At 44.3% G+C, this 56,208-nt stretch carries 70 protein-coding genes (2 of these 70 only partly in view); 4 read left to right on the top strand and 66 right to left on the bottom strand.

Annotated elements, in window-relative coordinates; translation table 11 throughout:
• The 24 genes from fliJ to FB479_RS03000 form a co-directional block, all read right to left on the bottom strand.
• A protein-coding gene (gene fliJ, locus FB479_RS03115; RefSeq protein ID WP_142062352.1) for a flagellar export protein FliJ crosses the window boundary here: on the bottom strand, positions 1-294 show its 5' portion. The gene continues 153 nt to the left of window position 1, outside the view; the window shows 294 of its 447 coding nt (coding positions 1-294); it begins with the start codon at positions 292-294; its stop codon lies beyond the left edge, outside the window.
• Position 295: 1 nt separating this feature from the next.
• Positions 296-1,615, bottom strand: coding sequence for a flagellar protein export ATPase FliI (gene fliI, locus FB479_RS03110; RefSeq protein ID WP_106653455.1), 1,320 nt, complete (start codon positions 1,613-1,615; stop codon positions 296-298).
• Positions 1,612-2,430 carry a flagellar assembly protein FliH gene (fliH, locus tag FB479_RS03105; protein WP_106653454.1) on the bottom strand — a complete coding sequence of 273 codons (819 nt, stop codon included), beginning with the start codon at positions 2,428-2,430 and terminating at the stop codon, positions 1,612-1,614. The genes fliI and fliH overlap by 4 nt, the downstream gene beginning before the upstream one ends.
• Positions 2,414-3,427 carry a flagellar motor switch protein FliG gene (fliG, locus tag FB479_RS03100; protein WP_007719331.1) on the bottom strand — a complete coding sequence of 338 codons (1,014 nt, stop codon included), beginning with the start codon at positions 3,425-3,427 and terminating at the stop codon, positions 2,414-2,416. Before fliG ends, fliH begins: the two co-directional genes overlap by 17 nt.
• 12 nt (positions 3,428-3,439) lie before the next feature.
• Complete coding sequence (gene fliF, locus FB479_RS03095) at positions 3,440-5,029, bottom strand: flagellar basal-body MS-ring/collar protein FliF (protein WP_142062349.1); 1,590 nt, start codon at positions 5,027-5,029, stop codon at positions 3,440-3,442.
• Between the two features lie 30 nt (positions 5,030-5,059).
• Positions 5,060-5,356: a flagellar hook-basal body complex protein FliE gene (fliE, locus tag FB479_RS03090; RefSeq protein WP_017249332.1), complete on the bottom strand. Its 297-nt coding sequence runs from the start codon at positions 5,354-5,356 to the stop codon at positions 5,060-5,062.
• A gap of 18 nt (positions 5,357-5,374) precedes the next feature.
• On the bottom strand, positions 5,375-5,833 hold the full coding sequence (gene flgC, locus FB479_RS03085; protein ID WP_106653452.1) for a flagellar basal body rod protein FlgC: 459 nt from the start codon (positions 5,831-5,833) through the stop codon (positions 5,375-5,377).
• Between the two features lie 2 nt (positions 5,834-5,835).
• Positions 5,836-6,249 (bottom strand): flagellar basal body rod protein FlgB, encoded by a 414-nt coding sequence (gene flgB, locus FB479_RS03080; protein ID WP_106653451.1) that lies wholly within the window; start codon positions 6,247-6,249, stop codon positions 5,836-5,838.
• Positions 6,250-6,623: 374 nt separating this feature from the next.
• Positions 6,624-7,403, bottom strand: coding sequence for a GTP-sensing pleiotropic transcriptional regulator CodY (gene codY, locus FB479_RS03075; RefSeq protein WP_106653450.1), 780 nt, complete (start codon positions 7,401-7,403; stop codon positions 6,624-6,626).
• A 40-nt stretch (positions 7,404-7,443) separates the two neighbouring features.
• Positions 7,444-8,841: an ATP-dependent protease ATPase subunit HslU gene (gene hslU / locus FB479_RS03070; protein ID WP_304488795.1), complete on the bottom strand. Its 1,398-nt coding sequence runs from the start codon at positions 8,839-8,841 to the stop codon at positions 7,444-7,446.
• Positions 8,842-8,861: 20 nt separating this feature from the next.
• On the bottom strand, positions 8,862-9,404 hold the full coding sequence (gene hslV, locus FB479_RS03065) for an ATP-dependent protease subunit HslV (protein WP_015891764.1): 543 nt from the start codon (positions 9,402-9,404) through the stop codon (positions 8,862-8,864).
• A gap of 15 nt (positions 9,405-9,419) precedes the next feature.
• On the bottom strand, positions 9,420-10,361 hold the full coding sequence (xerC, locus tag FB479_RS03060; RefSeq protein WP_106653448.1) for a tyrosine recombinase XerC: 942 nt from the start codon (positions 10,359-10,361) through the stop codon (positions 9,420-9,422).
• A gap of 61 nt (positions 10,362-10,422) precedes the next feature.
• Positions 10,423-11,736: an FADH(2)-oxidizing methylenetetrahydrofolate--tRNA-(uracil(54)-C(5))-methyltransferase TrmFO gene (gene trmFO / locus FB479_RS03055; RefSeq protein ID WP_142062342.1), complete on the bottom strand. Its 1,314-nt coding sequence runs from the start codon at positions 11,734-11,736 to the stop codon at positions 10,423-10,425.
• Between the two features lie 39 nt (positions 11,737-11,775).
• A complete protein-coding gene (gene topA / locus FB479_RS03050; RefSeq protein ID WP_106653446.1) occupies positions 11,776-13,854 on the bottom strand; it encodes a type I DNA topoisomerase in 2,079 nt (692 codons plus the stop codon).
• A gap of 106 nt (positions 13,855-13,960) precedes the next feature.
• Complete coding sequence (gene dprA / locus FB479_RS03045; RefSeq protein WP_142062339.1) at positions 13,961-15,079, bottom strand: DNA-processing protein DprA; 1,119 nt, start codon at positions 15,077-15,079, stop codon at positions 13,961-13,963.
• 134 nt (positions 15,080-15,213) lie between these two features.
• Positions 15,214-16,116 (bottom strand): succinate--CoA ligase subunit alpha, encoded by a 903-nt coding sequence (sucD, locus tag FB479_RS03040; RefSeq protein WP_015891769.1) that lies wholly within the window; start codon positions 16,114-16,116, stop codon positions 15,214-15,216.
• A 44-nt stretch (positions 16,117-16,160) separates the two neighbouring features.
• Positions 16,161-17,321: an ADP-forming succinate--CoA ligase subunit beta gene (sucC, locus tag FB479_RS03035; protein ID WP_016743310.1), complete on the bottom strand. Its 1,161-nt coding sequence runs from the start codon at positions 17,319-17,321 to the stop codon at positions 16,161-16,163.
• 186 nt (positions 17,322-17,507) lie between these two features.
• Positions 17,508-18,563, bottom strand: coding sequence for a hypothetical protein (locus tag FB479_RS03030; RefSeq protein ID WP_142062336.1), 1,056 nt, complete (start codon positions 18,561-18,563; stop codon positions 17,508-17,510).
• Positions 18,564-18,599: 36 nt separating this feature from the next.
• Positions 18,600-19,493: an AlbA family DNA-binding domain-containing protein gene (locus tag FB479_RS03025; RefSeq protein WP_142062333.1), complete on the bottom strand. Its 894-nt coding sequence runs from the start codon at positions 19,491-19,493 to the stop codon at positions 18,600-18,602.
• Between the two features lie 84 nt (positions 19,494-19,577).
• Positions 19,578-19,916, bottom strand: coding sequence for an SCP2 sterol-binding domain-containing protein (locus FB479_RS03020; protein ID WP_106653442.1), 339 nt, complete (start codon positions 19,914-19,916; stop codon positions 19,578-19,580).
• A 71-nt stretch (positions 19,917-19,987) separates the two neighbouring features.
• Positions 19,988-20,302: a YbjQ family protein gene (locus FB479_RS03015; RefSeq protein ID WP_048033469.1), complete on the bottom strand. Its 315-nt coding sequence runs from the start codon at positions 20,300-20,302 to the stop codon at positions 19,988-19,990.
• Positions 20,303-20,414: 112 nt separating this feature from the next.
• The gene (locus tag FB479_RS03010) at positions 20,415-21,239 is read right to left on the bottom strand and encodes a CBS domain-containing protein (protein WP_142062330.1); all 825 of its coding nucleotides are present in this window, start codon (positions 21,237-21,239) and stop codon (positions 20,415-20,417) included.
• Positions 21,236-21,592: a hypothetical protein gene (locus tag FB479_RS03005; protein ID WP_048033471.1), complete on the bottom strand. Its 357-nt coding sequence runs from the start codon at positions 21,590-21,592 to the stop codon at positions 21,236-21,238. Before FB479_RS03005 ends, FB479_RS03010 begins: the two co-directional genes overlap by 4 nt.
• Positions 21,593-21,621: 29 nt before the next feature.
• Positions 21,622-22,344 carry an EAL domain-containing protein gene (locus FB479_RS03000; RefSeq protein ID WP_142062327.1) on the bottom strand — a complete coding sequence of 241 codons (723 nt, stop codon included), beginning with the start codon at positions 22,342-22,344 and terminating at the stop codon, positions 21,622-21,624.
• Positions 22,345-22,933: 589 nt separating this feature from the next.
• Here FB479_RS03000 and FB479_RS02995 point away from each other — a divergent pair.
• The 3 genes from FB479_RS02995 to FB479_RS02980 all read left to right on the top strand — a co-directional run bounded on the left by FB479_RS02995 (position 22,934) and on the right by FB479_RS02980 (position 24,185).
• Entirely contained in the window at positions 22,934-23,146 is a 213-nt protein-coding gene (locus FB479_RS02995; protein WP_304488794.1) for a protease inhibitor I42 family protein, read from the top strand.
• Between the two features lie 387 nt (positions 23,147-23,533).
• Positions 23,534-23,800: a CPCC family cysteine-rich protein gene (locus FB479_RS02985; RefSeq protein ID WP_106653559.1), complete on the top strand. Its 267-nt coding sequence runs from the start codon at positions 23,534-23,536 to the stop codon at positions 23,798-23,800.
• A 109-nt stretch (positions 23,801-23,909) separates the two neighbouring features.
• Positions 23,910-24,185 carry a hypothetical protein gene (locus FB479_RS02980; RefSeq protein ID WP_142062324.1) on the top strand — a complete coding sequence of 92 codons (276 nt, stop codon included), beginning with the start codon at positions 23,910-23,912 and terminating at the stop codon, positions 24,183-24,185.
• A gap of 167 nt (positions 24,186-24,352) precedes the next feature.
• Here the strand turns inward: FB479_RS02980 and FB479_RS02975 are convergent, their stop codons facing one another.
• The gene (locus tag FB479_RS02975; protein WP_255438278.1) at positions 24,353-24,706 is read right to left on the bottom strand and encodes a magnesium chelatase subunit ChlI family protein; all 354 of its coding nucleotides are present in this window, start codon (positions 24,704-24,706) and stop codon (positions 24,353-24,355) included.
• A gap of 86 nt (positions 24,707-24,792) precedes the next feature.
• Between FB479_RS02975 and FB479_RS30820 the strand changes: the two genes are divergently transcribed.
• Positions 24,793-25,302 carry a helix-turn-helix domain-containing protein gene (locus FB479_RS30820; RefSeq protein WP_255438284.1) on the top strand — a complete coding sequence of 170 codons (510 nt, stop codon included), beginning with the start codon at positions 24,793-24,795 and terminating at the stop codon, positions 25,300-25,302.
• A 203-nt stretch (positions 25,303-25,505) separates the two neighbouring features.
• Here FB479_RS30820 and FB479_RS02965 read toward each other — a convergent pair whose 3' ends face one another.
• The 41 genes from FB479_RS02965 to FB479_RS02790 all read right to left on the bottom strand — a co-directional run.
• Positions 25,506-26,066, bottom strand: coding sequence for a PsbP-related protein (locus tag FB479_RS02965; protein ID WP_142062321.1), 561 nt, complete (start codon positions 26,064-26,066; stop codon positions 25,506-25,508).
• Between the two features lie 74 nt (positions 26,067-26,140).
• Positions 26,141-27,586: a hypothetical protein gene (locus tag FB479_RS02960; RefSeq protein WP_142062318.1), complete on the bottom strand. Its 1,446-nt coding sequence runs from the start codon at positions 27,584-27,586 to the stop codon at positions 26,141-26,143.
• A gap of 318 nt (positions 27,587-27,904) precedes the next feature.
• Positions 27,905-28,276: a YhjD family protein gene (locus tag FB479_RS02955; RefSeq protein WP_142062315.1), complete on the bottom strand. Its 372-nt coding sequence runs from the start codon at positions 28,274-28,276 to the stop codon at positions 27,905-27,907.
• 6 nt (positions 28,277-28,282) lie between these two features.
• Entirely contained in the window at positions 28,283-28,552 is a 270-nt protein-coding gene (locus tag FB479_RS02950) for a YolD-like family protein (protein WP_142062311.1), read from the bottom strand.
• 238 nt (positions 28,553-28,790) lie between these two features.
• Positions 28,791-29,189, bottom strand: coding sequence for a (deoxy)nucleoside triphosphate pyrophosphohydrolase (locus FB479_RS02940; RefSeq protein WP_142062305.1), 399 nt, complete (start codon positions 29,187-29,189; stop codon positions 28,791-28,793).
• A complete protein-coding gene (locus FB479_RS02935) occupies positions 29,176-30,018 on the bottom strand; it encodes an HNH endonuclease (protein WP_142062302.1) in 843 nt (280 codons plus the stop codon). Before FB479_RS02935 ends, FB479_RS02940 begins: the two co-directional genes overlap by 14 nt.
• Positions 30,019-30,240: 222 nt before the next feature.
• Entirely contained in the window at positions 30,241-30,639 is a 399-nt protein-coding gene (locus tag FB479_RS02930) for a hypothetical protein (protein WP_142062300.1), read from the bottom strand.
• Between the two features lie 86 nt (positions 30,640-30,725).
• Complete coding sequence (locus FB479_RS02925) at positions 30,726-31,352, bottom strand: hypothetical protein (RefSeq protein ID WP_142062297.1); 627 nt, start codon at positions 31,350-31,352, stop codon at positions 30,726-30,728.
• Between the two features lie 337 nt (positions 31,353-31,689).
• Complete coding sequence (locus tag FB479_RS30350; RefSeq protein ID WP_185746321.1) at positions 31,690-31,863, bottom strand: hypothetical protein; 174 nt, start codon at positions 31,861-31,863, stop codon at positions 31,690-31,692.
• Positions 31,860-32,678 carry an N-acetylmuramoyl-L-alanine amidase gene (locus tag FB479_RS02920; RefSeq protein ID WP_142062294.1) on the bottom strand — a complete coding sequence of 273 codons (819 nt, stop codon included), beginning with the start codon at positions 32,676-32,678 and terminating at the stop codon, positions 31,860-31,862. The genes FB479_RS30350 and FB479_RS02920 overlap by 4 nt, the downstream gene beginning before the upstream one ends.
• Before the next feature lie 2 nt (positions 32,679-32,680).
• Positions 32,681-33,139, bottom strand: coding sequence for a phage holin family protein (locus tag FB479_RS02915; RefSeq protein WP_142062291.1), 459 nt, complete (start codon positions 33,137-33,139; stop codon positions 32,681-32,683).
• A gap of 72 nt (positions 33,140-33,211) precedes the next feature.
• Positions 33,212-33,388 (bottom strand): hypothetical protein, encoded by a 177-nt coding sequence (locus FB479_RS30345; RefSeq protein WP_164724554.1) that lies wholly within the window; start codon positions 33,386-33,388, stop codon positions 33,212-33,214.
• 118 nt (positions 33,389-33,506) lie between these two features.
• Complete coding sequence (locus tag FB479_RS30340) at positions 33,507-33,659, bottom strand: CD1375 family protein (protein WP_185746320.1); 153 nt, start codon at positions 33,657-33,659, stop codon at positions 33,507-33,509.
• Entirely contained in the window at positions 33,656-33,820 is a 165-nt protein-coding gene (locus FB479_RS30335; RefSeq protein WP_185746319.1) for a hypothetical protein, read from the bottom strand. The genes FB479_RS30340 and FB479_RS30335 overlap by 4 nt, the downstream gene beginning before the upstream one ends.
• Positions 33,821-33,834: 14 nt before the next feature.
• Complete coding sequence (locus FB479_RS02910) at positions 33,835-37,185, bottom strand: glycoside hydrolase family 78 protein (RefSeq protein ID WP_142062288.1); 3,351 nt, start codon at positions 37,183-37,185, stop codon at positions 33,835-33,837.
• A 15-nt stretch (positions 37,186-37,200) separates the two neighbouring features.
• Positions 37,201-37,554 carry a hypothetical protein gene (locus FB479_RS02905; RefSeq protein ID WP_142062285.1) on the bottom strand — a complete coding sequence of 118 codons (354 nt, stop codon included), beginning with the start codon at positions 37,552-37,554 and terminating at the stop codon, positions 37,201-37,203.
• A 13-nt stretch (positions 37,555-37,567) separates the two neighbouring features.
• Entirely contained in the window at positions 37,568-38,692 is a 1,125-nt protein-coding gene (locus FB479_RS02900) for a hypothetical protein (RefSeq protein ID WP_255438259.1), read from the bottom strand.
• Positions 38,692-40,764 carry a DUF4815 domain-containing protein gene (locus tag FB479_RS02895; RefSeq protein WP_142062282.1) on the bottom strand — a complete coding sequence of 691 codons (2,073 nt, stop codon included), beginning with the start codon at positions 40,762-40,764 and terminating at the stop codon, positions 38,692-38,694. The genes FB479_RS02900 and FB479_RS02895 overlap by 1 nt, the downstream gene beginning before the upstream one ends.
• 12 nt (positions 40,765-40,776) lie before the next feature.
• Positions 40,777-41,298 carry a hypothetical protein gene (locus tag FB479_RS02890; protein ID WP_255438258.1) on the bottom strand — a complete coding sequence of 174 codons (522 nt, stop codon included), beginning with the start codon at positions 41,296-41,298 and terminating at the stop codon, positions 40,777-40,779.
• 12 nt (positions 41,299-41,310) lie between these two features.
• The gene (locus FB479_RS02885; RefSeq protein ID WP_255438257.1) at positions 41,311-42,009 is read right to left on the bottom strand and encodes a hypothetical protein; all 699 of its coding nucleotides are present in this window, start codon (positions 42,007-42,009) and stop codon (positions 41,311-41,313) included.
• Between the two features lie 23 nt (positions 42,010-42,032).
• The gene (locus FB479_RS02880; RefSeq protein WP_142062276.1) at positions 42,033-42,779 is read right to left on the bottom strand and encodes a baseplate J/gp47 family protein; all 747 of its coding nucleotides are present in this window, start codon (positions 42,777-42,779) and stop codon (positions 42,033-42,035) included.
• Positions 42,772-43,209, bottom strand: coding sequence for a DUF2634 domain-containing protein (locus FB479_RS02875; RefSeq protein ID WP_142062273.1), 438 nt, complete (start codon positions 43,207-43,209; stop codon positions 42,772-42,774). Before FB479_RS02875 ends, FB479_RS02880 begins: the two co-directional genes overlap by 8 nt.
• Positions 43,206-43,637: a DUF2577 domain-containing protein gene (locus FB479_RS02870; RefSeq protein WP_142062270.1), complete on the bottom strand. Its 432-nt coding sequence runs from the start codon at positions 43,635-43,637 to the stop codon at positions 43,206-43,208. Before FB479_RS02870 ends, FB479_RS02875 begins: the two co-directional genes overlap by 4 nt.
• The gene (locus FB479_RS02865) at positions 43,634-44,626 is read right to left on the bottom strand and encodes an XkdQ/YqbQ family protein (protein ID WP_142062267.1); all 993 of its coding nucleotides are present in this window, start codon (positions 44,624-44,626) and stop codon (positions 43,634-43,636) included. The genes FB479_RS02870 and FB479_RS02865 overlap by 4 nt, the downstream gene beginning before the upstream one ends.
• 23 nt (positions 44,627-44,649) lie before the next feature.
• Positions 44,650-45,213: a hypothetical protein gene (locus FB479_RS02860; RefSeq protein ID WP_142062265.1), complete on the bottom strand. Its 564-nt coding sequence runs from the start codon at positions 45,211-45,213 to the stop codon at positions 44,650-44,652.
• A 286-nt stretch (positions 45,214-45,499) separates the two neighbouring features.
• Complete coding sequence (locus FB479_RS31195; protein ID WP_370511674.1) at positions 45,500-45,577, bottom strand: putative holin-like toxin; 78 nt, start codon at positions 45,575-45,577, stop codon at positions 45,500-45,502.
• Positions 45,578-45,703: 126 nt separating this feature from the next.
• Positions 45,704-48,043, bottom strand: a complete 2,340-nt coding sequence (locus FB479_RS02855) for a phage tail tape measure protein (protein WP_142062262.1) — start codon at positions 48,041-48,043, stop codon at positions 45,704-45,706.
• Positions 48,044-48,243: 200 nt separating this feature from the next.
• The gene (locus tag FB479_RS02850; RefSeq protein WP_142062259.1) at positions 48,244-48,675 is read right to left on the bottom strand and encodes a phage tail assembly chaperone; all 432 of its coding nucleotides are present in this window, start codon (positions 48,673-48,675) and stop codon (positions 48,244-48,246) included.
• Between the two features lie 33 nt (positions 48,676-48,708).
• The gene (locus FB479_RS02845) at positions 48,709-49,110 is read right to left on the bottom strand and encodes a phage tail tube protein (protein ID WP_142062256.1); all 402 of its coding nucleotides are present in this window, start codon (positions 49,108-49,110) and stop codon (positions 48,709-48,711) included.
• 11 nt (positions 49,111-49,121) lie between these two features.
• Entirely contained in the window at positions 49,122-50,537 is a 1,416-nt protein-coding gene (locus FB479_RS02840; protein ID WP_142062253.1) for a phage tail sheath N-terminal beta-sandwich domain-containing protein, read from the bottom strand.
• Positions 50,538-50,723: a YqzN/YkzM domain-containing protein gene (locus tag FB479_RS02835; RefSeq protein WP_142062251.1), complete on the bottom strand. Its 186-nt coding sequence runs from the start codon at positions 50,721-50,723 to the stop codon at positions 50,538-50,540.
• On the bottom strand, positions 50,686-51,180 hold the full coding sequence (locus tag FB479_RS02830; RefSeq protein ID WP_142062248.1) for a hypothetical protein: 495 nt from the start codon (positions 51,178-51,180) through the stop codon (positions 50,686-50,688). Before FB479_RS02830 ends, FB479_RS02835 begins: the two co-directional genes overlap by 38 nt.
• Positions 51,173-51,667: an HK97 gp10 family phage protein gene (locus FB479_RS02825; RefSeq protein ID WP_142062245.1), complete on the bottom strand. Its 495-nt coding sequence runs from the start codon at positions 51,665-51,667 to the stop codon at positions 51,173-51,175. The genes FB479_RS02830 and FB479_RS02825 overlap by 8 nt, the downstream gene beginning before the upstream one ends.
• On the bottom strand, positions 51,667-52,053 hold the full coding sequence (locus FB479_RS02820; protein ID WP_142062242.1) for a hypothetical protein: 387 nt from the start codon (positions 52,051-52,053) through the stop codon (positions 51,667-51,669). The genes FB479_RS02825 and FB479_RS02820 overlap by 1 nt, the downstream gene beginning before the upstream one ends.
• Entirely contained in the window at positions 52,041-52,358 is a 318-nt protein-coding gene (locus FB479_RS02815; protein WP_142062239.1) for a DNA-packaging protein, read from the bottom strand. The genes FB479_RS02820 and FB479_RS02815 overlap by 13 nt, the downstream gene beginning before the upstream one ends.
• On the bottom strand, positions 52,339-52,512 hold the full coding sequence (locus FB479_RS30330) for a hypothetical protein (RefSeq protein WP_185746318.1): 174 nt from the start codon (positions 52,510-52,512) through the stop codon (positions 52,339-52,341). The genes FB479_RS02815 and FB479_RS30330 overlap by 20 nt, the downstream gene beginning before the upstream one ends.
• Positions 52,513-52,539: 27 nt before the next feature.
• Positions 52,540-53,514, bottom strand: a complete 975-nt coding sequence (locus tag FB479_RS02810) for a phage major capsid protein (protein WP_142062236.1) — start codon at positions 53,512-53,514, stop codon at positions 52,540-52,542.
• 16 nt (positions 53,515-53,530) lie between these two features.
• Entirely contained in the window at positions 53,531-54,187 is a 657-nt protein-coding gene (locus tag FB479_RS02805; protein ID WP_142062233.1) for a hypothetical protein, read from the bottom strand.
• Positions 54,184-54,396, bottom strand: a complete 213-nt coding sequence (locus FB479_RS02800) for a ribosomal-processing cysteine protease Prp (RefSeq protein ID WP_142062230.1) — start codon at positions 54,394-54,396, stop codon at positions 54,184-54,186. Before FB479_RS02800 ends, FB479_RS02805 begins: the two co-directional genes overlap by 4 nt.
• A 54-nt stretch (positions 54,397-54,450) precedes the next feature.
• A complete protein-coding gene (locus tag FB479_RS02795) occupies positions 54,451-55,359 on the bottom strand; it encodes a minor capsid protein (RefSeq protein ID WP_142062227.1) in 909 nt (302 codons plus the stop codon).
• Positions 55,356-56,208 carry the 3' portion of a phage portal protein gene (locus FB479_RS02790; RefSeq protein ID WP_142062224.1) on the bottom strand. It continues 695 nt past the right edge of the window, so only the last 853 of its 1,548 coding nucleotides appear in the window; the start codon falls outside the window, past its right edge — the gene reads right to left on this strand; it ends in the stop codon at positions 55,356-55,358. The genes FB479_RS02795 and FB479_RS02790 overlap by 4 nt, the downstream gene beginning before the upstream one ends.

Genomic DNA, 56,208 nt, shown 5'->3' with positions numbered 1-56,208 from the left:
ACAGCGTTCCACATCCTGTTCACAACCGTGCAAGGTACGTTGCTGATTCTGGATGGATCTTGCAACAGATTGCTGATATTGCGTAATGGAAATGAGCTGCGCAGCACTGCATGTCTGCATCTGTACTTCCTGGAGCTTCATCGTCATCTCGTCATGATGCTCGGTTAGTTGAGAAAGCTTCCACTCTTCTTCGTTTTTACGCTGGATCGACTTTCCGAAAGCCCACTCTGCTTGTTCTTTTTCTTTTTCCTTTAAATCAAGAACCTTTTGGAGATGAAACTGAAAAACACGCACGTTAGTTCACTCCTCCGAAATGAGCTGTCAACGCTTGGATAGCGCTCTGTAAAGTAGATGGCTCATGCGTTCCTTGTGCCGTAAAACCAGAAATGATATCACGATAGCGAATAGCCGCATCGATTTCCCGATTGCTTCCCGGCTTGTACGCCCCAATATTTATGAGGTCCTCCGCTTCACGAAACGTAGCCAAATGCTTTTTCAGTTGACGAGCAGCATCCAAATGGTTACTATCGACGATTTCATTCATGACACGACTTACACTCGCCATCACATCAATAGCTGGAAAGTGACCTTTGTGAGCGATTTTTCGGTCAAGAACGATGTGACCGTCCAAAATCCCCCGCGCCGCATCCGCAATCGGATCGTTCATATCGTCAGAATCAACCAATACGGTATAAAAGGCTGTAATACTTCCCTTGTCCGCTGTTCCTGCGCGCTCCATCAGCTTTGGCAGCATCGCAAACACCGATGGCGTATAACCACGCGTAGCCGGCGGTTCTCCAATTGCCAAGCCCACTTCACGTTGTGCCATGGCAAAGCGCGTGACGGAATCCATCATGAGCATGACATTCATTCCACGATCTCGGAAATATTCCGCTATGGAAGTCGCAATCATTGCTCCCTTGATTCGAATCATGGCAGGTTGATCGGAAGTAGCTACGACAACAACAGACCGCTTTAGTCCTTCTTCCCCAAGATCGCGCTCAATAAACTCCATGACTTCACGGCCACGCTCTCCAATGAGACCGATGACATTGATATCTGCCGTAGTATTTCTGGCGATCATTCCCATCAATGTACTTTTTCCTACCCCTGATCCGGCGAAGATGCCGACCCGCTGACCTTTCCCGATGGTAAGGAGACCGTCTATTGCTCTAACACCTACACTCAATGGTTCTTGAATGCGTGGTCGAAGGATTGGATTTGGCGGCATATTGTTCGTAGGATAGGACGTCAACCCAAATGGGAGTGAACCTTGATAGGGGCGGCCCAGTCCATCGAGGATCGAACCCAATATTTCTGGTCCAACTTTTACATCTAACGAACGTCCTGTCGCAACCACATCACAACCTGGACCAATTTCGGTCAATTCACCTAATGGCATTAACAGCACTTTGTTTTCCCGAAAGCCAACGACTTCTGCGATGATCGGTTCCTTTGTGTTAGTCGGATATAGATGGCATATCTCGCCTAATTTCACTTCAGGTCCTTGCGACTCAATGGTAAGTCCAACAACCTGTGTCACTTTGCCATTCACGCGCATCGGATCTAATCCATGCAGCATGTGCTTGTACTTCGAGAGATCTAGGATGCTCATGGAGCCTCACTTCCTCTGGCAATCGTAAGCAGCGCCTGCTTAATCTCCTCCATTTGTGTATCGATGCGGGCATCGACACTTCCCAAAGCAGTACGGATGACACATCCGCCATCTTGTACTGTATAGTCAGGGTAAATGGAGAGTTCTGCTTGTCCGTCCAACAATTCCAGAAAACCAGCACGATGCTCGAGCACATAATCGAAATACTTATGGTTGACGCACACAGTAATCTCACCATGAACACGGGAACGGCGGAGTGCTTTTTTGGTCATTTCCAGGACCTGCTCGGGATGCTGTTGCAATTCCTGTCCAATGATTTTTTTAGCGATTTCCATACTGAGTTCCACTACAAAAGGCTCTGCCTCAGCTATAATCTGTTTTTTCTCAGCAAACGCCTGTTCCATAATGGTTTTTGCTTGGCTGAGTGTAGCTGTTTGCTCCTCGTACGCCTCACGTTTACCCGCTTCGAAACCTGCCTCGTGCCCTTCCGTTATAGCCTGCTCTTGTACTTGTTGAAACAGTTGCGCAGCTTCCTGACGCTTTTGTTCCCACCATTCTTCCATCTGAGCAAGCGTCTCTTGTCTTACTTGCTCTGCTTGCTCAGCAGCTTGCTGCAAGATGTTTTGCGCGGTTTCTTCTGCATCTGAGATGATCGTTTTTGCTTCGATCTCAGCTTGATTTAAAATTTCTTGATTTTCTTGCAACCTTTCGGCAACTTCTTCCGTCTTAAGTGGTACAGGCGTTACCGAGAGGAGAAAAGATTCCTCAGAAGGCCGATAATTGGCGCTTTTGATGATCCTAGACAATGATATCATCTCCTCCACCGCGGGCGATGATGATCTCACCAGCCTCCTCTAAGCGACGGATAATTGCAACGATACGAGATTGTGCCTCTTCGACGTCGCGAAGGCGAACTGGGCCCATAAACTCCATTTCTTCTTTGAAGGTATCCGCCATCCGTTTGGACATGTTCCGGAAAATAACTTCCCGAACTTCTTCGCTGGATACTTTGAGAGAAAGTTGCAAATCGGCATTTTCCACATCGCGGATAACGCGCTGAATCGAACGGTTGTCGAGTGTAGCAATATCCTCGAAGACGAACATACGCTTCTTGATTTCTTCTGCCAACTCTGGATCTTGAATTTCGAGGGAATCCAGAATCGTGCGTTCGGTTCCACGATCGACACCGTTGAGTACAGCCACGATCGCTTCGATCCCGCCTGCCTGCGTGTAATCTTGGGTAACAGTGGCAGAAAGCTTTTGCTCCAATACCTGCTCTACTTGAGCGATTACTTCCGGTGAAGTACTGTCCATAGTCGCAATACGTTTCGCAACCTCTGCTTGACGTTCTTGTGGAAGAGCGGAAAGGATCATGGCTGCTTGTTGAGCCTCCAGATAAGAAAGCACCAAAGCTATCGTCTGCGGATGCTCATTTTGGATAAAGTTAAGGATTTGACCTGGGTCAGCCTTTCTAGCAAAGTCAAACGGTCGAACTTGAAGGTTTGCCGTCAAGCGATTGATAATATCCATCGCTTTGGTCTCACCCAAAGCTTTTTGCAATATTTCTTTGGCGTACGTAATCCCGCCTTGTGCAATTACCTCTTTGGCAACTGCTATCTGGTGAAATTCAGATAAAATTTTATCTTTTTCATCTGTATCCACTTTTCGCACATTGGCGATTTCTAATGTCAGTTGCTCGATCTCATCCTCACGCAAATGCTTGAACACCTGGGCAGAAACTTCTGGCCCGAGTGAGATGAGGAGGATAGCTGCCTTTTGTCGTCCTGACAACTCTTTAGCGCCGCGAGCCATACCATTCACTCCTTAATCTTCTGCTAACCAAGTACGAAGCAGAACAACAAACTCATCTGGTTTGCTTCGCGCCAATTTTTCAAGTTGCTTTCTGACCACTACCTGGTCTCCATCTTCTTGGTAAATCAAGTCTGGTATTTCGGCCGCGTTTAACGGTGTCAGCAAGTCTGGCAATTCCTCTTCTTCTTCTTGTTGCTTCGCTTGACTGCGTCTGCGATAAACGAGGAAGGCAACAGCAGCAAGTGCCAAGACTGCAATACCACCAACTGTCCAAAGAACAGCAGGACTTAATGCACTGGAATCCTCAATCTCAGCTTTTCCTGAGAACTGACGAGGGAGTACAGAAATATGCTTGTCCAACTCTGCATCCGTTAAATCAGAAGCCTGATCACTTAAAGTGACTCGAACAACATTGCGCAACACTTGCTTGATGCTCTCGAGCGTAGCAGCATCCAACGTTGCACCATCTGGCGGTTCTACCCCAACGTTGATTGTGATGTCTTCGATCTTGTACGGGCTTGATGTAACATTTCGTGTGATGCGATTTACTTCACGGTTAATCGTATCATTCAACTCTTCGTATTGACTGTTACTTCCTTGCGGGGTAGCTCCCGGGTAGTTAGGAACTGCATTGTTATTGGTTCCTGCAATTCCCCCTGGAGGTTGACCTTGCCCAGAGAAGGCTTTTGATAATTTTTGAGAAGAAATGATAAGTCCTTCGTTATTCTCTTTGTCAGGTGCCTCGACTATGTTCTCTACGCGATTTTCTTTGTCAAAGTTCATTTTGATGAACGTATGGACGATGACTTTATCGCGTCCCATGATTGTACCCAACAAATTGTACAGGTTTTGTTGAATTTTCTTTTCAACATCTGCCTTGATTGTTTCCTGTTGCTTAAAGCTACTCAATGTGCCTTCGTTTTCATTGCCTTCGGAACGTTCCAGCGGATTGGAATACTGGTCTGTAATCGCGATCGCTTCCATCGGCAATTTCGGAACGCTTCGGGAAACAAGCAGATAAAGCGAGTTAATTTGCTTTTGATCAAGCGTTGTTCCAGGTTCAACATCGACGATAACGGAAGCAGTCGCTGTATCTGGAGTCTCTGTCACCCAAACGCTTTCCTGCGGCAATGTAATCATCACTTGTGCGGAGCGTACACCTTTTACACGTTCCAGCATCTTGCGCAGCTCTTGTTGTAAAGCCTCTTTCTTCATGACATCAAATTGGCGATCTGTAACTCCAAGGGTACTGGAGAAAATTTCTGCATTAATTCCTGCCTGACTCGGAATACCTTGTGCAGCCAAATCGACAATGACATCTTGTGCCATCTTTTCTGGAACCTCGATACTTGTACCATTCCCCGTGATACGATAAGGGATTTGTGAAGCTTCCAACTCTTGCTTGATCGTCCCGATTTCTTGTTCACTCAATTTTTGGTTGTAGAGTGGTTTGTACACCGGCTGAGAAGCGATGTATATGTATAGACCAAGAGATATCAAGAGGAAGAGCGAAATACCGAGAATCATCCATTTTTGTTTCTTGGAAAATTGGTTCCATTTTGACGTAAACTGGTCTTTGTATACTGCTAAACGTTCGTTCATGTTTCACCTCTCAAAGGATACCAACAACGATCAAATCGACATGCGCATGATTTCTTGATAAGACTCAATCATCTTGTTCCTGACCTGCATAGTCATTTGTAGCATCACGGAAGCTTTTTGACCTGCAACAGTCAATTGGTGCAAGTCGGTAATTTCTCCCGCTGCAAACTTGTCGGCAAGATTCGACGATTCTACTTGCGCCTGATTCACTTTATTCATGGCATCCGATAGAAACGATGAGAATTCTTGGGAAACTTCAGCTGGGGTTGGCTTGTTCACACTCGGTGTACGAATTGGCGTTAGTTGGGAGATTGCACTCATTTCCATACCTTACTCTCACCCGCTTTACTTGATTTCCAATGCTTTTAGCATCATCGATTTGGAAGCATTCAATGCTGTCACGTTGGCTTCGTATGATCTTGATGCGGAGATCATGTCCACCATCTCTTTCATCGGGTCGACGTTCGGCATCAAGAGATATCCGTCTTGATCTGCATCTGGGTGAGATGGATCAAACACTCGCTTAAAAGGAGTATTGTCTTCTTGAATCGCTGTGACCTTCACACCTTGTCCACCTCGACTTCCTGAGACCGTCCCTACGGCTGCTTGCAGGAAGTTATCAAATGTTCCATTTGTTTGAGGTGACAACTCCACCATTTTTCTCCGATATGGCTGCCAGGCGCCATCTACGAAGTTTGCTCGAGTGGTTTCCGCATTCGCAATATTGGAAGCAATCGTATCCAATCGCAAGCGGTTAGCTGTTAAGGCAGAAGCACTTGTGTTAATTCCCTGAAACAAGCTCATCCTTATTTACCTCCACCCTCAATTACACTGCGTAGCTTTTGAAAATGTCCTGCTGTCAATTGCGTCAAACCGCTGTACCAAATTTGGTTTTTGGCCAATTCTGTTGTTTCTGTTTCCAAGTCAACATCATTGCCACTGTTCTGAATGAAGTTATTCGGATTGGACACAACCTGTGGTACTGCAACGCCTCCTGCATTTCCAAACGGGAGGTGTCGTTGATTGGTCCGATACGCTTCTAACTTGCCATGTCCCGCTCTTGCGTTCAACTCATCTTGCAAAAAGCTCTCAAAGATGACTTGTTGACTTTTGAATTGAGGGGTGTCTATGTTGGCAAGGTTGTTTGCGATCGTTCTATGTCGCAATGTTGCAGCGTCGAGTGATCTCTCCAGGACCTGCAGATGGTAACTATCCAGCATTTTTCCTTCTCCCCCAATATGAGTCAATTGTTTTCCCTAAAACCACCTATATTTCCTGTATTTTCGACACCCTAATACGATTCAATCATAGCAAAATCAATTTGGACAAAAAAGCCCCTTTTCATGACGTTTTTCAAAATGATTCAATGGGACTAAATCCCTTATCTTTCCTGTTTTTTTACTGCATTTTACAAGGAATCCATATTCAAACCATTGCCTATTTCGTAGCAAGCATAAAAAATCAATATATAATTTATGGTAATAATGTGTCGTTTTTTGCAATAATTAGGACTAAAGTCCCATGAGAAAAGGTGCAGCAACATGGGTTGCTACACCTTTTGTTTACTTTCTTGTAACTTTTGGCAAGGTATATATTACGAGGTTTTGAGCTTCTCGAGCTCAGGCAACAGCTTTTCATTCAGCACTTTAATGAAGGTACCTTTCATCCCCAAAGAACGGGATTCGATAACACCCGCACTCTCCAGCTTACGCAGTGCGTTTACGATTACGGAGCGAGTAATTCCTACGCGATCCGCGATTTTGGAGGCAACGAGCAAGCCTTCTTTGCCTTCGAGCTCTTCAAAAATATGTTCAACTGCTTCCAACTCACTGTAAGAGAGGGAACCAATCGCCATTTGTACAACCGCTTTGCTGCGTGCTTCCTCTTCGATTGCTTCAGAACGCTCGCGCAAGATTTCCATACCTACTACAGTTGCCCCTACTTCTGCAAGAATCAGGTCGTCATCGACAAATTGATCGTTAATACGACCCAAGATCAGCGTACCGAGACGATCTCCTCCACCCATAATTGGAACGAGCGTCGTCCAACCTGTACGGAATACTTCTTTCATTTCAACTGGGAAAATGGTGTATGGACTATCTACATCCAGGTTAGCAGATGTTTCATCTACTTTCAGTAACCCCATGCTGTACTCTTCTGGAAAGCGGCGCTCTTCCAGCATTTTCTGCATACGGCTGTTATCCATCTCTTGATGAATCGCATAGCCAAGAAGTTTTCCTTTGCGGCTTACAACATAAGTATTTGCTTCAATAACGTCACTCAAAACTTGGGACATTTCATTGAAGTTCACGGCATGACCCGCGGATTTTTGCAACATGCGGTTAATTCTTCTTGTTTTTGACAGTAGATCCATCTGTATTTCCTCCTAATTATATGTGCTGCCTATCCAATGTTTATAAAATATATTGACTCAAGTCTTTGTTCCCCGCGATTGTACCTAATTTCTGTTTGACATAATCGGGGGTAATCTGTACAACTTCTAGGTGGATTTCTGGGGCTTCAAAAGAGAGATCCTCCAGCAGCTTCTCCAATATGGTGTGCAATCGTCTAGCACCAATGTTATCTGTGCTCTGATTGACCTCAGCAGCGAGACGAGCGAGTTCCTGAATGGCTTCTGGTGTAAATTCAACACGCACACCTTCTGTTTCCAAGAGGGCCACGTACTGCTTAAGCAACGCGTTTTTAGGCTCAGTCAAAATTCGGACAAAATCTTCAACGCGCAAGCTAGTCAGCTCCACCCGAATCGGAAAACGACCTTGCAATTCAGGAATTAAATCTGATGGTTTTGCCATGTGAAAAGCACCAGCTGCAATAAACAGAACATAATCTGTTTTGACAGGACCATACTTGGTCATGACAGTTGAGCCTTCCACAATCGGTAAAATGTCACGCTGGACCCCTTCACGGGATACATCCGGGCCACGCCCATCCTTACCCGCAATCTTGTCAATTTCGTCAATGAAGATAATACCGTGTTGTTCGGCTCGACGAATTGACTCCTGCGTAACTTCGTCCATATCCACCAGTTTTTGCGCTTCCTGCTGAATTAATACCTTTCGCGCATCTTTTATTCGCAATTTTCGTTTCTTCATCCGCTTAGGCATCAGGCTACCGAGCATATCCTGCATTTGCATCCCCATTTGTTCTGTACCCGGAACCTGGAACATGTCAAACATCGAAGGTGATTGATCTTCGACTTCAATCTCAATCATTTGCTCTTCTAACTGGCCATTCGTCAATTGCCACATGACTTGTCTGCGTTGCTGCTGGATTGACACTTCTTCTTGATCAGAGGTATCCTGCTGCTGTTGCTGCTGTCCACCGAAGAACATCTCCAACGGATTTTTGAACGAGTTCGACTGCTTGCGAGATGGGACAAGTACGTTCACAATCGCTTCATTCGCAAGCTTCTCGGCTTTCTCTTTCACCGACTCTACTTTTTCCTGTTTGACCGTACGGATAGAAGCTTCGACCAGATCACGGACCATCGATTCCACATCTCGTCCTACATAACCGACTTCCGTAAACTTCGTTGCTTCTACTTTAATAAAAGGAGCACCTGTCAGTTTTGCAATCCGACGTGCAATTTCCGTTTTTCCAACACCAGTAGGTCCGATCATCAAGATGTTTTTTGGAACAACCTCTTCAATCATTTGCTCTGGCAAACGACTGCGACGATAGCGGTTGCGAAGCGCTACAGCGATGGCTTTCTTGGCTTGTGCCTGCCCGACAATGTATTTATCCAAATGCTCTACGATCTTACGCGGGGTTAATTGCTCAAGATTCAGCACAGTAGGTTCCTCCCTTTCGCTCAATTCAACTCATCCACAACAAGATTGTTGTTTGTGAACACGCAAATTTCAGCAGCGGTACGAAGCGATGCTTCCGCAATTTCACGTGCGCCGAGATGAGGCGCATATGTTTTCAATGCACGACCTGCTGCAAGGGCAAAGCTACCGCCAGAACCAATTGCAAGAATCCCATCATCAGGCTCAATGATTTCGCCATTTCCGGAAATAAGCAGCAAATGCTCCTTATTGGCAACAATCATCATTGCTTCCAAACGACGCAAAATTTTATCCATGCGCCACTCTTTCGCCAGCTCTACAGCAGCTCGCTGCAGATTCCCGTGATACTCCTCCAGCTTTCCTTCAAACTTCTCAAAAAGCGTAATCGCATCAGCAACAGAGCCAGCGAATCCTGCTAAAACTTCGCCGCGATATAGACGTCTTACTTTTTTGGCACCGTGCTTCATTACCATGCTGTTGCCAAAAGTAACCTGACCATCTCCGGCCATCGCTACAGACCCATTGTGCTGTACAGCAAATATGGTTGTTGCGTGAAACTGTTCCATCACTGATTCCTCCCGTTATGTCCGATTGGCGGAACCTGTATTGCCCGGGTTTGCTCGTGGGTGAGCGGTGTCATATACATGCCGAAGTCGCTCTTTGGTTACATGCGTGTACACCTGTGTCGTCGAAACATTGACGTGTCCCAGTAATTCTTGCACGGTACGCAGATCAGCGCCGCCGTTTAACATATGGGTCGCAAACGTATGACGAAAGGTATGTGGTGAAACCCGCAATTGAAGAGCGTACGTTTCTACGTATTTGTCTACAATCCGCCGAACACTGCGGTCGGATAACGGTTCTCCCCGATAATTAACCAGCAAATTGCCGTGTTCTACTTTTCCAGCCAACAGTTTTTCTCTTCCATATTCTAGGTATTGCCGAAGAACGTCGCAGGCATAACTTCCAACCGGCACATACCGTTCTTTCGCTCCTTTTCCATAAACCAAGGCGACTCCCATGCTCGGATTCACATCATTCACAGATAAAGTGGTGAGCTCCGTAACACGCATGCCGCTTGCATACAACAGTTCAAAAATCAGCCGATCACGAATTCCCAGTGGAGTGGTTGTATCAGGCAGATCGAAAAAAGCTTGAACTTCTTGCGGATATAAAAAGGAAGGAAGTTTCTTCTCCATTTTGGGAGTGGAGACTAGTTGAAATGGATTCTGTTCCAGTTGACCTTCACGCAACAGAAATCGGTACAAGCTACGCAAACTGGATAGCTTGCGGGCAATACTTCGCCGGGAAAGCCCCCTGCCAGCCAATTGCGCGAGAAAGGAGCGACCATGCAAATAAGAAACAGCAGCAAATACGGGGATTTGGTGCTGTTCCATAAAGGAGACAAATTCGCTGATATCTGCCACATACTGCTTCACCGTATGAGGAGAGGCGTTTTTTTCAACTCGCAAATAGCGGGTAAACATCTCAATATCCGCAGAATTTTGATGCGAAATGTCCATACGGGATGCACCCTCCTCGAAGCACCTATATAGTAACACAGACGAAAATCGGATATCAATGTTAATTGTGTCGTTCTTGTGTAAAATTCTGAATTGTATCTAGCGCCCGTTCAGCGAGCTTTTCATTTTTCAAACGCTTGTCTCGGATTCTTTCTGGCCATTCCGGTACCAACCCGAAGTTTGCGTTCATTGGCTGGAAATGCTTTGGATCTGCCGTTGTAATGTAACGAGCCATGCTGCCCATAATGGTTTCTGGCGGAAGCTCGATCAATTCTTCCCCTTTTGCGAGTCGTGCTGCATTGATCCCCGCAAGCAAACCAGATGCCGCTGACTCCACATATCCCTCTACACCAGTCATTTGACCTGCGAAGAAAAGAGTTTCCCGATCTTTATACTGATACGTAGGCTTCAACAGTTTTGGCGAGTTAATAAAGGTGTTACGGTGCATAACACCATAACGAACGATTTCGCAGTTTTCCAACCCAGGAATGAGTGAAAAGACTCTTTTTTGATCTGGCCATTTCAGGTGGGTCTGGAAACCTACGATGTTATACAGTGTCGCAGCACTATTGTCCTGACGAAGCTGTACAACCGCATAAGACTTTTTGCCTGTCCGCGGATCAACCAGGCCTACTGGCTTCATGGGACCAAATGTCATGGTTTTGTGCCCACGCTTTGCCAATACTTCAATCGGCATGCAGCCTTCGAAGAAGATTTCCTTTTCAAATTCCTTCAATGGAACTGTTTCTGCAGAGATCAGCGCATCATAGAAACGATTGAACTCCTCTTCTGTCATCGGGCAGTTTAGGTAGGCTGCTTCCCCTTTATCATATCTGGAAGCAACGAATACCTTGTTCATATCAATCGAGTCTTTCTCGATAATGGGCGCAGCCGCATCATAGAAGTACAGATATTCTTCACCCGTCAGTTCTTTTAACTTTGTAGACAAAGCTGGAGAAGTAAGTGGCCCCGTCGCAATTACTACGATCCCATCAGGAATTTCGGTAATCTCTTCCGAAATGACCTCAACCAAAGGATGATTACGAACAGCATCTGTAACATGAGCCGCGAATTCGTGTCTGTCTACGGCAAGCGCGCCTCCAGCTGGAACCGCGCAACGATCTGCCGCATCAATAATGACAGAGTTCAATCGACGCATTTCTTCTTTTAATACACCCACTGCATTCGTCAACGTGTTAGCACGCAATGAATTACTGCATACCAACTCTGCAAATTTATCGGTATGGTGAGCAGGTGTTTGTGTCTTCGGTCTCATTTCATATAGCTTTACTTTTACACCTGCCTGCGCGATTTGCCATGCTGCCTCACTACCAGCGAGGCCAGCGCCCACTACTGTAATTGTTAGTTGTGACATGCTGTTAATCCTCCAAACTACAAAATCGAATCAGGCTGCTTAGGAGTCTGCCTCTTCTTGATAATCACACTTGGTGCAAACAATGCTAACTCCTTGCTTCTTGCGCTTTTTCTCCACGAGCATGCTGGAGCATTTTGGACAAGGTCTGGCAATCGGTTTGTCCCACGATACAAAATCGCATTCCGGATATTGATTGCAGCCGTAAAAAATACGACTCTTCTTAGATTTACGTTCGATAATCTCTCCGGTTTCACACTGCGGACACTTTACGCCGATTTCTTTTACTATCGGCTTCGTATTACGACAATCTGGGAATCCGGAACAAGCTAAAAACTTGCCAAATCGACCAAGCTTATAAACCATCACACGGCCGCAAAGCTCACATGATTCATCCGATTCTTCGACTTTCAGCTCTACTTCTTTCATTTCTTCTTCTGCAACAACTACGCGCTTTGCAAAGTCTTGATAAAAATCGTCCAGCACCTGCACCCAATTGGTGGTGCCTGCTTCGATATTATCTAGACCCGACTCCATATGCGCAGTGAATTCTACGTTGAGAATCTCCGGGAAAAACTCCTCGACAAGCGTGATCACAATCTCGCCCAATTCAGTCGGGACAAATCGCTTCTCTTCCAATGCCACATAGCCCCGCTTTTGAATGGTCTCTAATGTAGGCGCATAGGTAGACGGACGTCCAATTCCCATCTCTTCCATCGTTTTAAGCATGCGCGCTTCAGAGAATCGAGGTGGTGGCTGTGTAAAGTGCTGACTCGGCTCGATTTCTTTTTGTTCGAGGATTTGTCCTTCTTCAATGGGCGGAAGGAAGCTTTCTTCTTCTGCGCCATCATCGTTTCCTTCAATATATACCTTCATAAATCCAGGGAACTTCACTTTTGATCCTGTTGCTCTGAAGGTAACTCCACCTGCGTCAATATCTACGCTCATCGTATCAAGAACAGCGGATGACATTTGACTGGCAAGGAAACGCTCCCAGATTAATCGATACAAGCGCAATTGATCTCTCGACAAGTATTCCTTGATCTCATCTGGTGTACGCATCACACCTGTTGGACGAATCGCTTCGTGAGCGTCTTGAGCATTTTCGTTTTTCGCCTGATTGCGTGGCTCAGATAATACATAGTCTTGCCCATATTTCTCAAGTATGTATTCTCTTGCTTCGTTCTGTGCTGTTGCAGATAGGCGAGTAGAGTCTGTACGCATATAGGTAATCAAACCAACTGCGCCTTCTTTATTGCCAACGTCAATCCCCTCATAGAGCTCTTGAGCAATTCGCATGGTCTTAGAAGTGCGGAAGTTCAGCTTACGCGCTGCCTCTTGCTGTAAAGAACTCGTGATAAAAGGAGGTGCAGGATTGCGCTTACGCTCACGCTTCGTTACCTTTTGTACCACGTAGGGTTTGTTCTTCATTCGTTTCAATACCGCTGCTACATCATCTTCCGAATGAAGCTCAACCTTTTCATCGCCATAACCATAGAACTTAGCGTTAATTTCTTTTCCGTCGCTAATTAATGTACTCGCAATCGTCCAATACTCTTCCGGGATAAACTCTTGGATCTCACGCTCACGATCCATGATAAGCTTAACCGCAACCGATTGAACACGTCCGGCACTCAAGCCTTTTCGAACCTTTTTCCATAGAATTGGACTGATATTGTAGCCCACGAGTCTGTCGAGAATGCGACGTGCCTGTTGAGCATTTACCAAGTCCATGTTTATGTGTCGTGGATGCTTGAATGCTTCTTTGATGGCATCTTTGGTAATCTCATTAAATACCACACGAAGCGGTTGATTCAAATCAAGTCCCAAGTATTGTGCCAAATGCCAAGCAATTGCCTCCCCTTCGCGATCCGGGTCGGCTGCGAGATATACTTTTTTTACTTTTTTAGCAGCATCTTTTAAGCCTTTCAATACATCGCCTTTGCCGCGAATGGTTATGTATTTGGGTTCAAAATTACGCGTAACGTCTACACCCATTTGACTTTTCGGCAAATCGCGTACATGCCCGATAGACGCTTTCACGATATATTTACTACCCAGGTATTTTCCAATGGTTTTGGCCTTCGTAGGGGATTCTACGATTACTAGCGTATCAGCCATTTTTTTCCTCCCCTTTTAGTAAGGAATCTTCCCTATTATTAAATACCCTCATCCGGTTTGTCAAACACTTGTGCCTCTAGGCGTTGCCAAAAAGCTAGCGGATATGCTATCGCCGTGCAAAATAACCGCCAGGAAGTGCCACAATAGCCCCTTTTGCTTCCAAACGAATGACCAGCTGATGCAGCATCCTGCGTTGGTCTTTTTCTAAACTGCTCATTAACTCATCCAGATGAATACCATCATATGTTAGGGCTTCCACAATCGCTTTTTCTTCATTAGATAAGGGAACAACATCGTTTGCCTTTCTTTTTTCGACCTGCTGCATCTGCTCAGTTTCTGGAAGATGATGCTTGATTTCCTCCCAGATATCGTTACTGCACGTTACTAGCTTTGCACCTTGTTTGATCAAGTTATGCGGTCCCGCACTCATCAATGAAAAAATTGGACCAGGAATTGCAAAAACTTCTTTGCCCTGCTCAAGTGCACAGTCTGCCGTAATCAAAGATCCGCTTTTTTCTGCTGCTTCTACCACTAATACACCGATAGATAGTCCACTTATGATACGATTTCGCTCTGGAAACAATCCAGAAACAGGTGGAATATGAGGTGGATATTCGCTGAGGAGTAGGCCAAAAGATTCAATTTCACGATAAAGTTCTCGATGCCGAGAAGGATAAACGTGATTCATACCGCAACCGAGCACACCAATGGTCTTGCCCCCTGCTTTCAACGTAGCTTGGTGGGCTTCCGCATCAATTCCATACGCGACCCCTGAGACAATAACAAGACCTGCTTGTACCAGCTCTCGGACAAAAAAGCTACAGCTCGCTCTTCCATATGGTGTCGGTTTGCGCGAACCAACGACGCCAATCGACAATTTTTCCAATAATGTGTGATCGCCACGGTAAAACAACGTCAACGGAGAATCGGGGATATTGCGGAGCGAAACAGGATATGTATTGTCAAAAGGACATAAGAAGCGCGTTCGCTCTTCTTCACGCTTTTCCAATAGTGCTATAGCTGAAGCTTCATTGCTTTGTTTGTCAACCTGCCTAGTAATCAAGGAAGTCAATCTGAGCTGGCGTGCCAGTTCATGCCAATTTTCGATGGCAACCTGAAAAGAACCTGTGGTTTCAAAAATTTCTCGGATTTTCTTTCTTCCCAACCCCGATATCATCGTTAATACATACAGCCAGTCTCTCTCGTCGAGCTTCGCCTTTTCCAATCCAAAATCCTCCTTCATCCCGATCACAATTGTCACAGCGGACGGTTTTGAAAGCTATTCTATCGAAAGAAAGAGGCTGCTTCAAAAATAAAAAAGTGGACAAGCCTAAGGCTGTCCACTTCTTTCTTATCTGCTTACTTGCCCATTACTTTCTCGAGCATACCGCGCTCTTTCAGCAATTCAACAAGTGTTTCACCGATAACTGCAGGTGTTTTCGCTACGCGAATACCGCATTCTTCGAGCTTCGCGATTTTCTCAGCAGCTGTACCTTTACCGCCAGAGATGATCGCACCAGCGTGGCCCATACGTTTTCCTTCAGGAGCAGTTTGTCCCCCGATGAAGCCTACAACTGGTTTTTTCATGTTAGCAGCGATCCACTCTGCTGCTTCTTCTTCCGCAGTACCACCGATTTCACCCAGCATGATAACTGCTTCTGTGTCTGGATCTTCGTTGAACATTTTCAGTACGTCGATGAACTCCATACCTTTTACTGGGTCTCCACCGATACCTACAGCTGTGGATTGACCAAGGCCGCGAGTAGAAGTTTGGTGAACTGCTTCATAAGTCAAGGTACCGGAGCGAGATACGATACCCACTTTACCTGGAACGTGGATGTAACCAGGCATGATACCGATTTTGCACTCACCTGGAGTAATTACGCCAGGGCAGTTAGGACCTACGAGAAGGGTTTTCTTGCCTTCCATGTAGCGCTTAACTTTCACCATGTCCAGAACTGGGATACCTTCAGTGATGCAGATTACCAGATCCAGTTCAGCATCAACTGCTTCCATGATCGCGTCAGCAGCGAAAGGAGGAGCAACGTAGATAACGGATGCAGTTGCACCAGTTGCTTCAACCGCTTCTTTTACTGTGTTGAAAATTGGAATACCGTCAACTTCGGTTCCACCTTTACCAGGTGTTACACCGCCCACCATTTGTGTACCGTATTCAACGGCTCCGCGAGTGTGGAACAGACCAGTTGCACCCGTAATCCCTTGCGTAATTACTTTTGTATTTTTATTAACGAGAATACTCATCGCGTAATTTTCCCACCTTTTTTTACGTATCTACTCGAAATAGCTTACTTCACCAAGGATACGATTTTCTCAGCGCCATCCGCCATAGATTCTGCAGCTACAATGTTCAAACCGGACTCATTGAGGATTTTCTTACCCAAATCTACGTTTGTACCTTCGAGACGTACAACGAGAGGTTTGTCCAATTTGATTTGTTTTGCTGCATTCACTACGCCGTTTGCGATAACGTCGCATTTCATGATGCCGCCGAAGATGTTGACGAAAATACCTTTTACTTTTTCGTCACGGAGAATAATTTTAAACGCTTCCGTTACTTTCTCTTCAGTAGCTCCGCCACCAACGTCAAGGAAGTTAGCTGGGTCTCCACCGTAGAATTTCACGATATCCATTGTTGCCATCGCCAGACCTGCACCATTTACCATGCAACCGATGTTACCATCAAGTGCGATGTAGGACAGATCGAACTTGGAAGCTTCGATTTCTTTCTCATCTTCTTCATCCAGGTCGCGCAGAGCTACGATGTCAGGGTGACGATAGAGAGCGTTGCTGTCGAAGTTCAGTTTCGCATCCAGTGCCATTACTTCACCGTCGCCAGTTACAACCAGTGGGTTGATTTCAGCGATAGAAGCATCTTTATCAACAAAAGCTTGGTACAAGCTCATCATGAACTTGGCAGCTTTGTTAATCAATTCTTTTGGAATGTTGATTGCGTAAGCCAGGCGACGAGCTTGGAAGCCATTCAGACCTGTTACTGGATCAACTACTTCTTTGAAGATTTTTTCTGGAGTGTTTGCTGCTACTTCCTCGATGTCCATACCGCCCTCTTCGGAAGCCATCATTACAACGCTTCCAGTAGCACGGTCAACAACTACACCCACGTAGTATTCTTTCTTGATGTCGCAGCCTTGCTCAATCAGAAGGCGCTTAACTTCTTTACCTTCTGGACCTGTTTGATGAGTAACCAGTACTTTGCCAAGAATTTCGCTGGCATATGTACGAACTTCATCAAGATTTTTTGCAACCTTTACCCCGCCAGCCTTACCACGGCCACCAGCGTGAATTTGCGCTTTTACTACGTTTACTTGGGTGCCCAGTTCTTTCGCTGCTTCAACAGCTTCTTCCACTGTGAAAGCTACGCGTCCTTCAGGAACTTTTACACCGTACTGCTTAAGTATCTCTTTACCTTGATACTCATGAATGTTCATTCTCCATCCTCCTATGGCAGATAAAGATCGGCAGGCTTTTAGACCGGTTCAAAGACGTCTGTCTTTTTCCGGTCATAACCTCCACTATCAGTGCAACGTAACTATTCTACGACAAAAACTGCAAAAGTGGTAGTAATATGTTCTTTTTATCGTGACCAGAAGTGCGAAACTTCATGAGGAAATCCCTCATTTTCGTAGAGATTGAAACAATTTCCACTCGTTTTCAGCGAGTTCATCGTGAATATACCAAGTTTGGTCATACTTAAAGTATCGTGGATAAAGTTCAATTTTCTGCTCTGTATCATTCACAAAAAAATGCAGTTCGTATTGTTTTGAGCCCGGATTTTTCGGTGGAACATTTAGTGGATCTGCATTTTTTAGCAATCGGACAGCTTGATGGGCAATTCCTTGTTCGATCGTCGTTTGGGTGACATCCAACTCTGAGTCTTGGACGTTCATTTCGCCATTAGCTGCGATGCGAATCCTTGTAGATTTAAATAACTGGTCGATCCTGTCTTCCTTATGATTGCTTGGCGGCATCCATTCCGTTAACCGCGAAAAGAGGCTACCCTCTACGTGAAAGAAAAACGTTTCTCTCCCAAAGGGAACCGCAATCAGCGTCGGCGTCAAAATGGCCACTTCTACCGGCTTGTCAGCAGAATTCATTCTCATCCGATAGTTCGGATAGAGTGGATATTGCTTGCTACGACTGTCCGCCTCCGGGACTGCCGATCCCATTACTTTCCTGATGTATTCTGCTTCTGCTTCGTTCAGCACGCGCGCCTGACCAAGGTCCTCTGCCGCCAACCGCACGCTTTGAATTTTTTGTGAGAGCACTCCTTTGCCAGTTAACTTGTTTACCCACTGATAAAAAAAGCTGGCACCCGCTCCACGATACGTGTGTCCGCCAAATTCACTTGCCGACTCTCCCACCGTCACGACAAGTGGAGCCTGCTGTGTCCGGTACAAGACAAGCGTAAAACGTACATCCTCTTGCTTTAACGGCTCGGATGATATTTGTAAATCTTGTCCCTGTCCGGACAATTCTTGCAAAAACAAGCGCATGTCCAATAATACTTCTTGTCCATCCGTTGACATCACCGTTACTTTTTCAACCGCACCTAGCTCTGTCTCGATATGATCTTTCATGTCTTCAGAAACCTTGCCTGGCTGTGCACAACCAGAGACGAACAAGCTACTCACCATCATAACCAGTAGACAAGTACGTAAAGACGATATCACGCAGTAACCCTCCTCGTATGTTCCTGTAAGATAACGCTACAGAAGTCCCAATCGACGGCTGATCTCACTGCCAAGCTTTCGTTTCACGTAAATTTCACCAATTTGGTGCGGATCTTTCACGACAACGGAGCGATTGTTCGTACGAATAACCACATATTTTTCATTGTTTTTGTCCAAACCACAAATCAAATCAGACGAGGCTTCTACAAAAATAGCTACAACCGTTTTCCCATCTATTTTTTTCAACGAAATTTTTGGAAATGGGGTCACAAACGGTGACGTCTTATCTTGGATGTATTGCGTAATGGCAAGAATGTATTTGTCCGGGTCTCCATACTGCTCGATCTCATGGTCAATCCCGCACACTGTCCCCTCATCTGTGATACCTAAAAATAAATTCCCGTTGTTTGAATTCGCAAACGCCACAATAGACTTAATAATTCCCGTCTTCGAATAAAGAAAGTCGCGTTTGAATTCAATCATGTCGTTTTCACCAAGTTTTGTTGCGGTTACGGGATCATCAATTCGGCCTAAATAGCGAAAGCGACTGATGGCGCCTAAGCGATAGACATATTCTTCAAATATATCAGCAGGCAGAGAAAGGTCTTCTATGCTTGCATCTGTGTTTTGCCACAATTTATATGTTTGTGGAGCAAAGCACATGTCAAACAATACGTTTCCACCGAGCGAGCGTATGTTCATACCGATGGAAGCAGGCATGACCTTCCCCGGCTGATAAGGGGCATCTGTTTCTACTTCCAATACTCCTGAATGAATTAAATAATCGAAATAATGACGCGGTAATTGTACATGATGCTTTAATAACTGACGTTCTGGCTTGGGTCGTCTGATTTCTTGATAAAAATCAAAATGCACAGATTGTTCTTCCAGTTGGCTTACCATCGCAATCAGTGAACAAATATGGCGCATGTTTCCCCTCGTTTTGTGTTAGAGTAGGTGTCATTGTTTGGTCATATTTTAACGTAACCTTTTCCGAATTGACTAGTTTTTTCGTTATTTTTGTGATTGATAGTGATGCAAGATTGTTTGCAATTTAAACGAAAGTCCCATTTCTCCGCTAATTTTCAGCTTACCTGTTACAAAAGCAACGGTAGGATTCAAGCGTCCCTCTACGAGCTTAATAAAATCTTTGTCAGATAACTCCAGCTTGCAGCCTGCTTCCCTTGTCACACCCATCTTGTAGTCCGCTTGATTATCAGCAAACACAACCTCGTAGGTGCCCCCCTCTTCTCCACTTAGGACAAAATGGTAAACCGCATGTAATCCAGCGATTCCTTGTGGCTGAGCGTTTATTCTATTCGATAAATCCTGAAGAGTGTTTTGTACCTGCATGCTCACTTCTCCTTGCTTGCTATGTATGAGGGCCGCTTTCGGTAAAAAAAGAAAGCCGGGTGTTTACCGGCTTACTTCACACGGACTGCTGTGCCTGTGGCAATAACCATCATCATACCTTCTCGCAATGTTTCGAAGTCGAGATCAACCCCAATTACTGCGTTTGCACCTAATACTCGTGCTTTTTCTTTCATTTCACGCAAGGCCAGTTCACGACCTTCTGAGAGCTTGCTCTCATACGAGCCACTTCTGCCTCCGATGATGTCCGTAATCCCTGCGAGAAAGTCACGGACTACGTTTGCGCCCATGATTACCTCTCCGCTGACGATATCCAGATACTCTTCCACTTCTTTTCCTTGGATCATGCTGGTTGTAGTTACGATCATGTCATTGCCTCCTCATTTCGATCTATTCACAATATGTATTACGTACCATAAAATAATCGGTTGCAAAGAAAGATCTAAACCTGTCCAAAAGTGTATGCGCATTGCCAGCAAACTATACTTTTCCTATCCCACTAGTGGAAGAAAGTGTTTTGGATAACTTGGCAGCTGAGGAGCCTAAACTTGCTTCAGCGATTAATTCCCGCCATGATCTAGCGAAGAAGTCTGGTGTTTGGTACCCGTTCACATGACCAACCGCTGCAGATACAAAGATATCCAGAACGTTTGTTGGACGTGTAATGAGCGTAATGTACTCCTGAATTTGTTCATCGGAAATCGTAGAGATCAAAACAAACTCGTCCCCTGCATAACGACATAAATAATCCCCCTGATCTTCAGCCAAAGAAGAGAGGACCGAAGAATAGGTGCGAATGACATCATCCCCGAATGGATGACCATGCAGCTTATTAATTCGGCCAAAGTCGTTCAAATCGATAAAAAGCAAATGGAAAGGTTTTCGCTCCTTTAAAAAATTTTCCCCAATAAACTGGATGTATGGAGCGCGATACAAACCCGATAATGGGTCTCGATATTCTGCTATTTTCATCTCTACGATTTCTTTCGTGATGAATCCGATCACTTGATCTTCTTGTTTGACCAAAGCAAGCCCATTTTGTTCTTGATGAAGCGCGTGATAGGCCTCCCAAACGTTGTGATTGGCTGACAGATAGAACGGCTGACTACTCATGGCATCGGCAACGATTCGATTAGGATGAGCTGACAGAACGTCTCTCGTCGTAACCATTCCTAGTACCTCTCCGTGATCCATGACAACTAACGAATCAACATGAGATTCGTTCATTCGCTCCGCCGCATAAGAGACACTTTTGTCAGAGGTGATGGTACAAATCGTCGTCGTCATGATGTCGGAGATGTTCATAAAAGATCCACCTCTCGTTGAACAGACAATGCTATTTTTAACTCAGATCGCAGAACCATAGAGTCGCTAATCATACGCTCTGCCTCTTCCAGAATGATTTTCATCAATAATTTTTCATCAATCATTTGCAAAAGGGTATTCCTTAACAAAACCGCCTCAATCTTTGGATGATCCATTTTCAGTAATGTAAACTGCTCTGGTGAAAGTGCATCCGCCATTCTCCTTACAGCCTCAGGACCAATTGGTGCTTTCCGTCCGATGATCAACAGATCCTGCATCGGAGGGACTTCAAACTCGGATATTTTTAAGGAAAGCGTTGCCTTCCGAGAATATACGTTGTTATCACTAGCCATAAAAATTCCTCCAATTCTGCATTGTCCTCTTATTCGTCCGGCAAGCTGCCTGGTTTACCAAACAAGTATCCCTGGCCGATTGCAACGCCCAAAAAAGAAGCGCAAGCAAAATCTTCTTCTTCTTCAACTCCTTCGAGAATGAGTTGAGGTGCATCTTTGCAAAAATCGACAAACAATTTTACAGTCTTTTGCTTTTCTAATGAACTCGAGAGCTCTTGCGAAAAAAAGCGATCAATCTTGATGTAATCTGGCGAAATATCTTCAATTTTACTGAATATGTTCGCGCCATCTCCGACATCATCCAGTGCAATTAGAAACCCCATCTTTTTCAATTCAGCTATGCGTCGTGTAAAAATGGGTTCGCTCCAGCATTCTCCTTCCATAATCGATTCGTTGATCTCCAAAACGATTTGGGTTAAAAAGGGACGGAAGGAACGAGCGATCTTTTGAATGAAGCCAGGAAATGTGTCTTCTATTATGGTAGAAGGAAAAATATTCACAAATAAAAGCTCGTTTTTGTGTTCAAGCGACGAATGAAAAAAAGTCGAGAGTGCATGATGCAGGGAATGGATGTCGAGTTCTGGCAGCATTTTGTTTTCCTTCGCCAAAGAAAACAATGCCTCTGGATGGATCCCCGCTTTACTGCGAAGTAATACTTCATACCCTATCCTACTTTTCTCAGGAAGTTGACATATAGGCTGAAATGCGTGGTAGTACTCTTTTTTCTTAAATAATTCTGCAATGCTCTCCATCAATTTTCCTTTCCCTTTCCTAGCAAGTATGAACACAAAGAAAAAGCTTCTTCCATGCGCGAGATATTCTGCGCCATGGAAGTGCTGGGAAATGTACCTACATGCACGAGCAAAAGAAATTCTACTCACTCTGGATATTTCTAGCCATAACAATAACTAGGTAATAAAGATTACAAATAACAGCAGACATTTCGACAATATATGTCTTTGTCCCTACTTATTCGCCAACATCTTGCATATTCCTTTCCAGATCATACTAATTGTTTCAAATTAATTAGGAACATTGTCCGTATAATGGCTATTTTCTATCATAATCATTTCGCTAAATGATAGATGTATCAAGCAATTCCACAACTTGTAAACGAATTGGATCACATGAAATGAATGAAAATAAAATTTTAACTGCTTGTTTTGTCGTTAGCAGCTATCAAACTTTTTTCATATGGTATGGAAAATGGATATCCACTTCATCCAAAAGGAGGAAGGAAGGCCAGTGGTCAAGACCTCAACGTATACACTACAAGTGCAGGAAGGCCACTTGTTCACAATTACGCTAGTGGCAAATCCCTCAAGCGGCTACTAATGGGACTTGTCTAATCCAGTGGATACTCGCTTTTTATCGTTGCTTGCGAATCATTTTGTTCCTCCATCATCACCGGCTCGTATTGGGCAAGAAGGGCATCAGGTGATGTCTTTCCAGGCTTTGCGGCGAGGAATGACGTCGATTTCTTTGAAGTATTGGCGGCCTTGGGATAGTGGGGATTGCGGGGAGTTTGTGTTTTATGTGGTTACGGTTGTATAGGGTTATGTGTAGAAAATCCCCATTGCTCGGTAGTGAAGTGCTTAGTCTGTATGTGGTGCGTTCATTTACGAGGCACATGCAGACTAACTGAGCGCATATTGATAATCACCCAGGCATATATGGTATAATTTGGATGAGGTGATTAATATGGGTTTCATTATTTTTACTGCGATATACCTTAATCCTATTCTGGCTATTTTGTTCTTTGTTAACTTTACATTTATTATGAAGAAAATTGTCAACAATAAGGATTATAGGCGAAATGCAGTCTTTGGATCGTTGCTGATTGTATGGATCTTTTTTTCTTATGGATTGCTCATTATGGCAAGATAGTTTATTCACTGTTGGGAAAATTATCTCTTGGATTTAGGAAGTGAGCAAAATCAAATGAATGCAAAATTTACTTGTCCATGTTGCGGTTATAAAACGCTCTGTCATGACGGAGAATTCGATATCTGTCCAATTTGTTTCTGGGAGGATGATCCCTTTCAATTTATGGAACCAGATTCAGATAGGGGCGCAAACAAAGTATCCCTACGAAAGGCACAGGGAAACTTTATTCGTTTTGGAGCCTGCGACGATCACGGCAGACCATTTGTTAGAAAGCCTACATACGATGATGAAAAAGATAAAAAGTGGATGCCACTGACTTGAGACTAAATGTAATGATGTGAGTGATAACTACGCGCTATTCTGTTTTCTTAACCAAAAATGTTGAGGATTTCTACTTTTCACAAAATCGGATACTTTGGAGCTGAGAGTATTGTTCAAACGCTATACAAATAAATACGCTCGTTGGATTCGGATTCTCGCGTTTATTATTAGTATAGTTGGTTTTATCGTTGGGTTATTTATTTGGTTCGACGATCTTAATGATAATTTTCTCCATTTTCTAACCAGTGTGTTTTATTCCGTCATTCCTTCTATATTCTTGCTTGGATTTGCTGAAGGAATTGAAATCTTGTACCGTATTCATTTACGATTAGAATTTACTGCTAAGGATAAGCCATTGTTTGATGAAACTAGTGAGTCTGAATGAGGTTAACATTTACATCTATAGCGCATAAAAAATGAAAATAATTGGTTCTTCCTCATCGCATCTATGTTCTTTCTTTCTACACTAGCAAGGATGTTAAATGTTCATACCTTTGAGGTATTGGCACTGAGACGTTTAAACTTATCGGTTTTTTTGTATAACTAGCACTCTTAAAAAAGTAGCCCTCGATCCAAAGCTCTGTAGCGAATCGCTTCTGCTACATGTGCAGCATCTACACGGGAAGCGCCATCTAAATCTGCAATCGTTCTCGCCACTTTCACAATTCTATCGTAGGCTCTTGCACTCAAACCTAATGTCTCGAAGGCAAGCTGCAGCATCTCTTGTCCTTCCTTATCCAGCTGAGCAAATTGTCGCAGTTCTTCGCCATTCATCACGCTGTTAAAAGGACATCCCGGACGGTAGTGGTATCTTGCGCATTGAACAGCCCTCGCTTGTTCTACTCGTTGTTGAATGTCTTTCGAGGACTCCTCTGCTTTTCTGTTGTGAAGAAGTTGAACTGGCACTCGCGGCACCTCGATGTGCAGGTCGATGCGGTCTAGCAGGGGACCCGAGAGCTTTGACCGGTATTTGTAGATTTGTTGGGGAGAGCATGAGCAGGTTTGCTTCTCTCGAGTACCGTAGAATCCGCAAGGACAAGGTTGAAGATAATACCCTTGGAATAACATACAAAAAGGAAACACCCTTTTCTCCATTTATAGACATGATAGATGATAGTCCTGGTGGCCGTCTTAGAGCAGCACGTACAGCAAAACAGATGTACTTGGTTGATCTTGCCGCTGCCACAGGATTGTGTACAAGAACAATTGGATTAGCAGAAGCTAATAAATTGAAAGTATCGCCTCCTAGTCTAAGACGACTTTCCAAAGTGCTTGGTGTCTCAGTTGCTTTTCTCGGTTGTTTTGAGAAACTGCCGGAATCAACTTTAGGGGAACGCATAGTAAAAGCACGTTTATTTCATGGGTATACAAAGAGGGAATTCGCTAAGCTTTTAGAGGTACATGAACGTACACTGTTCGACTGGGAACATGATCGCAAGACTCCACCCGATAATTACTTAAATAAAATCGCTCCTATTTTAGATCTATTAATGAAGGAATAAAAAATCAAAGTGCCCTTCTCTTATCCGAAGGGCTCTTTTGTTTGATGAAAGAAAGCAGCACGCTACCCTTTTTATGACAGGGTGAGGTTCCCAATGATATCATTACCGACGACTTTACTTAACATATCTCGAAGGGTCTAAAGAAAATACCTATTCAAATTTGGGAGAAACATATTTTTACTACCTGATGGATTAAAAATATTTCAATTGATGATGTTAAAAGAATTTATTATTTTATCCGTTGTTGCGGAATATTTGTCAAGCTCTCCATCTAAGCAGGTAAATCCTAGTACATATCCCATATTGCCTTTAAATACAACAGTCATTTGATGCGATAAATCTACATTATCTCGCTTTTCTCTTAAAAGGATCTGAAGAGCTGGAAGCTCATTTATTGTTAAGTCGGAAGTATTAAGAACTTCAATACCAGGTGTCTGCTTCTTAATAGTCTCAATCATTCCATCTCTATAGTTTTCCATAGGAGATGTAGCTTCCTCTGGCAATGTAAACGCCTTTACGGTTATATTTTCTGTATAAACGTCTTGTTCACTCTCTTTTGGCGAGTTAAACAGAACATTTACATTTTTCCGCGTTGTGTCAACAGTCCAGTCTTTTGGATATGAAATAGTAAATTTATTATTTTTATCTTCATATTTCAATAATTCATTCGTCTCTTCTGCTATTTTCGTTTGAGAGCAGCCTAGCAGTAAACTCACCACTAATAAACTTTGAATTATGATTCTGAGATGACGTGGTATACCCATAATATTCCTCCAACTAGTCAACTTTCGTTATTATAACCTACTGTAAAAACAGAAGGTGCTACTATTTTTTAATATTATCTTAATGTTCCACCTTGAGTTCTTAAATTGTTAGCCTTTTCACGTGCTTCGTCCTGAATCCTTTTTCTATCTTTTTCATCCCTTATATTTCCAGCTGCATTGTATCTTGCTTTCTCTTTTCTGATTTGATCATTCAACTCTTTAACTCGATCTATGCTCGTTTCTTTACTTATGTTCCCACCATTCTTCCGAGCATCTCTGGCATCTTTTTCTGCTTTCTTTCTTTCAGCTTCATCACCTCTACGATTAGCGTCTTCCCATTTTTCCTTTGCTTTTAGTATTTTGTCATTTTGATCGGCTACATTCTTCATAGCCTTATCAATTGCTTGCTTTTCTTTGTCTGAAAAATCACTGTAACGTTTTTTATTACCGCGCTCAATATACTCATTAATTTTATTACCTGATTGTTTTACCCGTTCAATCTCTTTTTCGGCCTTCTCGCCTAATGTTTGTTTTACCCGTTCAATCTCTTTTTCGGCCTTCTCGCCTAATGTTGATGATAATCCAATCTTCGAATCTGTAGTTGCAACTAGATAACTTGTAGTAAGTCCTAATACAAATACTTGAGATTTAGAGTGTTGCGGTGCATATTGCGAAAATGCCGATGATGCTGTAGCAGCTGCCAATAATCGAGTTGAGACTAATTCAGTTAATATTGCCCCTGAACTAGCCTCTATAAACGACTGTCTGAGAGTTTTGGTACTTCCAAAGTTCGTGCTCCCATTGGATAGTTTTGCGGACCCATCGTAATAAACATCGGCAGTTGATACACCTACTCCAATAATTTTCGATATTGGTCCTGGAAGGGACGAATTACCTAATAAGGCTTGTCCACCAGTTTCAACTGAGGTAGTTACCACTGTTCCAGCAGTAGTGCTAATTGCAGCTTCACTGCCTGCCTCACCCCACGTCTTTCCATTTTTATTCGGAATTGGTGGACCATGCATTACTCCTGTGTTATTTGATGTTTGAGCTTGTTTAGGCAACATACCTGCTAAATTTCTTGCCGCTTCACTAATGTCAACTCTATCTACACTAGTTTTTTGTACGGATGTCTTTGCTGCGTTGGTATTACTTTGTTGGGTACTATTAGTCTTCGGTGGAATTGGTGGACCATGCATAGCTCCCGTGTTATTTGATGTTTTGGTACTACTAGTCTTCGGTGGAATCGGTGGGCCATGCATTACTCCTGTGTTATTTGATATTTGAGCTTGTTTAGGCACCGTAGCTGCTAAATTTCTTGCGGCTTGACTAATGTCAACTTTATCTACACTAGCTTTTTGTACGGATGTCTTTGCTGCGTTGGTATTACTTTGTTGGGTACTACTAGCAGTTTTGGATACTTTTTTTGCTGCTGCTGCAGCTTTGACCTCTAAAGCTTCGCGACGTGCTAATCTTGCATCTCTTCTGTCTTCATTACGTTCGCTACGAGATAACCCCATAAATGTCCCTCCAAATACTTACAATTTAGCTTCATCATATTACTACCAATCTTATATCTTGATAAAGTTTAATGTTTCGACATTATTTCACTTAATTCGACAAAACATTTTCGGTTCTAATGGATTTCATATGATATTTACTCACCTTCATCTTTCGACAAAACATTTCCAACTAAGTTATAAATTACGAAAACTATGTGACAAATAAAGTTTGTGAGCAATCATTTGAAGTAATAGAGCATAGTAAATAAAGTAACAAAAATAACCCACTCGTTATCACTTGGCGGGTTTTTTGCTACTTTAATCCATTGGTACATATTATACATGCCCGTTCGCTTGCTGCTTGGCGTCGTATAGGTAATTATTAAGCCGCACCTGACATTCAGCTTTTAAGTGATGTACATTATAAATGCATTCTTCCTGTCGGCCACGTACAGTCACAAGAACAAAGTATAATAAACCATCAGTCGTTTTCTGAACGTGAATTTTTCCGCCCAGTTCCCCAAACTGGCTGCGATATTCGTAATGCTTCCTTTCTGCCCACATTGAAATGGTATCCAACACCGGACGGTATGACATTTTTAGTTGATCTTGATTTAGCTTTTGTGCATCCATCGCTAGTGCCTTAAACAGCAAGCCATACAGGATCGATTCATGTAGGATTTCTCGCCATTGGTCAGGTTGAATCATTGTTAATTACACCCGCTCAACTTGAAGTAAATTATCGATAGGAATCCACCAGCAGCCATCGTCCCGTATAAGTTTGATTTTCCGTTCATCACGGTCGATGTTCTTGACTACTCCCCATTCCCTACGAATACATTTCTCATACCAACTGACGGCGATCGCAAAATCTTTGCTTACTGAGTCATAGATAATGACATACATTTCAGCCATCAAATCTGCATCAATCGGTAGCAACGGAGTCACCACATGCTCATAGTGATGTTCATACAATAAGGTCATTTGAAGTCTCCTCCACCAATCCAGCATCGATTAGATCCTGAAGAATGTCGGGGGCGTATCCTGGACATGATCCAGAACGGATTTTACTCATTACGACAAGATGACTGTTGGATAACACAGGCACAGCTTGGAGTTTGCCATCTATAACGGTGTTGATCATCTCCATGTTAATCACCCTTTCGCGAACGTTTGTTCTTATTTTATGACGGGTGATGAAAAAAGAAAAGCCCCACTTTTTTTAGTGGAGCAGTAGCTGTTTCAATTTATCTACTGTTGGAATATCCGCTGGTGCCCAGGTTAATTGATCTAGATCTAATACAGAAACCCAAGCAATCTTCTCATGTTCAAGAGCTTTAGGGTCCCCATTCAATACTGTCGATAAAAAGGTTCTTAAGTGGACAGTAGCGGTATCATATTCAAAAACCGTCTCTTCGATCATTTCGCCTACTTTTATTTCACATGATAACTCTTCTTTAATTTCTCTATACAACGCTTTTTTGGGATCTTCACCTTGCTCAATCTTTCCCCCGGGAAACTCCCAGAAGCCGGCTAGATTCATATTTTGAGATCGTAGCGCGCATAAAATTTGTTTGCTTTCATTCACTATAACAGCCCCTACGACTTCAATTTGTTTCATAACTGATTTCCTCCAAAGCCTTTCTCTTAAGCTTTTCTACATCATTGGCTAGATCTAGGATATGCATCTTCTTATGACAATTGGGACAAAGAGCAACTGTATTACCTGTGCTATCTTCCCCGCCTCTTGCTAGCCATTCAACATGATGTGTTTCAAGATAAGGTTCTCCGTGTTTATTATGAAAGGGTGCAGGGTTTTCACATAGTTGACAGATACCCTCGGCTCGTCTCTTTGCAAACTCAGCAACATAAGGATCACGATCGTATGTAGTTACAGTACCACTTCTCTTCGAGGATGTCTTTCTCGCATTTTTCGCTCTTTTCTCGAGATCATTAAAAGACATACGCCGAGCTTTTTTTTCATGAACTTCATGGGCATGTCTAATAGTTTCCTCAGATGGCTTAAAATTTTTGCCCGTACCAATCAATGTCACGGGAAAAACCCATACCTTGCGAATCTTTCCGTCATCATCTGGTTGTTTCTCTTGATAAGGGTCACCTGCTAACTGAACCCGTCCTCGAAAGGTGTACTCTTTCTCTTTAAACACTTCGAATAGGTAAACTTCAACCCCATTATTATTCGACTCATTTAGGGTTTTATTTTGGGTATGTGTTATGCTTTGATCTCCTCGCCTGCCCGTTCCCGTATAGTGCAGTACGTCATTTATCCATCGATCATCATAGAGGGATTCAACGTGATTAGAGACTATAATTAATGAGTTCGTCTTTAGTGCTCTTCTCATTCCACCTTGTGTAGAGCATTTAAATATTTCACTTAATACGTCATTATTTATTACGTCTCCAGGATTTAGTCGGTGCCAATTTGTCATATTTGTTCCACCTCAAGGCTACAATGGTTTTCACTGAAATCAGAGCATTTCCAATTCAACATGTATGTTTCGAATTATACCAACCAAAATTACACATTTTTGAAAATTATAGCACCTCAAATAAAAATTAAAAACCCTCCCTGGATTTCTCCAAAGGAGGGCCTATACATGAGTAATATCCAAAGCAAACAATAAGCTGAGTCGTTTAAGTATATAAAGCCATTATAGTTTGATTTTCCCGGTTTCCTTCAGTAATTTAACTAAAAGAACAAGGGAATAAGTAATTATTAGCATCGAACTGCCCAATCCCGTTAGGCTGCTATAAATTAGCTCGTCTACTCTTGTTTCCATTTCTAATGAAGATTCTAAACTAGTTGACCACCAACCAGCTATAATGATTTGAACAAAAGTATTGATGATCAGTATTGAGATTTTTCGTTGTAAAGATAAGAAAACTATAAATAGTGAAAACAATACGCCAGAATACTGTATAAACCTAATAAACTCCCCATCATCAAGTACTACCGGAATATCTGCGCCCATAAGCAAATCAAGAAAAAGTTGAATACTACTTCCAATTAATAGCACAATGAATAGTAACCATTTAAGAAAAGCCGGCATAGTTTCCCTCCTTTATAGCTATAACTCTTTCGTTCTACAAATAAAAATAGAAAAGAGATTCCGCTTTAAACATGTTTCTTCTATCATTAATTTACTAGATCTATCGCCTCTTTTACTGTATCTTGAACCCAATTAGGTAGGTCAGCCATTTCATCCCATAATTCTCTATTTTCATCTTTGCCCTTTTCCCCCATGTCTATTGTTTTTGTACGTTTAATGATTGAATCTAATCCTTCAGAGATTGAATCTGGAATTAAAAAATCAACTTTCTTAAGTGCTTTTGCTATTTCTCCTGGATAGATATGACCGATTATTTCCCAAGTTAGAGAGTCAGATGATATATCCAATCGCTTACCGTATTCCGCCCTATAATCGCTTCTAATTTGATCTGCGATTTTCTCAGCATTATTTATATCTTCACTAATAGCATTTCTAAGGTCCTTATCATTATCTAAATGTATCACGCGTTTTTCCATTGTCCATGTAATTAAATTATCTCCTATTTTAAGTGTTCCAGGCTCACGTTTACTTGAACGAGCTGCAAAAAGTTGTTGTGCCTCAGAAGATATTTGGACTTTGTCAGCGTCAGTTTCATTGTTTTTTAAACCTTGGGTTACTGTTTCTTTTGGTTGAGCCACAGCAGCATTTTTAGCTGTATACATTCCTTGAATGTTTTTTGATGAAAAGCCACTTTGAGACACACTAATAGACATTTAATTTACTACCCCTTCACAATTTATGTTTTTAATCCCACAAATTACACTTTGAAGATTATATGGGATTTATTGCTAATTTTACAACGATTTCATTTATATGTAAATTATTTTTTCTGATTAAAAATACTTACTTAGACAACTTCAATGTTGCTTGAAATGGATTATACATATGTATGCAAAGTAGACCCTCTAGTAAATTACGCTTAGAGAGGGTCTGTGCAATATTTAGCTTGATATAACTTCAGCATCATTCAAAGAGACGTATGGTAAGCTTCTTTTAGCACCTGCACTTGCTAGCAATAAGACGCTTAGAATGCTTCGCCTTTTACGTCTTTTATTCAGTATTGTCTTGTATTTTCCATGTACGTTCGCGCACATAGCGATACATCAGCGATACCAACCATGACCATGTCTGTTTTCCGCCAACCAATGCAAATCCGTTTCTTATCCGCGCTGGCAATAGTTTATAACGATCAACCAGCTCCTTCTCCTTGGTGAAAAGCGTCATTTAGAAACACTTCCTTTCAATCCAACGGTTCTAGTTGCTTGATCCCATTCAACTTGTAAGCCAAGCGCTGTAGCCAGCTCACGAGCAGGAGCATAAGCAGATCCTGCTATGATCTTCTCGTTAAGGTCTTTTCCGTTCACACGAACGTCCTTCTTCTGTTCAATCCACTCCACTTTTCCACCTGCAGCATTGGCTACCGCTCTGACAGGTAGCATGGACACGCCATCCTTTAGGAAACCAGTCACTGATAACAGCGAGCCATTCAGGCTGATTGCAACCGGGACTTGCTGTGGCTTGTCCACTTTACCCACAGCCTTTTGAAAGAACTGTGCGTAATTTGTTCGGAATGTGGTCATTGGGAATGCGGGGCAGTTTTTCCACGCGTAGCCGGGGTACTCCTGGTGACCAAACACCTGCTTCATTGTAGGAATCTGTACCTGCAGGTGCTGGATCAGGCGATTCGCCGCATCGAGCTGTGCTGCGGTTGGTTGCTGTGTCCGGAAATCACCTACAAGGCAAATCCCTAGCGCATGACGGTTGCTGTTGCCAACATGGTAGGAAATTGCCTCTGGATCGTTGCACCAATAGATTACGCCGTCTTTTTGAATCACAAAATGATAGGCAATGCCCGGCCATCCGTTAGTGCCTACATGATAGCCTGCGAACGCTTCTGGAGATCCACTTTTTGTAGCTGAATGGTGGAGGGCTGCCGATCTTATGTCAGTCTGCTTGCGACGCCCATACTTTAGCGTTTTGTGGCGTGGCAAAGAGGATCGAACGTCTACAACGCGCGCGCCTGGAATAGTCATATTCATCGTTATTTTGTCTCCTTTCGTGCAGCACGCTCTGCTTTTTCTTTGATCTCTGATCCGACCAATTTTTCAACCGACCTTGGCATAGGCCAGCCTGCGCGATGTGCATTGGCTGTCAGGCTTGTCCACGTGTGGTAAATGAGACCGAACGTTACTCCGTAAAACAAAAAGCCTGGCGTGCCCATGACGCGATCTAAGAGATTCGCTAAGGCTGGTAGAGCAAAGAGGAACATTGTGCGTGGGATTCTGGACAACCCATAATCAGATGAGTAGGATTGATCTTTTTTTGCTGCGGAAATGCCTGTGATCCAATCCAAGACAATCATGAAAAAGAGCACAATCAGGATGTCTTGGCGGTTCGTTCCATATAGATAATGAAAAATGGGCGACACGATTGCACCCGCTGTTGTCGCCCAAGCGTTTGCTGGGGTTGCTACGTTTTCTAGGCTTTGAAGAAATTTCATCAGCTCATCTTCTCCTCACCCCCACGGGGCAAAAATTAAAGGAGCCGCGTTAGCAGCTCCCCTATGAAATCCTTATTTTGTTGAACCTTCTTGTTCAAGTTTCTCGATTCGTTTCTCTAGTTCGCTCATTTTTTTCTTGAACCATGTTCGTATGAGAAGATAAGTGACTACACTCACTGGCAGCCATACGAAAATGATTAACCAAAGAAAACTTCCCCAGTCCCATGTGAATCCAATATCACCATTCATGTAATGTCCTCCCCTGATTCATTCTTAAAAGATAAGACGCTCTGGGTTCCGGGAAAGTCTCAAGGGAGAAGGAGCAGCTCCCCATAAAAAAACACCTTCGCTCTTTTGAGAGAAGGCGTTAAGTTGTTTGTACAGTAGCCAAGTGTTCAGCTACAGGTAAGCGGTAGGGTTCCGGAATTACTTTTTCTGCTTCCGTCCCAGTCGGTTCTAGTGACCAGCCGCATTTTACTAAGTAGGCATAAACCGGAATCATATATTTTACCACCATCATTTATCACCCCCTTTTAATGTTTGAACTTCTTTTTGCAATACCTCGACAGTCTTATGTAATGCAGCTATCGCTTCATAAGCCGACTGGAGCTCTATATTTACCTTTGCTTGCTCATTTGTACGTAGTTGAGCCAAATCGGTTTGTTTTAAGTGTCTGCCCATGGCTTAGCACCTTCCTATTCGTAACTGATCCCGAAACCGTCAATTTCTATCGCACCTAGCCGTTCTTTTGCATCTACCATAATCTTTAGCGCCAAGCCCCAGTCAGGTGCGGTTTTAATCAGGTTCTTGTATCTGAAATAGTCTCCAGATAAAAAGACGTCCGTTACATCCTCCCAGGTCGGGTTTGCGTCGTTTGCATTATTTGAAGATTGGACAGTTAAGACGGCTGGAGCCTTTGTGTCCAAGATTTCGAAGAAGTCCAGGGCGCAGCTCATCCCTAGTGCTGCGGGGTCTGCTTTTTCATTTCGATTGACGATTTTAATTTTGTGCGGCCCATAGGGTAGTTTAGTGTTTTCATAAACGACTTGCTGCTTGGTATTGCCTACGTACCCTTCAGGTACATACTGACTGACGCTTTTAACCAACACATTGTCTATATAAACATCTACCAGCCCGTACCAAGGGCTTAACCAACTGCCAAAGCGAATGCCTGTACCGATAAAAGACAGCTCGGCCCAGGCCCCGGCTACCCCTGCTACGTATGCAATTGTTCCCTGGCTGCTTCCAGCGTCTACATAGTTAATGTTGTTCCAGGCAAGCCCGCCGCTACTGTACGTAATTCTTGAATCGGTGTTTTCTATCCGTTTCACTGCTGGTACGTGAATAGGTAGCGTCGCAAATTTTGAAAATACGCTTCGATCTACAGGGGCCGTCGTCTTGATCGGTTTTGTTTGTAATGCCAGAGTTGTTCCGCAGCGTATACTCGTTTTTCGTAGGATGGTCTGTGTATCATCGACATACGGGTAACGCAGGGCCAGCAGTTCGCCACTCCATGACGGATCAACACTAATCAGCTCATATTCAGCCTTCGAGATTTCATACACCCTTACCTGGTCAAAGTAGGCGTACTGACCTGCTTCGGTCGGTGTAAAACCTAAATCCAGATTGCCAGGATAGTCGGTCGTAGGTGCGGTTTTACACCAGTAGAAATTAAATTTCGTTTTGTCATAGATTTGCCAGCTAGCACTATATGTAGGCCCGCTCGGTATAATACGCGCCCCATTTTCCGCGTTTCCATTTTTAATAAAACCTAGAATTACGTAATACTTGCCCGCTTCCCATCCTCCTACGTCCTTATAAGCTGCGGCTACATTTTTATTGGTAGCCGTTACCTTAATACTGGCATTACCATCTACTTTGTTTGTCGTATCCGTTGTAACGGTGCAATTGTACGCGCCCCAATCGGCTGCATTCTCACATTTCCCACTTGTCCCCAATCGGTTTGTAAGCGTCTGCTGATCTGTCCATTCTGACAGTGTACCCGTTAGGCCATCCTTCGCAGCCATTCGCCAGTAGTAAGCCTTTCCTTCGGTAAGCGGTTCTCCGTAGTAAGCGTCTACCCCTATGGTATAGCGAACTTTGTTATACTTCTTCACCCCATCTATTGATACCGTTACATCGTCAATGTATGCCGTCATATTCGGTGTACCATCTACAAAAACCCGTACCAGTAAAGTCTTAGTGTTTGCTGGTATCGTTATGCTGGCGTCTGAAATTTTCGTAAAGCCGGTCGTAATACCTTCAGCGACGATACCGGATGTATCTATCAAATTCTTACCATTCGCGTCATACGCCACTAAATCGACGTTCAGCCTTCCAGCTGTGTAGTTCGTGATATTAACGTAAGCGTCTAGAGTTACCTTATCCCCTGGTTTCCAGCCCTTTAATTCCTGCTGTACGCCGATATTGTTTCCGCTGGCTGCAACAATTCGTAGTGAGTAGTTTCCGTTACGCTTTTGTTCGTGCGCATTGTTGATTTTGTCGCCCGTACCCAGCGGCCCTACGTCCCATTTCCAAATTCCTCCGAGAACTCCTTCGAAACCGTAGTCCCTTACTAGCTGCGCAGGCCGGATTTTGCCGCCAGGTTGAAAAGCGTCCCATACGGTGCCGTCGAAGGCTTCCCAGCCCTCTATCCTAAAGTCGCTTCTGAAATCCAAAAGGTTCTCGGTAAACGCATTGTTAGTCGCCAACTGCAAAATGAATGCCTGGGCGTCGTTTTCTACGTCGTCATTTATTGTTGCTTCGAAAACGGGTCGCTTCCCCACCCGCAGCGTGTCTGGGATATGGTCGGGTATGGGTTTGGCTGGAGGTACGTTGATAACGAAATACTGCCCTTTCGAAAATCCACTAACCATACTAGTCGAATCTCTAACTTGTACCTCCCAGTAGTACGTTACTCCTGCTGCAAGTACACCAACTGGTACGTCATAATACGTATTCGTAGAAATGATAAGTCCGCTTTCGTGAGCAATACCGTCATCAGACGCTCTTTTTATCCTTACCTGAAAGGAGTTTTGCACATGATTTTCAGTGTCTGCATATGACCATTGTACGCGTGGCGTTTGGCTTATCATTAAGGGTAAGGCACCTGTCCCTAACGGGCTCTTAGGAGTTACCGTTGGTGCTTTTGTTGTTTTAAAGTATTGACGAGTAGAATAAGGGCTTGCGGCGTCGTGGTTGTCCCATACGATGACTTCCCAACCGTATACTTTGTCAGGCTGCAAAGCGGTTACCCCGCTGGATGGATACGTAAAGATCATGCTACCTGTGGCTACTTTACCACTGTCATAAATAAGTGTTGCCCCGTCGTATATTTTCAGTTGTCGCGCCTTCTGACTGTTCCCAACGTCTGGGTCAGAAAATGACCAGTTCAGTGTAGGTGTCAACGTGGCTAGTACTGCTGGAGCAGCAAGAGTCCCCGTTGGGTTCATTGAGGGCACGTGTGGGGCTGCATTCACTGGTGCAAGCATAAGAGCCATAATCGCAGAATAGGTCCCCCCGCCATGTGATAACGCTGGAGGCTGGGCCAACTGAGTCGAAATATTGTCCAAGTAACCAACAGAAGCTGACCCATTCGTCATCCAAGTATAATTGGGCGGATTTGAAGGTGGAGTATAGCGGTTTACCAGCAGAACGCCCATACCAGGTGTTGAATACCCTGTTGGAATAGACTGGGCGGGTGAACCAGTCGCGTAACCTGTACTATCCCAGTCCACAATTTGGGCATTTCTGAATACTACTGTAATCTGGCCAGACTGACTGTTTCCGCCCACCGAAATGTTTGCTGTTACGTCATTATCTACGGTATATATTCTGGCACAAACTGAATCGGGTGTACCGCCAGCAGTGTTGTACGCGTGGGTATGTTTCTGGGTCATACTTCCTGCGCTTAGTGTAGCGGTTACGTCTACTCCGCTGCTCCCAGAAGTAGCAAAGGTAACTACTACGTCACCCTTTTTCAAAACAGCGTTTGATATCACCGTCCCAACTCCCAGGGCTTCGTAGGCTTTTGTAATAATTGACAAGATTATTCCTCCCTTCTATGCCAGATACACTTTCTTATTCGTGCTGTCATGCTTTGTAGCCCCGTTCAATAGGGTGACATCTTCTATATCAATAAATGATTCAATATAAATATTGTTTGTCAAACCGTTTAAAATTGCCCCTTTTAAGGTCTCCAACTCAAGAGTTATTTCCAAAATGTTTTTTTCATTAATACCTGCCCTCCAATGGAGATAAGCTATTTCTGACCTTGCTACAGTATCAAATTGCTCTATTTTAGAATCTATTTGATCAAGTTTTGAATCTATTTGATCAAAGTTTTCGTTAATTATTTTAGCCCCTGTCAAAAGACTGTCAGGGGCGCTTGGATCGATAGATATACGATTCTTCATCTACGTCACATCCTTATGAGGTATGCACCATCAATGACCGCGCTTTCGGAGTTATTGTCATCACAGTTGTGTTCTGCTTTATCCGAATCCTCAGCTTTGTGGAGGATGAAACAGTGCGTTCAAACTTCAATCGCGTAAACTCGTCATCAATAGGCGTTTGTTCGGTTGCCGATCCCATAGCAGTCCACGTCTTTCCACCATCAATGGAATATTCAACATTCTGTGACGTACCACTTGGTGTACTCAACTCCACGTATACAGTAACTTTCGTAAACGGGGCCGTTGCTGTAATTTCTCGACTCAAATATACGCCGTTCTTTTTATAAGCCATCGGGATTAGACTTACACTTGACTGGACGACTGGTGACGAACCAGATGTCTTAAATAAAGCCCGTACATGCACCTTGTTCGTTGGCTGCGTTAACCATGTCACATCCAGATCATCAAGCGCATACCAATTTCGCTCATCTATGGAGTATTGCCACAATAGCGCCGAATTTCGAGGTACAAGTTGACTTGCAGAAAGGACAAGTTGAGTCACTTGGTTGGCAGTTACAGGATTGAATTGGAGCTTTGCATCGTTCATAAATTTGGCTCCATAAAGCTTAAACTTCAAATCCGAGTCTTGGTGTGCTGTCCATGCCGAACCGTTGGAACTTGAAAACAGTACACCTACGTCATATGGCTGGCGTGAAACAGTTTTCCTAGACATGAGGTCTTGTGCACTCATTCGCGCTACAAACGCTCTATATTGACTAGAAGGTGTCAGAAGCACGATCGCATACTCCGTATTGGCCTGTAGTAAAATCGGCTCTGGAAACCTTACCTTTGTTGCCCTACTACTATCATTGGATAGGTTCACTTGAGAAGAATTGATTGCGACTGAAGATAAGATCGTCATTGAAGGATAACCATTCACTACTGTACGAAGTTGTACGGTTAAATCTGCAACCGGGTCCTTCGTACCCAAGTACAAATCAACTGATGTCACAAACCGCTCATCTGTGAGCATAAAGGTTTGTGCAAGTGGATCAGTCAGTCGCCAAGATGGAATCTGCCAAAACGTTTGCTCGACCACCTGCTTCCTACCAGTCCCTACATAAGACGCTTTCGCTTCATTTTGTTTGGTAACCATCATTACACCTCGTTCCAGAAATAGACTTCGCGGGTTCCTGTGCGTACATTAGCTGGGATCATAAATGTGCAGCTGAATCGTCCTTGAGCATTCGCTCTCACTGTGTTGGGCAGTGTGCCGGCTGCCGATCCGTTTATCGGAGTAAGGTTTACCGGGATGCCATCAAATGTAGCCTTGATATTGTCACTGTTCGGTTCAAAACCTTCCCCGACCACTGTTACCTCACGCTGCCGTATGAATGGAACTTGTTCATCTAAAATGACCTTTGTTTCAGTCCGAGTCGTTCCCGTCGATCTCCAATCCGCCCACCATCCCCAAACTGATTGTGTAACAGTTGACGTCTCCACCCATGTATCATGAGAAGGCGTTAATCGAATTGTGGCCAAATTCCCGAAGACTTGATATGGATTCACATTCATGGTTTCTGTTGCAAAAGGTTGATCAATGAGGACCTCTTCGGTATATGGCAATGTAATTAACCGCTCATGGAATCGCACTGTAGATGCAGCCTGATTTACTTGCATTTCTATAAAACTATTCTCAACTGCTAACTGTACCGTTTTTTCACGCGGGTTAATCATTGCATCAAAGTCAGGATGAGTAACATCGGAGCGTTCAAAATTGGTAAAGTTGTCTGTAAAAACACCCTTTTTCGCTAGTGACGGATCAGAGTTTTGCGCCGCCCGATCAAGGTCTGCCAAAGCTTGGTTGTACTCTGCACGTTCTAAACGATCAAGGAGAGAACGCAGCTCGAGCATCGTCAATCGTTTGGGTTTCCGATTCGAAACCACAACAGCATTTGAATTTGGGGGTAGATAAAGCTCTCCCAGTTCTAAGACATCGGGTGGTGAAGAAGGAGGGTAAGGATTCATGTCTGACTGACCATGTATGACATGAACTTCGCCTTGGTAAGTAAGGTAGTAAACATCTTTCCGCCCGAGAAAAAACTCATAGGTCGTCTGGAAAGTCGAGTTCGGTACTGGCCGATCACTACCAAGCCACTTTACCCCGTTGTTATCCAACGTTACATCTGTCCCAATAACCATAAGTTTTGTATAGCGATACGTGACTGTATATGACGTCCCACCTGAAGGTTCAGCACCTGCCAATGACCAGTCTACGGCATCGCCTGAGAGTTGAAAGTCTGTCCCTTTGACATAATTTGTGCTGCCAGCTTTTACCGAAACAATATCTACAACAGGCGTCATTGGTAAAAGATCTGAGGTTCCTGCCACATTTCCACGGGTAATTGTCTGTGTCTTCTCAACTGTTGCTGTAACTGTCTGTAAAGCTTTCACAGGCTTTGAATTTAGCGGGTAAAAGGATGTATTAGACAGATACGTCTTCGTTTCGTTAACAACCACACGGGTGTCGAGTGCTTTGGGAATTGCAAGTCGCAGGGGAACCAACTTATCAATTTGATATCCAAGAACATAGGCTCTGCCCGCGTCGATTACGAGCGTTACGTTCGCTGCATCCCTCGGCTCAATATATCCATCCATTCCTGAGACCAAGAATGAACCATTTGTGTCGTAGCTTCTACGAGCTAGAATCGGGGTAAATCCTTCGAGCTCAGGCGGTAATTTGGATGTGATGAGATCCCCGTTCACCAGCCGATACATATGAGTTGCTTCTGGATCATCTACTACCCAAGTCGGTTTCAAAATGGTTCGCTGAGCACCAGGCATGCCATAATTAAAAAACCCAACCGCAGGATCATACAGGGTTGGGTCGTCTTCGTATGTGATTGTTTGTGGATTGACCCGCAACCCAATGCTTTCCTCTCCAGTTCCCTTTATCGTCAGTGTTGTTTCCGGTACATCGTGGATGATTCCCCCTAGATATACCCGTGCTGCTGATACGATGACGAGCGTTTTCTCCTTATTAATCAATAACTGCCCGCCCTCTAAGATGTGACCTGATCCGAAAATTACGTCCCCTATTTGCTTATCCCGATAGAGTGACATAGCCTGCATTTCGTTTAGCTCAGCAGTTTGAACCCGGCGACCGCCGACAAAATCAACAGACTTCCATCTATTCGTTGGATCAAATCGGTTGTATACTTCCTTTGCCATCGTTACCCTCCTTTACAGCTCCAAGATATACTCAATGCTTTCCCGATGGGTGACTTCCCGTTGCAGTGGCGACTGATTCGTCACAGCTAACAAGAAACCCATATCCTTCACTTCATCCGGTTTGACTACTTGTTTATTTACTGGTAACCCATCTACCAAGATCGTGCCTGCATATACTCCTGTTTGACGATAATTACATATCGGAAACTCGTCATACCTCAACCACGCCTGTACATATAGCCAACGGCAATCAATTGCCCGCGCTTCAACTTCCTCAATGATGCGCCACTTCTGACCAAGTTGTATGATCGTTCCATTTGTATCATCTGGCGTTACAAACTTCACTTGGTCAGCTCGCTTCAACGCAACAATCTCTGTCATCGTCTGACCATAGGAGACATCTGGAACCTTCTCAGGGTTTTCAGGATTCCACGGAGACGTTTTTCCCACAGCGATAAACACATTCTTGTCCTTGAACAGATTAAAGGTCTGATACGTTTTCATGCCTTTTACATCACTTGTTTTTGAAGGCAACTCCTACACCCCCTATATTGTTTTCGTAACTTTTGATTGTTGAATATAGAACACTTCGTCAGCAAACGTTACGTCATCCGTAAAAAATACATTCGGTGACCACCAACTCGTGCGGTCATGTTTGATGTTTTGAATTGAATAATGGGTTCGCGAGTGGGTTGTCATTTTTTCCTTACCGCTCAGCTCATCATCCCCATGGTCAGTGGTAAGGATTGCCCCATATCTATCCATGCTTTGACTTGCCGATCCTCGTTCATACTCGATCTTGTGAGATAACACAATCGAAAATAAATATCGAAAGCCTGCTGGTCCCATTAATTTGACAATTCCTTGTGCTACACCAAGTGTCTCAGGCGTTGTAAAGATGACTGCTGTTAACGGGGCAAATTCCCAACCATCTGCCATTACTCCAAACTCAGAGAGTTCAACACCATCCTCAGGCATGAGGCGATAAGATTCTTGTAAACCATACCCTTGTGAGAGAATGGATTCTACTGTCATCCTGCCATTGGTTGCTCTCAGCTTTGCAAGCAGGTCCTCATCATCGGCGGCATCTAATTCACGCCTCCAGAGCTCTAAGGAGTCCTTATGCATGAGATGAAGAAAGAACGCTTTCCAGATGTCGCTATCCACTGGCAAATAGTCAGCAGCCGCACTCATAATGGCACGCATATGCCGACTTTTTTTATAGTCACTATGCAACTCATACATTAGGGCATTAACCCCCTCTTCACTCATTCGACTGTCACCACCGGCTCAATTTGTGCATCTGCCCTTAGTGTAATACTGGTTGTTGGCAAAAGAATTTGGGCATCTGTTGCACCAGCACCAACTAACACAGCAAATATCTGTGCTAAGAACAACGTCCCCCCAACACCAATTGAACTGGTATATGTCAGTATTGCTTGTCGGGCTTTTTCCTTGTCTATTCCTGTTACCACAACTTTAATAGGGATGGTTTGTTTACTGACAAGACGCACGACAAGATCAAGCCCAGGCGTTTTTCGACGATCAATTAGTGCCCGAACTGTCTCCAATAAATTAGGGATCGTACCGCCAACAACTAAGTCAACAGTGCCGATCCCTCGAATCAAGTTAAGTGCTCTCGCATAATTCACACCAGGTATTGACAGCGCCCAACGCTCATAGTCAGATATCGCTCCACCACGTTCAGGATTACGTTTATGGCGCAATATACGATTGCGTAAATCCTCTGTTGGTTCATTTTTATCTTGAGCTAACCCATAATCTATTGCCATCAGTTCAAGATATTTTCTCGTTGCAGTTACAGCAAAAGCTTGTTCAATGATCTTGCCACGTTCTTTGTGATGTCTGAATAAGGCTAGTGCAATTGGTGCAAGTGCATCATAAATAATTGAACCTTCACTTCTGTCCAGGTCTTCTGGGACGGTGAGAAGCATTTCGTATAAAACTTGCTGGAAGGTTGAGCTTTCCAGAAAGCTAAGATCAGTTTCAGACATTGATACTCATCTCCAAAACCCCTTCCTCAGTAATCATCAAAAAGGATATTTTCATGGTGTTACTTACCCACTCAAAAGAGAAATTCTCGCAACGTTCTATCCCATGCAGATATTCTAAAGCTTCCCGAATCAACCGCTTAGCCTCTGCCTGCTTCCACGCTCTCGATCCATCACTCCTAATCACTTCTTTCAGTTCATTCCCATAATCTGAGGAATAAATAGAAAACATATAGCGATCAGTACGTAATGCTTTTGTGGCTTTTTGGAGTAATGCCTCCTCTCCGTCAATCATTACCGACTTGCCGTCAGGTCGCACGGCAAACTGCCCTGTTTCAAAATCAAACTTATACGTTCTAAGCACATTTTTAATGGGCCGTAGTTCTTGTGTGGAACTATCTTCTTTCACTGGGAAAACCGGAAAAATACTCATGGGCGTTTCACCCTATCTAGGATGTAATATGCGGAGTCCACAGATAACACGTGTACTTTATCGTTCAATTTCAAAACGTCCTCAAATTGCAGTAACAAATAGTTATGTTTGAACGAGGTAAACGGCGCAGCCAAGTCATCCGTGTCTAAAAAATCTTCCTTTTTCATGTCACCCAGATCACGCTCTGCTTTTTCTTGATGCGTAATCGTGACAATTCGTGTATGTCTCGTCAAATGTTCTAAGACAGTAATAAACTCCTTCCCAATTGGTTCTTTCATACCATCTATCAAGATTTTCAAATCGGGTGGAGGCTTAATGACAGTTGCCAACTCTATTCGTACATCCTTTGGGGGTGGATTTGCCCCGCCAGCTCCTTGTGTTTGATTGGCACCTGAAAGAACTTGAGCAAGCTTTTGAAAGCCATTCACTTTCCATTCACCTCCATCTGCAAATCGAGTTTCATTTCATGGTAACCAGGTCGTATCGTATGGCTGTCGCCGAAAACAGTAAACACCCCTTGCAGCTTCGTGATCTCCTCATAGACTTCAATTTTCGTCCCAGCTATGACGTCATCGATTCCTAATGAAGTAACGGAAGCCTGCTCCTTGACCCGGCTTAGATTCTGCAATTCTTGCTTAGCCACTTCAATTTTGTTTCCCCGGTCTTCATCTTGTATTTCTATAACCTTAACAAGATGTCCGTACCGTTTAGCGTTGGTAGAATCAACTTCATCATGTAAAACAGAAATGTATTCACTGTCGCTCCCGACCACTCTTACAACTGTTCTCATGTCTGCAATTGATCGTTTACGTTCAGCGTTTAATAGATTGCTTCCCTGTTGGACTTTCCACTGAATCGTTTGCCCTCGCTGTGTTCCGACATAAATCTTCCCTTGGTCAATCCAGCACCAATACCGAACACCAGTAGAGCGAAATACTTGATTGAGGACGTCTCCAACTGCATCCCATATACTCTTTCCGCGAATGACTTGTTTTTCCACGGCAGGCATCGCTCCTATGCCTCCAACGGGAATGCCATGCTGCGCGAAAATGCGCTTTAGAAGCTGATCGGCAGCTTCACCTGTTGAAACCATAGCTACATCGTTATTGAGTAAATAAAAGCCGAAATCATATGCTACTGCGTTGATATCTCCTTTTGCTGTCCTTCCTAAGTCAACAATCATTCCTGTGAAAAGCGAGCGAGGAGTGCCAGACATAAAAGAAATCAACTCTATTAGGTCACCTTCTTCTACATTCACATCAGGCCAAAAGCGATCCCGTCCATTGTTGGTTTTAACAGCCAGAGTACGCTTTGCCTCCTGCCGACTTCCGGACCATGTTGCCTCCGAAAAAGGAAGGTGAAATGCCTTACTACCCGGCTTTTGAAATCGAACTTCGTAATGATATTTTGGTAGCATTCGTCTCCCCTTCCAGCACCGAGTTATCTGCGTGAATGGTACTTGTCAACCAATGATTTTTTTTCTTCTTTTTTCTTGGTGGCTGACACCTTCGCTTTTCGTGTATCCGGTCGCTTCCCTTTACCTGTTGTTTGGAAAGGAATACTCACCTCGGTACTCTCCATGGTCACGAACCGATACTCTTTCAATGCTAACTTGAAATCTATGTCAAACCCGTCCCATTCGAAGCTAAAATCCCGTATGGTCACTGGAACATTGATAATATCTTGTTCACTTCCTGTTACTGTAAAGCGAATCGGGTAACCCGAATTTTTCCAACGTTTCAAAGTCTCCACAAATTCTTCGGGAGACGGAAAACCATCGTATTCACACACCCCCGGATCATATGTCTCAGGCCAAAACGTAGAAAAAGAATATTCTTCCAAGGTCGACTCTCCAATGATAGTTGCCTCCCCAATGGCAACCAGTTCAATATCGATGTAGCTATGCCCGATCTTTACTGTTATTTTTGGTGGAATGACAGGAAGACGAAGCTTTTCAACGTTATTGTTCCAGGCTAACCAGAACTCAAGGTGCTTATATTTCACTTGTTTCTATATCTCCCCTCTCAACATAAAAAGATAAAAAGCACACCCGTTTGAGTGTGCTTCTACTTTATAAATCTCGTAGCCTACTTAAGTACAAACGCCTAATTTTGATTGACAATTGCTGTAATGGAAAAAATCCAGTAATATAAGTTATATAACTGGATTACACTAAAAATGACCGCAGGTGTTCCAGCACCTACGGCCTATACAACAGACGTTCCCTACATGGGGGCGGCTCAAGGATTAACTAGAGATAGACCTCTCCGGATTTGGACCCAAGGGAGGTCTATTTCTTTTTGGGGAAAGACAGGATCGCTACCACGAGCATTGCGAATGAAATCATCAACGTCAATGCTTGGAACACTGTCACAGGCGTCACCTCCCCCCGTTTCCGACATGGGAGATGAGCCGACCACCCTTGAGGAGCCGATTCTGTTGTATATGGAAGATTATAACACGTGAAAGCTTCCGTATGAGAATATATTTCCTTTTATTCAAGCACGATAGAACCTGTACCGGCTAATACGTGTCCGATTTTTTCTGCAAGCAAATCGGCTATCTTCTCACATAAGCTCTCTAATTCTTCCTCAGAATTCTCTATTGTTGATTGCACAGTCAATTGAATAGTGGGACGGAAATCAATATAAAAAGAAGTTAGCTGCTCACTTGAACTTGTATACTGTGCCTGAGTTCCACTTGCTATAGAAGGTGTATAACTTGGAACCTGACTAAAAGTGCTATCCAGCGCTGCAGCTAATGAATCACCTGAGGCTTCAACACCGTTTGCCATAGTTTCAGGAATAGCCATCCCACTATCTGTTAAGCGAGAAAAAGGGCCTAGCTCAGCATCCGAATGCGGTAGGAATTGATCAGCCCATTCTAATGCACTGGCAATAGCATTTGCTACTTCGTCCTTAACTGATAAGATCCCGTCAACGATTGTCAGTATGATTTTTTTGCCGCTATCAAACAAGCCACTTATCCACCCATCAAACCAGCCGTCGATCGTAGTAAAGGCGTTGAAAAAAGTTTCCTTAATTGTCTCCCATGCCCCTGACCAGTCACCTGTGAGGAACTGGATAAAGGCAGTGAACAACCCTTTCCAAAAATCAATGACCATCCCGAAGTACGCAGAGAGTCCTTCCCAGGTTGCAATACCCGCTGATTTTACCCATTCCCACCCTGCTACCAAATAGGCACTGACCATATCCCAGTTTTCATAGAGCCACCAGCCAACGGCAATTAATGCTATCACTGCTGCTATTACTAGAAGAATAGGCCACAACGCACTTATTGATGCGATTCCAAACCCAGCCATTGCCCCAGTCATTGTTGCAAAACCAGCTGATACTGGCATCCATATGCCAGCTAGGAAGATCAATGGACCTACTAATAAAGCGAGTGCAGCTACCACCATCAAAAACGAAACAGCTACCTTCGTGATAAATGGATGCTCTTCTGTAAAGGTCCCAATCCCTTTAGCAATTTTCGCAAGAAGACCAACAATTGGTTTTGCCACTTCTAATACGGAGTCACCTATCGGATCAATTGCCAACTTCATTTCGTTTGCCATCGCTTGCCATTCATTCGAAACTTGACCAACTATTTCTGTTGTTTTTCCTGCAAAATCTTCAAGTGGACCAGCATTAAGCATGGACATTAAAGCATCCCGTCCAACATCTTCATACTGAGTTCCAAAGACGTTTGCCAGGACGTCATCTTGTAGCTTCTGATCCTTGATAGAAGCAATCCCTGCTGTGATCGTCATGATCGCATTTTCTGCTTCTTTTCCCCCAGCTTTGATTTGATCGAGCATTTTGAACAGTTTATCCTCACCGAAAATACCTTCAAGAGCACCCAGGGCTTTCTCATCCAGCGCTTTGTTCAATCGAATACCGAACGACTCTTTGAATGCATCTCCCAGCTTGTCAAAATTAAATGCCTTTTCAGCTCCTGCAACGAACATCCCCATCATTTTTTCAGCACTGATACCTGCCTCCGCGAATTGTGGTGAGTATTCCCAGATTGTATCGAGCAAATCATCTGCCTTGTCACCCACTCGTTGGTAAGCTGCCGTTATCATGTCCAATCCTTTAATTGGGTCAGTAGCCCATTGCCCCTGCATCATATCCAACGCTTTTGCAATGCTTGCTTGATCGAGATTACCGAAAGAAGCCTTTTCAAGTGCGAGAGCACCTTCAGCCACTTTCCCGATCTGTTCGTCTGTACCTTCTAAAAGTTGGCGAAGCCTTCCATACGATTCAGCAGCTTCCAAGGGCGTTTCTACCAGACCTGATGCGAAAACCCCTTTGGCGCTTTCTGCCAAGCTCGACATTTCAGCGTCAGTAGCACCTACATTCGCCTGTAAAATGCCAAGAGCTTGATCCATGTCATGTGCAGCGATAGCAGCCGTAGACAATCCGGCTGTAACGACCGCGCCTCCTGCTGTTGCCAGCCCGCCAATTTCCTCAAGGTGTCCTGCTACGGCATCTACATGCTCAAGTGATGCTGCTGCTTCATCACCAGCTTTTGCAGCTTCACGGAGGGCTCTTTCCAGCCTTGAAGCCCCTTTACCATCAACTGCACTGGCTTCTTGATCTACATCAGAAAGCTCCCGGGATAGTCTTGTTGCTTGCTCGTAAGCGTCATCCAAGGCACGTTCCATTTCCCTGATTGCGCCGTCATCCATGTTTTCAATCGCATCTTCCACATCACTTGCAGCATCTTCCACATCATCGAAAGCATCTAGGGTTTTGCCGAGCAAACGCAGGAGAGAAGTGAGTTGCCGACTTATCTTGTCTTCAAAGGTAAGAGTTGTTGTCGCTGCCATTGGTTATCTCCTCCACCCCTTTACCCGCCGACCCTTTTGCCGTTCTATTTTCTTTGCCTGCTCTGCTTTACGCTCCATTTCCATGGCTGTAGAAACTAAGACGAACTGTTTTTCGCGTTCTGGTAGGCATAGAATTTCTGACGGTAGCCTTTCTTTCTCTTGCCAGATATAAGAAAAGAGAGCCAACTCAGGACTCTCTTTTATGAGTTTTTTACCTCTTCCTCAGCCTCCTCATCATCCGTGAAATCGCTGATCTTAGAGATTGCCTCATGAAGTGCATCAATTTCATTCGGGCTGAAAATGCAAGGGACTACATCGACAGCAGCAATCTTACCGAACTTCGCAAGCACTTGTTGAGAATCAATGCGAAAATCTGTACGATCCGTATCGATACCTGCAATGATGATCTCTGATTTCAAACGCAAGTCATCAAACTCCACTTTCCGTTCTGCTTTACTCTTCCTACCGGATACGGAGACTTTCAACGCCGCCTTTCTTGCTTTGAAATACACTTCACCGGAAACCGATCGGATCGGCAGCTTGACGCCTTTCTTTTTCCAATCCCATACGTCCTTCACGATTTCTTCTGTATTCATGCTCAAAAAGTCTTCCATCGTCAAAAACTGACTCATTCAAGATTCCTCCTTGGGATAGCCTTGGTATTTTTAAATAAACTCGTAGTCGTCAACTGTACCTTCCAGGGATGTATCTTCATCTAGTTCACCGTGGCTCCACTTTGCTAATGACAGTGAGTCAGGGCAAAAACCAGTCACTGCAACTCGATATTTACCAGCAACTTTGTCGTCGAGTTCCCCAATGAAATTCACTTTCTTTTCGGGGTTTGCCGCGATTTCCATGATGAGTTGCTGGATATCCGATGTACGTTCAAACGTAGCTGTCATGCTAACCGATGATGCCAGTACACGATGTCTTTTTCGAAGCTTCCCAGCCCTCTTACTTTCACCCTTATCAAATTCCTCGGAGAGCTCGAAGCCAATGCACTCGGGAAGTTCCCTTCCATTCTGGTCGTAAAAATGCCCATGGGTACCGGAATACGTTTCTTTCATGCTGTATCACCTCACTTCGCTTTGTTGTAGATATAAATTTTTTCGAGAGCATCTTGATGGCGGAAGCCAGCAATGAAATGGCCCGCATTACGAGCTGGCGTGTAAATCGGGTCCTCCCCGTGATATTCCGGGTCTTCAATGAATTCGTAATCATTCGTGATGACTTCCAACATGGCGAGTGGTCTAAAAACCTCTTGCTTCATCATCTGGCAAAAGGCAGCGCGGCGAGCAGGGCTGTTGCTGTTTGGCTGCTGACGAATCCACTCCTTTCCTGCTTCCTCTTCTGCATGGAGAATGGTGTGGAAGGTGTCAGCTACCCGAATCTTGCCGTAATCTTTTGACTGATCAGGCCCCGGAATAGTCAGGGTATTTACAGGCTCCTGGATGATAACCTGCCGATTGTCCATGTTCAGCATGAGTACACCAGCTTGCACCATTTCAATTAAATCCGTATCCGGGTCCCACTCATGTGTTAGGGATTCGAATGGAGTAATGTACAATGCCATCGTGTAATTAAGCGGCAGTGAAGCCATCAGGGATGCAACGTAAATTGCCACTTTTGAACTCGCATAGGTGTTGCCTTTCCAACGTGCTCCACTTCCTACATTGACAATAGCCATGTGGTTCACATCGGTAGATGCTTTCATGATGGATTGCTTGTTTTTATCCCTTGTTTCATCGCCGCCGAAAACAAACTTGATGTAATTACCTAGCGCATTTTGCTGTTTAGTCCAGTCTTCTGCCGCAGCGTTTAATGCAGGATCAGCAATTCCAAGAGTAAATACACCGTACTTGCCTTTCTGAGTAGCCAGCGCGCTTTGGTAAGTGGTGTATTTTGTCGCCTCTACGCTTGTTCCGCTGTTACCTCCAGTCAGGCTTACACCCGCCGTTGCATCAGGAAGTGTATCGGCTATCTTTATCAAGACAACAAACTCGCTATCACTGAAAGCCTGAACCAGATCATCCACCGTTTTCGCTGCCCGACTGTCCACCAGCTCCGCTCCCCGATAGATCAGCACCTCTGTTTTGGTAGCATCCAACAAGCTTGGCTGCACTACGACTTTCAACTGATTGCCCGCCTCGCCTTTGTACTTGGCTTCCACAAGTAGAACATCGGTTGCAGCACTCTTCAAAGTCACACTTGCGACGGCCGCATTATCCCCTGCCACGCGGTACAGCAACACCTCTGTTGGATGAGGGTTAGCTGCCCAAATCAAATGAAACGCTTCTGTGACTCCGAAGATTTTCTCAGCGGAAACCTTGGATCGGACTGTTACAAATTCCCCGATCGGTCCCCAATCCGCGACGATTGGTAATGCAAGCTTTCCACGATTGCCGATTGTCGTTTGCTCTTTGATGAATGACTTCAAAAAGGAGTAGACACCGGATAAGACCTTGTTTTCTCCCAACTGATATTGTCCGGACATTTACTTCACCGTCCTTTCCTTGAATTTCTTCACGAATTCCTCTGCCTGATCGACAGTCATTTCGTCTGGGGCATCAAAAAAGGTAGCGATTGCTTCGGTTCGGTTTAACCCGAACTTCTGCTCTGCTACCTGCAATATTTGCTCTTTTTTATAAGTTGGTTTTTCTTGCTCCTGTTTGCGAGACATGAGGCTTGGCTCCTTTCCTCAATGATTCATCGTAACGTCTATGAATCACTTCTAACGGGTCGTAAACCACCGGAGTATATGGGATATAAACGGTGTATTTCAGTTCAAATGATCGATCTAGGTTATCTGGCTTGCTCATGGTAAATCGACACTCTCGCAGGTATCCCACTTGCTTCTTATCCGGGCTGTAGAGTGGAAGAATCCAGCTCCGATCCGCAAGGTCTTGCCTGACAGCCAAAGATAACCTCGTAAGTTGGTCTATATCCTTTGCCATCAGAACAAAGTTCATCGTCCCTTTCTCTCGGTAGGCATCAGCACGCCGTGGTTCCGGAATACGAAATGGCTCTTCTACAAACCACATAGGCCGTTTAAAGTCCTTGGGTACAGAAAGGTTCTCTGTTTGGATACCTGTCAGAGAAAATAGCCAGTGTCGTACAGACAGCACATCATCACCCATCTGGAAACAGCCTCCTTGCTAAATCATCTAGCTCTTCTTTTACCAACTCGTCCATGATTGACTCAACCTCTGCTGTCGATCTCGCAAGATAGTGAACACCAGGAACACGCTTCCCTTTCAAGATCATGCCGTCTGGATGATCAGGGACATAGATGAATTTTTCTCGATCCCAGTACCCCGGTACAAATTGCCCTTTCCTCTGAGTGAACCCTTCTTCCACGTAACGCGCATATGACAGGTTGGTGCCTACCGTGATTTCAGCTCGAAGCCCACTTAGGACCAAATCAAATACATTTTCCTTGTGGCCAATAACAAGAGAGGCACGAAGAATCCCATCCCGTACTGGAACCCTATCTTGAGCTCCCCGCAACACCTGCATACCAGCCATTCGGGCAACCCGATCCATAGAAACATGTACTTCACGTTTGTGATGCTTTTTCAAACGTTTGTACATACGTTCCAGGTCTCTCTTATCTACCTTTGCCATCAGAATTCCGGTTCCTCTCCCGTGACAGGATCGATCATTGTAATCACTACTTCGTAATGATGTAAGCTTTCAGCTCCATACACAGGATAAGGGAGACTTACTTTATACAAGCTGCCTGCGAATTCAGGTTGCTCTATTTGGATTCGCATACCCGCTTTTAAATTTGTGTACAAGGTGTGCATGAGAAAGTCCTGAGGCGTAGCCTGTCGCCCTGTAAGTTGCTGAATGCGACCGGGGGAACCTGACACCCTGCAAGGCACTTTTTGAACAACAGGAAGCCATTCTGAGCGGTCTTTTCCCCCAGCGAAAGGGTCAGGTTCCCCCCCGACATCCAGAAGGGTAAAAGAGTGGCACAGAAGCCGCTTATATTCGGTTAAATCATCCACAGCTTTTGCCCCCTGTTCTTGCTATATTTTTTGAGGATACCTTCGACTTTGGGGTCATTGCTCACATAGGAAAACGTCTCCTGATAATCCCCTTGCTTGGTACTGCTCAATCGTCGATCTTGGGCCATGTCTTTGACTACCATTGCAACGGCTAATTTCAATTCTAGAGGGACTGGATCAGGTACCGTCACCTGTCCCTCCACATAAACATTCGCCCGTAGAATGACTGGACCAAGACAACTCAGTTCCCACGAAGCAAATTCAGCATAAAAACCGATCAGCTCACTACTTGTCAGAATTGCCATCGGTATTCACCGGTGTCTCTTCATCTGCCGCAGGGTCATCTTCCAGCTTATATCCCAATGGTTCGTACACGACTTCAAATGATTTCCGTGTCACTTTTATTTTTTTCTTGTCCTTGCCATTGGTGATTGTCAGCATATCATTTGGTTTTTTCATGAACGCTTGCTCCTTTCAATTCAATAATTAAGGTGTAGGTACAAATCCGGTAGGACGCAGGACAGCAAATGCCCCCTCTTTGATTACAAGGAACGCAACTTGGAACGTAGCTTTCAATGCAACCATGTCTTGCTCAGCAAGAGAAAGAGGCTTCCCATCTGCTCCAGTAATGGAGTGAAGAGTCGCCTCGCGTAAGATTTCATACTCGATATTTTTGAGAATGCCTGTCTTGGCCTTTTTGAAGTCACCAGCAATCAGGTCAGCTTTTGTTTTGTCCCAAGCACCATTTCTGCAGTACTCAATCGGCAGCGAATAAAGCGAATCTTCAGCTACTCCTTCACGTACAGAAGTAAGGTAAAGAGGATCACCTTGGCTATTTTTCAATCCGCGTAAGGATGTCTTTAATCCGGTATGCCCAGCAAACGCTCGTGGCTCTTGGTCATCAGCTTCAATCAGTGCCATGACATTGTTTACATCATCGGCCAGATTCTGACCCGCGACAGAACCGCGAGTAAAGCTGTTCCCTACATTGATAGCTGCCCCCAAGATGTTAGAGGTAAACGGTGACTCCGTCCCCATGATCGTAGCTGCATCCAATTTAGTATGGAATGCTTCAACAATATACGGCTTCAGTTCTTCAAACACATCGATTCGTGAGCGATCCAGTGCTTCCTTTGTCATTGGAATGATGACAGCCAGCTTCTTGGCGGTCAATGTAACCTGTGTCCAGGAAGCTGTCGAGGTTTTGATACGTTCTCCCTCCCCTACCCAGTAAGCTCCAGGCTTATCCAGAAATACTGGAATCTTTTTTGTTGCTGTTGTCATTGGTTCCAGTTCGGAAAGTTTCAAAATAGCCGAACCGCGGACTACATCCTTGATGATCTCTTGAGATGTCTCTTCCGGAATCAATCCGCTAAGACTGCTGCTGAACGTTACTCCCTCATTGAATCTTTGCAAATCGAAATGAAGTGGTGCTTGTTTTACCAGTGCCATGCTATTCATGAATGATTGCCCCCTTTTAGATGCGCTGCAATTTACGCAGGTCTGAGATATTTGGAATGGTAGACTTTTGATTGGCTGGTGGCTTTGCTCCAGGAGTAGTTCCCCGCGGGGTTTCATCTGCCTTCAACCACGGTTTAGAAGTGATCAACTCAGTAACATGCTTATCGATGTTTTTAACCTTGCCTGCATCCGTCACTTCCACCTTAGACAGATCAGCCAGACGAATCGCATCCGACAATTTATCTGGGTCAATCCCTTGCTTGATTGCCTCCAAAGTGAAGGCATTTTCAATCCGGAGAGATTGGATTGTACCATTGGCGTTCTTCAGGTCAGTTTCCCGCTCTACGAGCTTTTGTTCAGCAGTTTTTTCAGCCTCTTGCTTTTGCTTATGGGAATCAACGATTCCTTTTAAGTCATCTGCCTTTTCAATCCCCAGCCCTTTTAAGAAGTCAGTGACCGCGCCTTGTAGTGCGGAATCGTATTCTTCCTTAGAACCAAACGCTACCGCAGGCTTACTCTCCCCGCCTTTATCACCGCCACCATTTTGCTGTGCGCCTCCGTCAGATGCCCCAGAAGTTCCACCGGAACCGCCTCCATCATTACCACCTTGCCCACCTTCCCCTCCTCCATCATTGAATCGTTGCAAGCGAAATAACCATTGTGACTTTTTCACTTCGTACCTTCTCCTTCCTGATTTTGAATTTCTAAAGACACGTAATCCGGGTATTGCTGGGCAATCGCTTGAATACCAAGTAATGCTGTTTGCATGATGGTAGAAACCCCTGCGCAAACAATGTCCTTTCCATGCTCGGCATAATTCGCATGACCAACGGCATGGATTTTCATTTCACCGTTGTCCAGAAATGCTTGAACCTTGATCACATCGATCTCGCCTCCTTTCAGGCAATAAAAAAAACAACACGGTTTATCGTGCTGTTACGCTGCCAATCCTTTTTTGTCAGCCCACTCTTTAAAAGTGCACGCAGAGGTGTATCCTCTCTCCTGAGAGATACGATAAGCACGCTGTCGTTCCAATTTCTCCAAGACCTTAGATTTGAGTACAGGCCGCCAAAACGATCGGCAATTTGGATGATTAGGTATGCGTTCACCCTCACGCCCTGGATTGTCGGCTGTGTCATAATCAAGCGGATATCTTTTGCCGTCCAGCTTGCGGCACTCAGAAGAAGTCCGCTTGTCCAACGTGGCACAAAATTCCTTTTCGCTCACAATATCTGAATTGGCTTGGTAGGCCATGGTTTGCCCTTGGGCAGCAGCCCGGTTTAGTTCTGTACGAGCAAGGCGTTGGGCGCTTGACCAACTCTCTGATGTCCTTTTCGTAATCTCCTTAGCTGTTCGGGTCACACCCCATCCCTGGGTTGCACCCTGAGTAATTACATCTTCCATGGCTGCCGCCAACAGGTCAGTACGCAAGCGAATCCGTTTGGAAAAATGCCTGCCTTTCCATGGTCGCTCCAATGCAGCAAGTACCATCCCGGTATTCATCTGTGGAAGCCGAACCTCTACTTGTGCATCCTGTTCAAGAAAATAGAGGTGATGGAACAGGCTGAGCTTGTACTCTTCCGCCCATGTGATTCGTAGTTGCTGCTCTTCTTCCATTCGGAGGGTGTGCAAGATAGTTTTTATGCTTGTCATGATGAGGTCGAGCCGTGCGGCGTTATAAATCAAGGACACTAACTCTTCTCCGCTTTCAGCAAATCGGGCGTAAAGGTCAGTGATTTCTTGTACAATGCTTTTATTGGCTTTGGAGAACAGTTTTTTTATTTTAACTCCATGCTTTTCGATTCTCGTTTCCAGTTCCTCTTGGTAACGTTCCTCTCTGCTCATGCAGCGTCACCTTCTGAACTCTTTTCATCGTCAGGAGGCGTGTCATCATCTACCGGTTCCTTGTCTTCCAATGCGTCCGGGTCAAGTATTTTCATTCTGCGTTCGGCCTCTTCGTCTTGTTCTTTCAGCAGTTTTTCACGAGATGCCCGCGGATCATCCACAAACGGTAGCAGCGCCAGCCTTTCCTCATGAGACAACTGACCAACCAGTTTCGTCACGATCTCCACCATTTCCACCACATTTACTGGCATGTTCTTACTGAATTTCACATCGACAGCTTGGTAATCCCACTGTTTTCTATATTTCTGATTCAGCATCCCAGTAAGAATACGAATTCGATTACGAAACCCTTTCCCATACTGGCGCATCTTTATGCCCGCCTTAATGTCGGCATGGTAAAAGATGATCTTCAATGCAATTCCGGACGGAGCTGTCCCCACCTGATCAGGTCGAAGGTGCGGTGTTCCAGTTTGGTCAAGAATCGCTTCGATCAATCGGTTGATGGTGTTTTCCTCATGAGTGTCCTGCAGGTCCCACGTGACCGGAACGGCTTTTTTGCCTACAAGGATTTGAGAGCTTGACCACATCTTAGCGAGATACTGTTTTTTCTTCTCTACATCTGTGATGAGTTCTCCCTCTGCGTCATACAGGAGTAAATCATCAAGATCCAAATCTTCAAAAATGACTTTTGGATTCTTGAAATATTCCTGCACATCTACCTTACCAGTGACAGCCTTGTTAATCGCATCCATAAGCTGCTTCAGGTCTGAAAGATCGCCCATCCCCTCAACCATCCCATCATCGCGGTTTTGCTGATGTTTCCGACGCCGATTGACGTAGTGCGTCCAA

Source organism: Brevibacillus sp. AG162 (assembly GCF_006715575.1).
GTDB classification, from domain to species: Bacteria; Bacillota; Bacilli; order Brevibacillales; family Brevibacillaceae; genus Brevibacillus; species Brevibacillus brevis.
Note: the sequence above shows the minus strand (reverse complement) of the source record. Positions and strands in the feature narration are given on the sequence as shown.

What these genes read in the sequence shown, in the direction of transcription:
- fliI (WP_106653455.1), bottom strand. Translation starts at nt 1,615, where the DNA reads ATGAGCATCCTAGATCTCTCGAAGTACAAGCACATGCTGCATGGATTA.
- fliH (WP_106653454.1), bottom strand. Translation starts at nt 2,430, where the DNA reads ATGATATCATTGTCTAGGATCATCAAAAGCGCCAATTATCGGCCTTCT.
- fliG (WP_007719331.1), bottom strand. Translation starts at nt 3,427, where the DNA reads ATGGCTCGCGGCGCTAAAGAGTTGTCAGGACGACAAAAGGCAGCTATC.
- fliF (WP_142062349.1), bottom strand. Translation starts at nt 5,029, where the DNA reads ATGAACGAACGTTTAGCAGTATACAAAGACCAGTTTACGTCAAAATGG.
- fliE (WP_017249332.1), bottom strand. Translation starts at nt 5,356, where the DNA reads ATGGAAATGAGTGCAATCTCCCAACTAACGCCAATTCGTACACCGAGT.
- flgC (WP_106653452.1), bottom strand. Translation starts at nt 5,833, where the DNA reads ATGAGCTTGTTTCAGGGAATTAACACAAGTGCTTCTGCCTTAACAGCT.
- flgB (WP_106653451.1), bottom strand. Translation starts at nt 6,249, where the DNA reads ATGCTGGATAGTTACCATCTGCAGGTCCTGGAGAGATCACTCGACGCT.
- codY (WP_106653450.1), bottom strand. Translation starts at nt 7,403, where the DNA reads ATGGATCTACTGTCAAAAACAAGAAGAATTAACCGCATGTTGCAAAAA.
- hslV (WP_015891764.1), bottom strand. Translation starts at nt 9,404, where the DNA reads ATGGAACAGTTTCACGCAACAACCATATTTGCTGTACAGCACAATGGG.
- xerC (WP_106653448.1), bottom strand. Translation starts at nt 10,361, where the DNA reads ATGGACATTTCGCATCAAAATTCTGCGGATATTGAGATGTTTACCCGC.
- trmFO (WP_142062342.1), bottom strand. Translation starts at nt 11,736, where the DNA reads ATGTCACAACTAACAATTACAGTAGTGGGCGCTGGCCTCGCTGGTAGT.
- topA (WP_106653446.1), bottom strand. Translation starts at nt 13,854, where the DNA reads ATGGCTGATACGCTAGTAATCGTAGAATCCCCTACGAAGGCCAAAACC.
- sucD (WP_015891769.1), bottom strand. Translation starts at nt 16,116, where the DNA reads ATGAGTATTCTCGTTAATAAAAATACAAAAGTAATTACGCAAGGGATT.
- sucC (WP_016743310.1), bottom strand. Translation starts at nt 17,321, where the DNA reads ATGAACATTCATGAGTATCAAGGTAAAGAGATACTTAAGCAGTACGGT.
- FB479_RS03025 (WP_142062333.1), bottom strand. Translation starts at nt 19,493, where the DNA reads ATGCGCCATATTTGTTCACTGATTGCGATGGTAAGCCAACTGGAAGAA.
- FB479_RS03020 (WP_106653442.1), bottom strand. Translation starts at nt 19,916, where the DNA reads ATGCAGGTACAAAACACTCTTCAGGATTTATCGAATAGAATAAACGCT.
- FB479_RS03015 (WP_048033469.1), bottom strand. Translation starts at nt 20,302, where the DNA reads ATGATCGTAACTACAACCAGCATGATCCAAGGAAAAGAAGTGGAAGAG.
- FB479_RS03010 (WP_142062330.1), bottom strand. Translation starts at nt 21,239, where the DNA reads ATGAACATCTCCGACATCATGACGACGACGATTTGTACCATCACCTCT.
- FB479_RS03005 (WP_048033471.1), bottom strand. Translation starts at nt 21,592, where the DNA reads ATGGCTAGTGATAACAACGTATATTCTCGGAAGGCAACGCTTTCCTTA.
- FB479_RS03000 (WP_142062327.1), bottom strand. Translation starts at nt 22,344, where the DNA reads ATGGAGAGCATTGCAGAATTATTTAAGAAAAAAGAGTACTACCACGCA.
- FB479_RS02985 (WP_106653559.1), top strand. Translation starts at nt 23,534, where the DNA reads ATGAATGCAAAATTTACTTGTCCATGTTGCGGTTATAAAACGCTCTGT.
- FB479_RS30820 (WP_255438284.1), top strand. Translation starts at nt 24,793, where the DNA reads ATGAGCAGGTTTGCTTCTCTCGAGTACCGTAGAATCCGCAAGGACAAG.
- FB479_RS02965 (WP_142062321.1), bottom strand. Translation starts at nt 26,066, where the DNA reads ATGGGTATACCACGTCATCTCAGAATCATAATTCAAAGTTTATTAGTG.
- FB479_RS02960 (WP_142062318.1), bottom strand. Translation starts at nt 27,586, where the DNA reads ATGGGGTTATCTCGTAGCGAACGTAATGAAGACAGAAGAGATGCAAGA.
- FB479_RS02955 (WP_142062315.1), bottom strand. Translation starts at nt 28,276, where the DNA reads ATGATTCAACCTGACCAATGGCGAGAAATCCTACATGAATCGATCCTG.
- FB479_RS02950 (WP_142062311.1), bottom strand. Translation starts at nt 28,552, where the DNA reads ATGACCTTATTGTATGAACATCACTATGAGCATGTGGTGACTCCGTTG.
- FB479_RS02940 (WP_142062305.1), bottom strand. Translation starts at nt 29,189, where the DNA reads ATGAAACAAATTGAAGTCGTAGGGGCTGTTATAGTGAATGAAAGCAAA.
- FB479_RS02935 (WP_142062302.1), bottom strand. Translation starts at nt 30,018, where the DNA reads ATGACAAATTGGCACCGACTAAATCCTGGAGACGTAATAAATAATGAC.
- FB479_RS02930 (WP_142062300.1), bottom strand. Translation starts at nt 30,639, where the DNA reads ATGCCGGCTTTTCTTAAATGGTTACTATTCATTGTGCTATTAATTGGA.
- FB479_RS02925 (WP_142062297.1), bottom strand. Translation starts at nt 31,352, where the DNA reads ATGTCTATTAGTGTGTCTCAAAGTGGCTTTTCATCAAAAAACATTCAA.
- FB479_RS30350 (WP_185746321.1), bottom strand. Translation starts at nt 31,863, where the DNA reads ATGACGCTTTTCACCAAGGAGAAGGAGCTGGTTGATCGTTATAAACTA.
- FB479_RS02920 (WP_142062294.1), bottom strand. Translation starts at nt 32,678, where the DNA reads ATGAATATGACTATTCCAGGCGCGCGCGTTGTAGACGTTCGATCCTCT.
- FB479_RS02915 (WP_142062291.1), bottom strand. Translation starts at nt 33,139, where the DNA reads ATGAAATTTCTTCAAAGCCTAGAAAACGTAGCAACCCCAGCAAACGCT.
- FB479_RS30345 (WP_164724554.1), bottom strand. Translation starts at nt 33,388, where the DNA reads ATGAATGGTGATATTGGATTCACATGGGACTGGGGAAGTTTTCTTTGG.
- FB479_RS30340 (WP_185746320.1), bottom strand. Translation starts at nt 33,659, where the DNA reads ATGATGGTGGTAAAATATATGATTCCGGTTTATGCCTACTTAGTAAAA.
- FB479_RS30335 (WP_185746319.1), bottom strand. Translation starts at nt 33,820, where the DNA reads ATGGGCAGACACTTAAAACAAACCGATTTGGCTCAACTACGTACAAAT.
- FB479_RS02905 (WP_142062285.1), bottom strand. Translation starts at nt 37,554, where the DNA reads ATGAAGAATCGTATATCTATCGATCCAAGCGCCCCTGACAGTCTTTTG.
- FB479_RS02900 (WP_255438259.1), bottom strand. Translation starts at nt 38,692, where the DNA reads ATGATGGTTACCAAACAAAATGAAGCGAAAGCGTCTTATGTAGGGACT.
- FB479_RS02895 (WP_142062282.1), bottom strand. Translation starts at nt 40,764, where the DNA reads ATGGCAAAGGAAGTATACAACCGATTTGATCCAACGAATAGATGGAAG.
- FB479_RS02885 (WP_255438257.1), bottom strand. Translation starts at nt 42,009, where the DNA reads ATGTATGAGTTGCATAGTGACTATAAAAAAAGTCGGCATATGCGTGCC.
- FB479_RS02880 (WP_142062276.1), bottom strand. Translation starts at nt 42,779, where the DNA reads ATGTCTGAAACTGATCTTAGCTTTCTGGAAAGCTCAACCTTCCAGCAA.
- FB479_RS02875 (WP_142062273.1), bottom strand. Translation starts at nt 43,209, where the DNA reads ATGAGTATTTTTCCGGTTTTCCCAGTGAAAGAAGATAGTTCCACACAA.
- FB479_RS02865 (WP_142062267.1), bottom strand. Translation starts at nt 44,626, where the DNA reads ATGCTACCAAAATATCATTACGAAGTTCGATTTCAAAAGCCGGGTAGT.
- FB479_RS02855 (WP_142062262.1), bottom strand. Translation starts at nt 48,043, where the DNA reads ATGGCAGCGACAACAACTCTTACCTTTGAAGACAAGATAAGTCGGCAA.
- FB479_RS02850 (WP_142062259.1), bottom strand. Translation starts at nt 48,675, where the DNA reads ATGAGTCAGTTTTTGACGATGGAAGACTTTTTGAGCATGAATACAGAA.
- FB479_RS02845 (WP_142062256.1), bottom strand. Translation starts at nt 49,110, where the DNA reads ATGAAAGAAACGTATTCCGGTACCCATGGGCATTTTTACGACCAGAAT.
- FB479_RS02840 (WP_142062253.1), bottom strand. Translation starts at nt 50,537, where the DNA reads ATGTCCGGACAATATCAGTTGGGAGAAAACAAGGTCTTATCCGGTGTC.
- FB479_RS02835 (WP_142062251.1), bottom strand. Translation starts at nt 50,723, where the DNA reads ATGTCTCGCAAACAGGAGCAAGAAAAACCAACTTATAAAAAAGAGCAA.
- FB479_RS02830 (WP_142062248.1), bottom strand. Translation starts at nt 51,180, where the DNA reads ATGGGTGATGATGTGCTGTCTGTACGACACTGGCTATTTTCTCTGACA.
- FB479_RS02825 (WP_142062245.1), bottom strand. Translation starts at nt 51,667, where the DNA reads ATGGCAAAGGTAGATAAGAGAGACCTGGAACGTATGTACAAACGTTTG.
- FB479_RS02815 (WP_142062239.1), bottom strand. Translation starts at nt 52,358, where the DNA reads ATGGCAATTCTGACAAGTAGTGAGCTGATCGGTTTTTATGCTGAATTT.
- FB479_RS30330 (WP_185746318.1), bottom strand. Translation starts at nt 52,512, where the DNA reads ATGAAAAAACCAAATGATATGCTGACAATCACCAATGGCAAGGACAAG.
- FB479_RS02810 (WP_142062236.1), bottom strand. Translation starts at nt 53,514, where the DNA reads ATGAATAGCATGGCACTGGTAAAACAAGCACCACTTCATTTCGATTTG.
- FB479_RS02795 (WP_142062227.1), bottom strand. Translation starts at nt 55,359, where the DNA reads ATGAGCAGAGAGGAACGTTACCAAGAGGAACTGGAAACGAGAATCGAA.